Below are 40483 nucleotides of genomic sequence, written 5' to 3'. Positions count from 1 at the left end.
AATTAATCCCCTTTTTAATACATTTTTATTTCTCCTTAAACGAAAGCGTCATATCTCTAACTACATCATTATATTTATCTTTCTTACTCAATAATGTCCAACTCAGAATTTGATAATATTTATTTCGAGAATTATACCATGCATAATGATATAAAATATCAATCCCTACTACTTTAGCTTCAATAGAAGTATATTTCATTTCAATACCATTTATAATAGAATCTTTCATACTTCCCTCTTTATAAACCAGATCACATGAATCAAGAACACTTGATTTTGTAATATCCACTAACCATTCAAAATTAGACCTTGTATCATTCTCATCTCTTAATTCAGACTCAACAAGACTATCAAAATCCTGTTTACTTTCACTAAGAACTATTAAGTAAAGTTCATTAAACCCATTACTCAATTGTAAATCAGCTTCCTCATTTAAATCTATACCTTCACGCATCATACTTGGCACAGTTACTGTAAACTCATTTTCATAAGATACCTCCTTTGTTGTTGTAGCATTATTACAAGAAACAATTATAAAGGCTAAAATAAATACATAAATTTTTTTCATTTTTTCATAATTTAATGATTCGCAAATTTAACAACAAAAATCATTAACCGTTAAATAATTCAGAAAACAACTTCATACTATGCAATCTATCATTACAATCGTAAATGGGTGTAGTAATCATTATTTCATCAACTTCTAAAACTTGACAAAATCTTTCGACTTCAGGACGCAAATCTTCTTTTTTACCAATAAATGAGCAAGATGTCATATTATAGACATATTCCTCCTCTTGAACAGACCACAAACCATTCATTGTATCAATAGGCGGCTGCATAGGCTCACGATCATTTCTTATTATACCAAGAAACATTCTATAAAAAGAAGTAGCTAAATATTCAGCTTTTTCAGAAGAATCAGCGAGGATAGCATTTACACAAGGCATAAAATAAGGATCTTCAAGGCATTCAGAAGCTTTAAAGTTCTTTCTATAAATAGAAGCGGCAAGTTGAATTTGATTTGGTGCAAAATGAGAAGCAAAAGCATAAGGTAATCCAAGTTCTGCAGCAAGATAAGCACTATCAGTACTTGAACCTAAAATCCAAAGTGGTACTTGTGCTCCTTCACCAGGAAAAGCGCGAACTTTAGCATTGGAATTATCAAGGCTAAAAAACTGCCTCAACTCATCAATTTGTTTTGGAAAAAAATTTGCTGACAAGGTATCATTTCGTCTAAGAGCCATAGCAGTCAACTGGTCTGTACCTGGAGCTCTTCCTAATCCCAAATCAATTCGACCAGGATATAAAGATTCTAATGTTCCAAACTGTTCTGCTATAACTAAAGGGGGGTGATTTGGCAACATTATTCCACCTGAACCCACTCTAATATTTTGGGTACCACTTGCAACATAACCAATCAGAACACTTGTTGCCGAACTTGCTATATGAGGCATATTATGATGTTCTGCCAGCCAAAATCTATTGTATTTCAGAGCATCTGCATACTGAGCTGTGTTTAATAAGCTATGCAAAGTTTCAGTCATAGTTCTATTCTTTCCTAGAATAGCAAGATCGAGAAATGAATAAGGTATATTTTTCATAAGTATAAAATCAACATAATTACCTCTAATCTAAACAATCTAACCAACAATTCAATAAAAAAGGTTCACTCAAATTTGAGTGAACCAATGAAATATTTACTTTTGAATACTTATCGTACAATTAGAGAGATCTTCAATAATAGCCAGCGACTCGACTCTTACCCCATGTTCCTCTATCATTTTTCGGCCTTCTTGAAATGCTTTTTCGATAATAAATCCCATACCTACTAAATTAGCGCCAGACTGTTTAATTAAGTCAATCACACCTAAAGCTGCATTTCCATAAGCTAAGAAATCATCTACGAACAATACATTATCGGTAGGCAGAAGAAAATCATTACTTATCACAACATCATATGTTCTATCTTTTGTAAAAGAGTGAATCTGAGTATGAAGCATATTATCCATTGTTGAAGGTTTCTTTTTCTTTGCAAAAACAACAGGAAGATTCAGTAAATATCCTGTCATAATTGCTGGTGCAATACCACTTGCTTCTATAGTCATTATCTTATTAACATTCGTTCCAGCAAATCTCCTGACAAATTCGACAGCAATAGATTTCATCAGAGTTGGATCCATTTGATGGTTAATAAAACTATCTACTTTAAGAATTCCTCCTTCAAAACATTTTCCATCTTGAAGTATACGTTTGTGCAATAATTCCATAATCGTTGTGTTATATAATGAAAATAAAATAGGGAGGTATGTCCTCCCTATTTGAATTGCAAGCAAATTTAAGCAATATAGCTAATATCACACAGCAAAAATTAATTAATTAGAAATATTACGTCCTACTCTCTTTACTAAGCCTTGTTCTGTATATAAGTTTTACAAAACTCTTTCGAACTACAACAATAACCACTGCAAAAATCATCCAATCAACAAAGGCACTTGCCCAATAAATACTACGAATGCCGAACAAAGAAGGCAAAATAAGAATGACAGGAACATATAAGATGAGTTGTCTTAAAATAGCAATAATACTTGCGGTTTTTCCATTCTCTACTGAAGGAAACCAAACCATAGCCATAAAAATAGCAGGTAACCCAAGCAAAACACTCATATAAATACGGAAATCAACCAACTGTTGACTCGAAAAAAGATAATTAGGTATCATAAGAGATAAAACTAATTGTGGAAAGCACATAACGATAATCCAAAAAGGCAATAATACAAACAATCCTGCCCAAGTAAATAAAGTATACGATTTGGTAGTTCTAAGAATATTGCCAACACCGTAGTTCATTCCTGCAACAGGCTGCAAAGCACGCATTAGACCAAACATTGGAGTATTCAATAATAAGTAAAATCTATTTACTGCTGTAAAAAAAGTAATATCAGAAGCATTACCATATCTACCTAAGGAGTTAAAAACTACAATATTTTGAACAACAACCATTACCATCATTATCAAAGCAGGCAATCCTAAAGAGATTATTTCTTTAAAAATAGCATAATCCACTTTAAAAGACCAAACAACGGTTTGAAAAGAAGACTTATTTAATTGATAGTAACCTATTCCTAAAAGTGTATAAACAAGCATTGAAAGATTGGTAGCCCAAGCAGCACCAGCTATTCCCCAATCAAATATAGAAATAAATAAAGGTTTCACTAGCACATCGATTACTAAACCGATTGCAATCATCACTGCAGCAGTCTTCATTTTACCTTCAGCTCGAATCATCATATTCAATGCTAGCCCATGGACCCATAAAAAAGTACCTAAAAGAGTAACTTTAAAATACTCAATTGCTAATAAAGCAATCTGCCCGCGTCCGCCCATTAGAGCAATCAATTCTTCAGCAAATATAAAGGCTGGTAGTAAAAACAAAATAGAAAGTATAACACTCAGAAAATTCACTGTTCCTAGACAATTCCTCAGCTTACTGTCATTACCTGAACCAATCCAGATACTAATTGCCGCACCAGCACCTGTTCCAATTAAACTTCCAATAGCTTGAGTAATCTGAGCTAAAGGAAATGCGATACCAACAGCTGCAAGTGCATCATTATTGATTAAATGGCCGACAAAAACGCCATCTAAAAAGTTATTTAAGCCAAATAATACCATTGCTGCAATAGCAGGCCAAGACATTTGCCACATAACTTTCGGTAATCTCTCATTTAAAATAGTTTGCTTTTGTTTATCCATAATACTTATTTGTTAAACTTTCAACTTTTAGATAAACAATAAAACAATGACAGTCAATTTGCTATAACTTAACTATACGTTTACTTAATGCCCTTTAGGATTACGAATGGTCTAGTTACTTTATTTCCAATCTTATCAATGGTATTCTCCAAATATTGAATTTGTTCAACATCCCTATATCCTATATTAGTCATTAATCTCATAAGCCTTTCTGTGCGGTGCAAATGAAAAATAGAATCAATGACAAAAGGAAGAGTATGAGCAAAGTCCTCTCTTATATAAGTAAAAGCAACAGTACCATTTGTTTTCAAAATTCGAAATATCTCTTGCAAATACTTCACTGGATCTTCCCAAAAATAAATTGTATTAACAACAAGACAATGAGTAAAACTATCATCCTCTACTTTAAAGTTAGCACTACCATCACCCAATAAAAACTCTATTTTCTGTTCTTTAATGAGTTTTAAATTCAGATCAGTAGCTAAATCAATCATGACTTTAGATACTTCAATACCAACATACCGAATGTTAGCACCTTGTTCAAACATATATGGTAAATGTCTTCCACTACCAAAACCTAACTCTAATACACTATCATTTGTTTTAATGTTTAGACGGTCAATAGTTTTAAAAATCATGTTACTATTAGAAACAAACATGCGATTACCAATCATCACTCCATCTTCTCCATGTGGACAACTTAGTTGATTCGCTAATTCACTATAATCCTTTTGCTCCATACCTTTAAATTTATTAACCAAAGATAGTTATTTAGAATTAATCTAAATATTTATCTTTGCACAAAATTCACTGATTTTTCACAAAATGCTATTACGCAAAAAATAAAAAAATTACGTCAAACGGATTATTTATGAAAATGACTCTTCGAAACACAATAACAAACGAAATTCTTGTAGACAGAGATTATATCACGCTTTTAAAACCTTATCACATGAAGTACGAGAACAATATCTCCGTCAGTGTCTCATCCATACTTACAAATCAAATTCAAGAATATTATTATAACGATATGGTTATATCTATAGGAAAACTACATTCTAAAAAAGAAATAACGGTTGAACTCATTACTTCAAAACCATACTATGAAATGCATTTTTGCCTAGATGGTTATTCACAATTCTATTCAACAAAAGCCAATAAAGCGCCAAAATTTACATTTAACAAAGGAGAACATAATATTTATTGTCATAAAAACTTGTATGGTATATATAGTACTAATGATCGAAACATTAATAATCAGTATTTAGAAATTATTGTCAGTAAAGAATTTGTAGATCGTATAATAATCAACTATAGAGAAATAGGATTACTTTTTAAATCAGAAAATCAAGATTTTACTACTAAGTTATTCAACGATAATATGCCTATCACATCCGAAATGTACAATACAATATTTCAAATGTGTAATTGTAACAAATTTGGAGAACTAAAAAGATCTTTTTTAGAAATAAAAGCTTATGAACTAATTCTCCTTCAACTTGAACAGTACAATACGCTAAACACAAAAAACTACATTAGCAATAAAAAAGAAAAAGAGAGTTTACAATTTGCAAAATACTTAATAGAACAAAACCTTCAATCACCTCTAACGCTCTCTGAACTATCGAGTCAAGTCGGTATGAATGATTTCAAGTTAAAAAAAGAATTTAAAGAAGAATTTAATTTGACTGTCTTTGGATACCTATACAAACTAAGAATGGCAAGAGCCAAAGCATTATTAGAAAACACAGATCAACCAATTAAAGAAATAGCTGTTTTATGTGGTTATCAATATGTACAACATTTTACAACTGCATTTAAGCGAAGCTACGGTATCACTCCTGGGAAAATTAGAAGAAAATAAAAAACCCCAAGTGCGACATACTTGGGGTTCTTCTAACAAAAATAAACTAACAACTCAATAAACAACAAATACAAAATGCTATTTGTAATTCAATTGAATCACTTACAAAGAGCGCGACAACAAATCTCCATGTAACTTTTTAATATTTTAAAACTACTTATTCAAGTAATCTGTATTCAAACTTTGGAAATCCTCTATTTCCTTTCTCATCTCTCAAACTTAACATTTTAAACTTATAGAAGTTTCCTTTACTATCACGTACAACATAAAATACATCCTTATAAAGAATTTTATCATTTGCTACATCTCTCCATGTACTTCCTATTGTACGCAAATCATCACTAAATAGATTCTCTTCAACATCTTCTTTGCTAAAACTCTTATAGTAATCTTTATTATGTAATGGCATTTTAACTCTATAAGCAAGGACACCGCCATAACGATTATGCAAAATAAAGTCTGAAAAACCATATGATCCTTTAGGAGTTCCCTGTTGATCAACTGTATTAGTAAATACTGTAAAGTTTAAATCCCATTTACCTTTACTTGGTTCAACAGCGACTAATGATTCACTATCAAAGCTAAAAAATTGAAAATTATAAGCATTGTTCTTAGTAATAAGAACTTCTTGGTGTGTCTTCTCATTAAGACGTGCATACTGCAATAAATATCCATTGTCACGTTTCAATATTCTAACTTTCATCCATCCTCTAGATTCACCACTAACATTCACCGAACCGACTGATACGCCATCATTTATACCTGGTTTAAATCCTAAATTCAAAAGAAAAACTTTATTTTCATTGTCTTCATTCTTAACTTTAGAGATAGCAGTTTTATTAAGATCTCCATCTGGAAAATCAATGTATTTCACATTAGTAGCATCAAAAGTACCTATTTGAACAGACTGTTTAAGAGACTCTAATTGACCTTCAGTTACTTGATCAAGATTAACACTATCAAATTCTCCAGCAGCCATATAAATAGAGCTATTGAGTTTGACAACATGCTCGTTTCCACTAAAAAAAGCTAAATCCCAAGAATCTCTCTTTACCTCGTAAGTAGCAATACCACCTAAATCAACATAAACCTGATTTTCTTCATTTGGGCCTCCCAAATTAGGAGAGATTACTCCTCCAAGAGCAGCGTCGAATGTAATAACCATCGAGCTGTATCCTTTAATAGAAGGTTCTTTTATACTATAATTAACCTTATCTATATGAAACTGAATTGTTTTATCTCTGCGATCAAAAGGATAGATTAAATTCTTAAATTGAAAACTTACAGTTCTTGTACCTTTTTTAAAAGGGACTACTAATCTATTGTTATTTGCCTCCGGGTACAAACGATAATCGATACCATAAGTAGCATTGATTTCATGAAAAACAATTTCAACAGTACCATCTTCTTCGGCAACATCAGAAAAGTTCATAACGATTTCTCTGTCCTCTTTTATATTTTCATAAATAATAGACTGTTCTTGAAATGCAACAATAAATTCCCTTGATTCACTATTTCCGTTACTTGAATCCTTTTCGCATGAAACAAATAAAGTACTAATAATAATAAGTGATAATATGTGTTTAAAAACACTCTCCATATATTCAAAAATTTAAAAACCTAAATCATATTGTAGCTTAACAAAGAAACTTCTTCCATATCCCAAAGGAATTGAGGAAGCTCCACCTGCATGAGCTGTTCCAGAACTAGTACTAGACTTAATATCAGTAATATCAAATATGTTTCTAACCCCTAATGTTGTCACAAGTTTTCGATCCAAAAAAGGTTGACGAATTGTAAAATCAAGCCATGAATAGCTTTCCTGCTTTCCTTTAATATAATAATCTCCTGTTAAATCACTCTCCATCTTATATTTTGTTTCTTCCCCATTATACTTATAGTATAGAGACAGAGAAGTATTCCATTTTGGTAAACGATAACTCACATTTGCTGTAACTTCAGGAGTATACAAAAACTTATCCGTAGCATCAGGTGCTCCGTAGATTTGCTGAGCAGCTCCTGAAAGAGTGAATCCTATACCTAAATCCAAATTATTCCACGACAATTGATTTAAGAATGTAATACCAAGATTTCTGTATTTATCAACATTTTCATATTTAAACTTCAATCCCTCTGGTGACACAACTTCAATTACATCTATTTTATCATCAACTACAAGATATCTTCCTGTTAAATTTGTAGAAACTTCCACATCATTGCCTAACTCAATACTTTTCTTAATGTTCATAAAAAAAGTCTTACCTTTTTCAGGTGTTAAATTAGGGTTACCTTGTAAATCATGATTTACATCAACGAAATAAGTATACAACTCCTCATAATTAGGTAATCTTGGAGATGTTCCTACAGTAGCTCTTAATTCATAATCTCCAGGTAGAATATACTTGGCAACAACATTAAATTGGTGCTGACTATCGAACAAATTCGAAGTCATCAAACGATATCCTGGTCTCAAAGTTAACTTAGGAAGAACATTAATTTCAGACGATGCATAGAAATCATAACTACCAATAGATTTTCTCTGAGGAGTTTCACCAAAAGATTCCGTCATACTTGAATAACCTTTATTCTCAGTAATTTCATAACCTACTTGAAACTTAGCTCTCTCCCATTTAATAAAATCACTAAAAGTACCTCTGGAGAAAAACACCTCTCTACTTTCTGTTCGGTACTTAGATCTGTCAAACTTTTCATCATACCTAATTCTATAACGATACAAATCAACTTCTTTTTCTTGTTTCTGATAAGAAAAGGATAGATCAAATCGAAACAGATCATTAACATTTCCTACAGTATTAAGAATATTAGACCACCTTTTTGTATTATTTATTCTATCTAAGGCTATTGGATCCGAAGTATCAAAAGTTGGATCTTCGTTAACTTCAAATAACTTATTGTAATTCTTCATGCGTTCGTTAAAGTATTCAAACTTGTAAAAAACACGGTAAGAATCTTTGTGATATGTCAATAAACCCTTTACATTATTCTGATTCTTAGGAAGCCATTCATGCCCCCTTTTATTCTCGTCTCCATAATATGTAAACCCCTTACGATCATCATACCAACCTTTAAAATCATTATGTGTATAAGACAAACTAGCAAAAAGGTTATCATTAATATTATGACTTAGCGTTAATCCTTGAACGTGTTTACCTTTGTTCTTAAGATTATATTCCTTCCCTACAGATTCTTCTTGAATAAAAGCTCTTACATTCCAATCGTGAATATTACTTTTCTTCGTAATAATATTAATTATACCTGTAACAGCATTTGCACCATAATCAACCCCCATAGCACCCTCAACGATCTCAATACGCTCAACATCATCCAAATTAATCTGAGTCAAATCAGTATTATTACCAAAACCCTCATCGCTAATCATCGGAATATTGTCAATTAGAATAGTAAAATACTGACCATCTAATCCAAACATTTTTACGGATGACCTACCCGACTTTGCGTTTGGCAAGATTGAGATATTCATCACTTGATTCAAAGCATCTGCTAGAGTAACTGCACCAAGATTTTCAATTCTTTGACGGTTAACAATTGTAACATTATTAATAGCCTTATTTATTGATTGTGGGTTGTATTGTCCTGAAATAACAATTTCTTCTAACTTTTGTTTAGGAGTTGTAAGTGTATCTTGACTATAACCTATTAACGATGTTAAAGAAAATAAACCAAGTATTAATCCCAATTTATGAGCCATATTTTTATTTACTCTATTTGATTTTGTTTGATGCAAATATAATAATTAATATTATTTAAACTCATTTTAAATAATAAAAAGAAATAAAAAAAACGCATAACATCTTGTTATGCGTTTTATATAGTATCTCTTAGTTTTTAGGAAGGAATACTTCAGCCATCATACAACGTGCACTACCACCGCCACAAGCCTCGATCGTATCAAGACTACTGTGTAAGATAGAGCAGTGTTTCTCTATTGCTTTTACCTGCTCCTTCGTTAAACTATTATAAGCTTGAGTAGACATTACTAAGAAAAGCTCATCATTAGTTCCTTTAACTTGCAACATATTACCTGCAAAGTTATTCACTTGCTCTTCGGAAATAGTAATTACTTCCTTTCCAGAATCTTTCAATTGATTTAAAACTAATTTTCGCTCTTGTTTATCATCAATACAATCAGCACAAATTACAGCAAATGTCTCAGCTAAACACATCATCACATTAGTATGATAAATATGTTTTCTCTCTCCATTAACATTTTGAAATGCTTCAAAAATGATTGGATGCATATCAAAATCCTCGCAAAACTCAATAACTAAACTTTCATCTGCACGAGGAGATAAAGCACAATAAGCTTTTTCATTCTTGCGATCTAACAATAAACTACCTGTACCCTCTAAAAATAAATCATCTTCTTCCGCAGAAGTATAATCCCATACATCCGTAATCTCAAAACCTTTCTCCTCTAATAGATCTAAAATATCCTCACGGCGTTCTAATCTCCTATTCTCAGCGAACATAGGATATAAAACAATCTCACCTGATTCGTGAAAGGAAATCCAGTTATTCGGGAAAATGCTATCCGGAGTATCTGGTTCAACAGTATCATCGACAACAATAACATCAACACCTACTGCTCGCAATTTAGCAACAAAAGCATCAAATTCTTCTTGAGCTTTTGCATTAACAGTTGCAGGTGTAAGATTATCTAAAACTTTTTGGTAGTAATTATTGACTGCTGTTTGCTCATTCATACGAAAAGCAACAGGGCGTATCATTAAAATTGTATTAGTAGTCTGTAACATATAAATAAAATTAATCGCGAATTAACGGTAAAGTAGAACATCTCAAAAGCCCTTCTTGCTTGGCAATCTCAGCATAAGGAATCTCTTCTACTGTAAAGTTATTATTTCTGAGCCATTGGTTCAATCTTGTAAAATTCTTTTCAGAAACAACAACATCAGGAGAAATTGAAAAAACATTAGAAAACATATGATACATTTCCTCTCTTTCAATATGAAATAAATTTTCCATTCCAAAAATTTTCACCAACTCACTATACTCTGCTTCATCATAAAAACCTCCTTTATAGATAATTGCTTTATCAAGCCCTACTGGTTGAAAACAACAATCTAAGTGCAATGCATTATCACGAGGCTCTACTTTTGATTTCACCAAATCAAAGCTCAATACTTTTTTATTTGGAAACAAATCTCGAATAAACTCCACACCTTCTTTATTAGTTCTAGCTGTAATATGTGATTTATAATCTGGTCTTTTATATGTACCAATAAATACATAATCATTCCACAACATTACATCGCCACCTTCGAAATGCACTTCCTCAGGTGCTGATATAATATTTTGGGGATTAATCTGGTCTAAAACTTCATGTATTGCATCAAGCTCACGATCTCTATCAGGTAATATATTCGCCTTTATAAACTTATCATCAATTACGAAACCAATATCACGAGTGAAAATTTGATTATAGTCTTGTATAATTTCTGGTCTAAATACTTTAACATCATATTTTTGAAAAACCTTATTAAAAGCCTCCATCTCATTGACCATATCTCTTTCTACAGGATACGTACCTGCTTTAATATGTTCTAATGATTTAGGATCATAAGCCTCTTCTAAAGTTGGTGTGGGTCCATTACTGGTAGCTGTACCAAGGACCACAGCCCGCAAACGAGCAGTTTCATTCTTTACATTTAACTGTAACATATCTTTGTGTTTTCCACAAATATAGGAAAAAACAATACTAAAAACGTGTATCCTAAAGTTTGACAATAAAAAAAGCTGCATTAACAAATACAGCTTTTAGATACTCTGATAATAAATTATCTTTTATCGATAGAAACAAACTCTCTTAATGGTTCACCTACATAAACTTGGCGTGGTCTTCCAATAGGTTCTTTGTTTATTCTCATCTCTTTCCATTGAGCAATCCATCCTGGTAAACGTCCTATAGCAAACATTACAGTGAACATTTCTGTAGGAATTCCCAACGCTCTATAGATAATACCTGAGTAAAAATCAACATTTGGATACAAATGTCTTTCTACAAAATAAGGATCTTTCAATGCTGCCTCTTCTAACTTTTTAGCAATATCTAAAACTGGATCATCTACTCCTAATTTACCTAATACTTCATCAGCAGCTTTCTTAATGATACGAGCACGAGGATCAAAGTTCTTATACACTCTATGTCCAAATCCCATTAAACGGAAAGGATCATCTTTATCCTTAGCTTTAGCAATATATTTCTCAACATCACCACCATCATTCTGAATTGCTTCTAACATTTCAAGAACAGCTTGATTTGCTCCTCCATGTAATGGTCCCCAAAGTGCAGACACTCCAGCAGAAATCGAAGCAAACAAACCAGCGTGTGAAGATCCAACTATACGCACTGTTGACGTAGAACAGTTTTGTTCGTGATCTGCATGCAAAATAAATAACTTGTCAATTGCATTTTTTACAACAGGATCAATTTCATAAGGTTCAGTTGGCAACGCAAACATTAATCTCAAAAAGTTATCAACGTAACTTTGCGTGTTATCATAATAATTTAAAGGATACCCTTTAGCTTTTCTATATGTCCAAGTTGCAATAACCAAGAATTTACTCATGGTTTTACATACAGCCTCATACAAATCTTTTTTACAATCTGCATTAACAACTTTAGGATTAAAAGCAGTCAAAGCACTAGTCAAAGAAGCTAAAACTCCCATCGGGTGAGCCGTTTTAGGAAAACCATCAATAATATTCTTCATCTCTTCATTAACTAATGAATACTTGCGAATATCTTTTTCAAATTGTTCGATTTCAGCCTTAGTTGGTAACTCACCAAAAATAATTAAATAAGCAACTTCTAAGAAATTTGAATTTGTTGCTAAATCTTCAATCGAATACCCTCTATATCTTAGAATTCCGTTTTCTCCATCAAGATAAGTTATTGCACTTTGACAAGAACCTGAATTTTTATAACCAGGGTCATAAGTGATAGCTCCAGTTAAAGCACGTAATTTCAAGATATCAATAGCTACTTCATTCTCAGTACCTACTATAACAGGAAATTCGTGTCTTTGGCCATCAACCTCTATATAAGCTGTTTTAGACATATTGTTATTATTTTATTTTTTTTACTAGTTTTCTATTTTTCTTATGTTTTAAACATTCAAAACGTTTTCAGTAGGAAAGGTAAGAATTAATATGCATACATACAAGTTAAAAAATAGCATAAAAAACGACTAAAATCATTATCACAACTCTTTTACATTGTGTTTATCCTAACAAAAAAAGGTTATAAAGTGTATTGAAGAATCAATACTAAAATACTTAAAATAGTATAAAAAAAATACGGCCTTATTTTTCAATAAGGCCGTATATATTTAAAGATTTATCTATTTTACTTTAAAAGCTTTAGATTGAGGATAATAAGCTACATCTCCTAATTCTTCTTCTATTCTCAACAGCTGGTTGTATTTTGCCATACGATCTGATCTTGACGCAGAACCAGTTTTAATCTGACCACAATTTAATGCTACAGCTAAATCTGCAATAGTACTATCTTCAGTTTCTCCAGATCTATGAGACATTACAGAAGTATATCCTGCATTTTTCGCCATATTCACAGCAGCAATAGTTTCAGTTAAAGTACCAATTTGATTCACTTTAATTAAAATAGAGTTACCAATATTTTGATTGATACCTCTCTCTAAACGTTCAACATTAGTAACAAATAGATCATCACCCACTAACTGTACTTTATCACCAATTTTTTCAGTTAAGTATTTCCATCCTTCCCAGTCATCTTCATACATACCATCTTCAATTGAAATAATTGGGTACTTAGAAGCTAACTCAGCTAAATAATCAGCCTGTTCTTTAGCAGATCTAACTTTTCCTTTATCGCCTTCAAACTTAGTGTAATCATATTTGCCATCAACATAAAACTCAGAAGCTGCACAATCTAAAGCAATCATAACTTCATCACCGAATTTATAACCAGCTTTTTCAACAGCTAATTTAATAGAGTCTAATGCATCTTCAGTACCTTTTAAAGTAGGTGCAAAACCTCCTTCATCACCAACAGCTGTACTTAAACCACGATCGTGTAATACTTTCTTCAAGTTGTGAAAAATTTCAGTTCCCATTTGCATAGCATGACTAAAATTCTGAGCCTTTACAGGCATGATCATAAACTCTTGAAAAGCAATAGGAGCATCAGAGTGAGAACCACCATTAATGATATTCATCATTGGAACTGGCAATGTATTAGCAGAAACACCACCTACATAACGATATAAAGGCATACCTAATTCAGCTGCAGCAGCTTTTGCTACTGCTAAAGAAACACCTAAAATAGCATTAGCACCTAATTTACCTTTATTCGAAGTACCGTCTAAATCAATCATCAACTGATCAATTGCATTTTGATCAAAAACACTTAATCCTACAACTTCTTCAGCTATAATAGAATTAACATTTTCAACAGCTTTCATAACGCCTTTGCCCATGAATGCCTTTCCACCATCACGTAATTCAACAGCTTCATGTTCTCCAGTTGAAGCACCTGATGGAACAGCTGCTCTACCAATAAAACCACCATCTGTGATTACATCAACTTCTACAGTAGGATTCCCCCTAGAATCTAAAATCTGACGTGCGTGAACACTAACAATTGTACCCATATCTTTTTTGTGTCTTAAAATTTAGTATTAACAAATTTACGAATAAAATAATGAATTAATAAATTCCTCAATCTCTTTTCCAATAACTTAAAACCATAAAAAAAGTAGCTAAAATACTAGCTACTTTCTTTTTGACATATTCTCAACAAATTCGTCAAATAAATATCTTGAATCATGTGGCCCCGGAGAAGATTCTGGGTGATATTGCACAGAAAATACATCCTTATTCTTCATTCTCATACCTGCTACAGTACCATCATTCAAATGTAGATGTGATATTTCAAAATTACCATTAGCAGTCACATCCTCTTTAATAACAGCAAATCCGTGATTTTGAGAAGTAATCTCTCCACGACCTGTAATCGTATTTAAAATAGGGTGATTAACTCCTCTATGCCCACTAAACATTTTAAAAGTATTAACTCCTTGCGACAAACCAATTAACTGATGCCCTAAGCAAATACCAAATACTGGCAAATCTCCTTCTAAAATCGATTCTACAACAGACAATACTCCTAACTTACCTAAAGCACTTGGGTCACCAGGTCCGTTCGACAAGAAAATACCATCTGGTTTAAAAGCCATCAATTCTTCGTAAGAAGAATCATAAGGAAATACCTTTACAAAACAATCACGCTCACTTAAACAACGTAAAATATTAGTTTTGATTCCAAAATCCAAAGCTGCTACGCGAAAACGCGCATTCTGATCTCCAAAGTAATAAGGTTCTTTAGTAGATACTTTAGAAGCAAGCTCAAGCCCATCCATACTAGGAATACTCTTAACAAGAGCGCGCAACTCCTCAATAGATTTTCCATCTGTAGAAATCACAGCATTCATAGCGCCATTATCGCGAATATAAGCAGTTAATGCACGTGTATCTACATCAGATACAGCGACAAGCTGATGCTCTTCTAAATAAGTATACAAATCAGACAAAGAATTAGGTCTTGAGTGGTAAAAACTAAAATTCTTACAAACCAAGCCGGCTATTTTAATACTGTCTGAATCTACTTCTTCACTATTAACACCATAATTACCAATATGTGCGGTAGTTGATAACATGATTTGACCATAGTAAGAAGGATCTGTAAAAATTTCTTGATAACCAGTCATCCCTGTATTGAAACAGATTTCACCGTAAGCGGTACCCTTAATACCAACAGATTTACCGTAAAAAACAGTACCATCATATAGAACTATGATAGCTTCATCTCTTTTATTGTATTCCATTATAATTTAGTTGTATTGAATTTGTGGCAAAAATAGAATAAAAAAAAAGACATTCTTAAAAAGAATGTCTTTTTTATATCATAAATTACAATATGTTATTGTAATACTATTCATTAGTTTCAGCATTAGTAACCTCTACAGCAGGTGCATCAGCTTCAGTAGCTTTTTTCTTCCCTCTACGAGTAGATTTCTTAGCTTCTTTCTTAGCTACATTGTAAATTTCGTTAAAATCAACGAATTCAATCATAGCCATATCTGCGTTATCTCCTAAACGGTTACCCAATTTAATGATACGTGTATATCCACCTGGGCGATCTCCAACTTTTACAGCTACTTCTCTGAATAATTCAGTTACAGCATCTTTATGTCTTAAGTAAGAGAAAACAACACGACGATTATGAGTATCGTCAGTTTTTGCTTTAGTTACTAATGGCTCAATAAACTGCTTTAAAGCTTTAGCTTTAGCAACAGTAGTATTGATACGCTTGTGCTCGATTAAAGAACAAGCCATATTCGCTAACATAGAATTTCTATGACCAGCTTTTCTACCTAAATGATTTATTTTTTTTCCGTGTCTCATTGCTTTCTAGAATTTAGACTTCACAGCCTACATTATTCTTTATCTAATTTGTATTTTGATAGATCCATACCAAAATTTAGCCCTTTAACTGCAACAAGTTCCTCTAACTCTGATAAAGATTTTTTACCAAAGTTTCTAAACTTCATTAAATCGTTTTTGTTAAATGAAACTAAATCTCCTAATGTATCTACTTCAGCCGCTTTTAAACAATTCAATGCTCGAACTGAAAGATCTAAATCTACCAATTTAGTTTTTAGAAGCTGTCTCATATGTAATGATTCTTCATCATAAGACTCAGTTTGAGCAATTTCATCAGCCTCTAAAGTAATTCTTTCGTCAGAGAACAGCATAAAATGATGAATCAAAGTTTTTGCTGCTTCAGTTAAAGCATCCTTTGGATGAATAGAACCATCAGTGATAATATCAAAAACCAATTTTTCGTAATCAGTTTTTTGCTCTACACGATAGTTTTCAATAGCATACTTAACGTTCTTAACTGGAGTATAAATTGAATCAGTAAAGATAGTTCCGATAGGTGCATTTGGCTTTCTATTCTCTTCAGCAGCAACGTACCCTCTTCCTTTCTCAATCGTCAAATCTAATGTAATAGACACGTTAGCATCTAAATTACAAATTACAAGATCTGGGTTCAAGATCTGGAAACTTGAAATGAACTTTTGGAAATCACCAGCAGTCATTTGTTCTTTACCAGAAAAAGAGATACTTACAGTTTCATTATCAACATCTTCGATTTGACGTTTGAAACGAACTTGTTTTAAGTTAAGAATGATTTCAGTTACATCCTCAACAACACCTGCTATAGTAGAAAACTCATGATCTACACCTTCTATACGAACTGAAGTAATAGCATATCCTTCAAGTGAAGATAGAAGAACTCTTCTTAATGCATTACCAATAGTCAATCCATATCCCGGTTCTAAAGGTCTAAATTCGAATTTACCTTTAAAATCGGTCGAATCAATCATGATAACTTTATCGGGCTTTTGAAAATTAAATATTGCCATATTTGTTTCGACTGAATGTCAATTATTATTTGTTGTACAACTCTACGATTAACTGTTCTTTGATGTTTTCAGGAACTTGAAGTCTTTGTGGTACATTTACGAAAGTACCTTCTAAAGTTTCAGGATTCCAAGTAATCCACTCATAAACAGCACTAGAATTAGATAACGAACGTTCGATAATTTCTAGAGTTTTAGATTTTTCACGAACTGCAACTTTATCACCAGGTTTTAGTTGATAAGAAGGGATATTAACCACCTCTCCGTTTACAGTAATGTGTCTGTGAGAAACAACTTGACGAGCTGCACGACGAGAAGGAGCGATACCCATTCTGAATACAACGTTGTCTAATCTTGACTCACATAATTGAATCAAAACTTCACCAGTAACTCCACGAGCAGCAGCTGCTTGTTTGTAAAGGTTACGGAATTGTTTTTCTAAAATACCGTAAGTATATTTAGCTTTTTGTTTCTCCATTAACTGGATAGCATACTCAGATTTTTTTCCGCGTTTTTTTGCTAATCCGTGTTGTCCTGGAGGGTAATTTCTTTTTTCGAAAGATTTATCATCTCCGAAAATAGCTTCGCCGAATTTACGAGCGATCTTAGTTTGTGGACCAGTATATCTTGCCATTTCTAAAAATTAAAAAAAGGTAGGGATTATGAATTCAGGTCACTTTCCTCCGATAATCTATTCCTACCTTTGGTTATACTATAAATTAAACTCTTCTTCTCTTAGGAGGACGACATCCATTATGAGGGATTGGAGTAATATCGATAATCTCAGTTACTTCAATTCCACCGTTATGTAATGATCTGATAGCAGATTCTCTACCATTTCCAGGTCCTTTTACATAAACTTTAACTTTTTTAAGTCCTGCCTCAAGTGCAACTTTACCGCAATCTTCTGCAGCCATTTGAGCAGCGTATGGAGTGTTCTTTTTAGAACCTCTGAATCCCATTTTACCTGCAGATGACCAAGAAATCACTTCACCTTTTTTATTAGTCAATGAAATGATGATATTGTTAAACGTCGCATTAATATGAGCCTCACCTGTTGATTCAACAAGTACTTTACGTTTTTTTGTATTCGCTTTAGCCATATTACTACTTATTATTTAGTTGCTTTTTTCTTGTTAGCAACAGTTTTTCTTTTACCTTTTCTAGTTCTAGAGTTATTCTTAGTTCTTTGTCCTCTTAATGGAAGACCAGCTCTATGACGGATTCCTCTATAACATCCGATATCCATTAAACGTTTGATGTTTAAAGAAATTTCAGATCTTAATTCACCTTCAATAGTGTAGTGAGCTACAGCTTCACGAATTGCTCCGATTTCATCATCGTTCCAATCTAGAACTTTTTTATCTTCGCTAACGTTTGCTCTTTCAAGAATTTCTTTAGCTCTGCTTGAACCAATTCCGAAGATATAAGTTAAAGCAATAACTCCTCTTTTGTGTTTAGGTATATCTACCCCTGCGATTCTTGCCATAATTATCCTTGTCTTTGTTTAAATCTAGGATTCTTTTTATTAATAACGTAAAGTCTACCTTTTCTACGTACTATAATGCACTCGGCACTTCTTTTTTTAACTGATGCTCTTACTTTCATTTTAATAGCCTCTTTAATATCTATAAGTAATTCTTGCTTTGGTCAGATCGTAAGGACTCATTTCCAATTTTACTCTATCACCTGGTAGTAACTTAATATAGTGCATACGCATCTTACCAGAGATATGAGCAATTACGACATGTCCATTTTCTAATTCTACACGGAACATTGCATTTGATAACGCTTCTACGATTGCTCCGTCTTGTTCTATTGCTGCTTGTTTTGCCATAAAAATTAAGCTATTGCTCTTCTATTTTTACCACTAGTCATCATACTATCATACTGTTTATTTAACAAGTATGAGTTTATTTGTTGGATAGTATCAATTACAACACTAACCATAATTAGTAACGATGTTCCACCATAAAACATAGCCCAATGATCTTGAACACCTATCACTGTTTTCATTATTGCAGGAAAAACAGCGATCAAAGCTAAGAATAACGAACCTGGGAAAGTAATCAAAGACATGATTCTGTCTAAGAAATCCGCAGTTTCTGTTCCTGGTCTAACACCAGGTATAAATCCTCCACTTCGTTTCAAATCATCAGCCATCTTATTAGTAGGTACTGTAATTGCGGTGTAAAAGTACGTAAAAATTATGATTAATAAAGCAAAAAGTAAATTATACTCCCAACCAAATACATTATGGAAGGTTGTACTTATAGATTTTGCAGTATCCGAAGTTGATAATCCAGCAACTGCTGCTGGCACAAACATAATCGCTTGAGCGAAGATGATTGGCATTACTCCAGATGCGTTAAGCTTTAAAGGTATCCATTGACGGTTACCACCTAACATTGATTGATCATAAGTTCCAGAAGCACTTCTTCTTGCATATTGAACAGGAATCCTTCTAACAGCAAGCGTCAATAAAATACAAGCAATAATGATTAACAACCATAAAATTACTTCAATCACCACCAACATAAGACCACCATTACTACTTTCAGTTGTTCTCGATTGAAACTCTTGAACGAACGCCATTGGCAATCTTGCGATAATACCAACCATAATTAACAATGAGATCCCATTTCCAATACCTTTATCAGTAATTTTTTCACCTAACCACATTGCAAAAATAGTTCCGGTAACTAGTATAATTACTGAAGAAAACAAGAATGAGAAAGAATCGAAACCTAGCAAAAATGCATCTGATGGCAACTGCAAGTACAAATTATAAATGTAACTTGGCCCTTGTAACAAGGTGATACCAATTGTCAACCATCGCGTAATTTGGTTCATTTTCTTTCTACCGCTTTCTCCATCATTTTGCAGTTTTTGAAGATAAGGAACCGCGATTCCCATCAACTGTACTACAATGGAAGCAGAAATATAAGGCATAATACCTAATGCGAAAACAGAAGCTTGCGAGAACGCTCCCCCTGTAAACACATTTATTAACCAACCAACACCTTGATTAGTTTGCTCTGTTAAAGCTTGCAATTTTGTAGCGTCAATACCTGGAAGAGTAACTTGTGTACCGAATCGGTACACAAGTAATAATCCTAATGTAATTAGAATTTTATTTTTTAGTTCTTCAATTTTCCAAATATTGGCTAATGTTTCAAAAAACTTCTTCATCTTGTTTACTAAGATTTTATAACGTTACAATTTCTCCTCCTACAGCTTCGATTGCTTGTTTAGCAGAAGCTGAAAATTTATGAGCAGAAACTTTTAATTTAGCTTTTAATTCGCCACGTCCTAAAACCTTCACTAAACCATTTTTAGAAGCTAAACCTAAATCTACTAAAAGAGCGAAATCTACAGTATCTGTAACTACTCCATTATCAACCAAACCTTGTAAAGTTTCTAAGTTAACAACGTTGTACTCAACTCTATTAATATTTTTGAAACCAAATTTTGGTACACGTCTTTGAAGTGGCATTTGCCCTCCTTCAAATCCGATCTTTTTAGAATATCCTGAACGTGATTTTGCTCCCTTATGTCCTTTTGTAGAAGTTCCTCCTTTTCCAGAACCTTCACCACGACCAACTCGTTTGTTTTGGTTGTGTACTGAACCGTTTGCTGGCTGTAAATTACTTAAATTCATACTTTACAAAATTATTTAATTTCTTCTACAGAAACTAAGTGTTGAACTTTTTTTACCATTCCTAAAATTGCACTTGAAGCTTCATGCTCCACTACTTGTCCAATTTTACGAAGTCCTAAAGCCTCTAATGTTCTCTTTTGAATAAGAGGACAGTTGATTTGGCTTTTTACTTGTTTTACTTTTATTCTTGACATAACTTCCTTCAAATTAACCTTTAAATACTTTTTCTAAAGAAATTCCTCTTTGTTTTGCAACTGTAGAAGCACTTCTTAAGCGTAATAAAGCATCGAAAGTAGCTTTAACCACGTTGTGTGGGTTAGAAGAACCCTGAGATTTTGATAATAAATCTTTAATCCCTACTGATTCTACAACTGCTCTCACAGAACCTCCAGCAATTACTCCAGTACCCAAAGATGCAGGCATCAATAATACTCTTGCTCCACTGAATTTACCTTTTTGTTCGTGAGGAATAGTATGACCATTCAAAGGAATTCTTACTAAGTTTTTCTTAGCATCTTCCACCGCTTTAGCGATTGCTTCAGAAACATCTTTTGATTTACCTAAACCATGACCCACTACACCGTTCTCGTCACCTACTACAACTACAGCTGAGAATCCGAAAGCACGCCCACCTTTAGTTACTTTAGTTACACGATTAACACTAACCAAACGGTCTTTTAAATCAAGACCACTTGGTTTTACAAATTCTACGTTTTTATAATTTTGATACATAACTAATTAGAATTTTAATCCAGCTTCTCTAGCACCGTTCGCTAATGATTGAACACGTCCGTGGTATAAATAACCATTTCTGTCGAAAGATACATTTTCTATACCAGCTTTTAAAGCTTTTTCTGCAATTAGTTTCCCAACCGATGCAGCAGTTTCAATATTGGTTCCTCTTGTTATACCAGCTTCTCTTGAAGATGCTGAAGCTAGAGTTACTCCATTCACGTCATCTATGATTTGCGCATAGATCTCTTTATTACTTCTGAATACAGAAAGTCTTGGTTTTGCTGTAGTTCCAGTAACCACCTTTCTAATTCTGAATTTTATACGTTGTCTTCTTTCAGATTTTGTTAATGACATAGTCTTAATTTTTAAGCTGATTTACCTGCTTTTCTTCTTAACTCTTCACCCACAAACTTGATACCTTTTCCTTTGTAAGGTTCTGGTTTACGGAATGAACGGATTTTAGCTGCCACTTGACCTACTAATTGTTTGTCATGTGAAGTCAATTTCACTAGTGGGTTTTTCCCTTTTTCAGATATAGTTTCCACTTTTACTTCTGAAGCAACATCTATTACGATATTGTGTGAAAAACCTAAAGCTAAATCTAACTTTTGACCTTGGTTAGAAGCACGATATCCTACCCCTACCAATTCCAAAGTGATTGTAAATCCTTCAGATACACCTGTAATCATATTGTTAATTAAACTACGGTATAAACCGTGTTTTGCTCTCTCATCTTTATCGTCAGATGAACGCTCAACAATTACATTATTTTCTTCAACTTTAACACTAACTGTATCAAATTTCTGAGTAAGCTCTCCTAATTTACCTTTAACAACGATCTCTCCTTCTTTAACGTCAACCGTTACACCAGCAGGGATTGCTATTGGACTTTTTCCTATTCTTGACATCTCTTAGTCTTTTTAAATTAGTATACGTAACAAACTACTTCTCCACCAACATTAAGTTGTTTCGCTTGTTTTCCAGTCATCAATCCTCTTGATGTTGAAATAATAGCGATTCCTAAACCATTTAAGATTCTAGGAAGGTCAGCTGCAGAAGCGTATTTACGCAAACCTGGTTTACTAATTCTTTGGATATCTCTAATTACAGACTCTTTAGTGTCCTTATCATATTTTAAAGCTATTTTGATTGTTCCTTGAACTGAACTATCATCAAATTTATAGCTTAAGATATATCCTTGATCGAATAAAATTTTCGTGATTTCTTTCTTAAAGTTAGATGCTGGAATCTCAACTACTTTGTGGTTTGCACGCACAGCATTTCTAATTCTTGTAAGGAAATCTGCTATTGGATCTGTATACATTGTTTTTACCTTTAAATCTTAATTACCAACTTGCCTTTTTAACTCCTGGTATCAATCCATTATTTGCCATTTCACGGAAAGTAACACGAGAAATACCGAACTGACGCATATACCCTCTTGGTCTTCCTGTTAATTTACATCTGTTGTGTAAACGTACTGGAGAAGCATTTTTAGGCAATTTTTGTAACCCTTCGTAGTCTCCAGCTTCTAAAAGAGCTTTTCTCTTATCAGCATATTTATCTACTAATGCTTGTCTTTTTACCTCACGGGCTTTCATTGATTCTTTAGCCATACTTAATTCTTTTTAAAAGGTAATCCTAATTCAGCAAGTAAAGATTTCGCTTCTTTATCTGTATTGGCAGATGTTACAAAAGTGATATCAAAACCAGCGATTTTGTTTACTTTATCAATATTGATTTCAGGGAAAATAATCTGCTCAGTAACACCTAAGTTATAATTTCCTCTTCCGTCAAATCCGTCAGATTTAATTCCTTGGAAATCTCTAACACGTGGTAAAGCAGAAGTTACTAAACGATCTAAGAACTCATACATTTTCTCTCCACGTAAAGTTACTTTAGCTCCAATTGGCATACCTTTTCTCAATTTAAACGTAGCAACGTCTTTCTTTGAGATAGTAGCAACAGCTTTTTGTCCTGTAATTTTAGTCAATTCCTCAACTGCGTAATCAACTAATTTTTTATCAGATACAGCTGCTCCAACACCACGGCTAACAACGATTTTCTCAAGTTTTGGAACTTGCATAACGTTTTTGTAACCAAATTCCTCAGTAAGAGCAGAGATTACTCTGCTTTTATACTCTTCTTTAAGTCTTGGTATATAAGCCATAACTATAATACTTGTTTTGATTTTTTAGAAACTCTAACATTTTTTCCGTTCTCATCTTTCTCGATAGCTACTCTTGTAACTTCGTTAGTCTTAGGATCTACGATCGCTAAGTTAGAGATGTGGATTGGAGCTTCTTTTTTAACAATTCCACCTTGAGGGTTAGTAGCACTAGGCTTAACATGCTTAGAAATGATGTTTAACCCTTCAACAATAGCTTTGTTTTTTTCACGTAATACACGTACTACCTTACCTTCTAAACCTTTATGGTCTCCAGCAATTACACGTACTGTATCTCCTGTTTTTATCTTTAGCTTAGTCATCTTTTGAAAGAATTATAACACCTCTGGTGCTAATGATACAATTTTCATGAATTGTTTTTCACGAAGTTCTCTCGCTACTGGACCAAAAACACGAGTTCCTCTCATCTCACCTGCAGCATTCAATAATACACATGCGTTATCATCAAATCTGATGTAAGATCCATCGGCTCTTCTCACTTCTTTTTTGGTACGAACAACAACTGCAGTTGAAACAGCACCTTTCTTAACGTTTCCGTTTGGAGTTGCTTCTTTGATTGAAACTACAATTTTATCTCCTACAGAGGCATAACGACGTTTCGTTCCTCCTAACACGCGGATTGTCAAAACTTCTTTTGCTCCCGTGTTATCTGCTACTTTAAGTCTAGATTCCTGTTGTACCATAATTATTTCGCTCTTTCAATGATTTCAACTAATCTCCAACATTTAGATTTAGATAATGGACGAGTCTCCATAATTCTAACTGTATCACCAATGTTGCAGTCATTTGTTTCGTCGTGTGCAACATATTTCTTAGTTTTCAACACGAACTTTCCGTATAAAGGGTGTTTTACTCTCTTTACTTCAGACACAACAATAGATTTCTCCATTTTGTTGCTAGTAACAACACCTATTCTTTCTTTTCTTTCTTTTCTATTTTCCATCTTTCGGCAGAATACAATTATTGTAACTCTCTTTTACTTAACTCTGTCTTAACTCTAGCGATGCTTCTTCTAACCGTTCTGATTTGAAGAGGATTCTCAATTGGAGAAATCGCGTGTGCAGATCTTAAGTTATTATATGCGCTTGTCAACTGCGTTAGTTGATCTTGTAATTCAGCTACAGATAGACTTACTATTTCTGATTGTTTCATGATAAATTTTAGATTATGCTTCGAAATCTCTAGCGATTACAAATTTAGTTCTAACTGGAAGTTTTTGTGCTGCTAAACGCAATGCTTCTTTAGCAACTGAAATTGGCACTCCACCAACTTCGAACATAATTCTTCCTGGTTTTACCACAGCAACCCAGTACTCTACTGCACCTTTACCTTTACCCATACGTACTTCAAGAGGCTTTTTAGTAATTGGTTTATCTGGGAAAATCTTGATCCACAACTGTCCTTCACGTTTCATGAAACGAGTAGCTGCAATACGAGCTGCCTCAATTTGACGAGAAGTAATAAATGAAGTGTCCATCGATTTGATTCCAAACATACCATTTGAAAGTTCATGCCCTCTTTGAGAAATCCCTTTCATTTTACCTTTCTGTACCTTACGGTATTTTGTTCTTTTAGGCTGTAACATTTTTCTTCAGTTTAAAAATTACTTTCTTTTGCGTTGGTTAGTTTTACCTTTTGGAGATCCTGCTGATTTAGATTGTTTTTTATCCATTCCAGCTAACGGAGAAAGATCTCTTTTTCCATAAACTTCACCTTTCATGATCCACACTTTAATTCCCATTCTACCATAAGTAGTGTGAGCTTCAGCAAGTGCGTAATCGATGTCAGCTCTGAAAGTTGATAAAGGAATACGTCCTTCTTTAAAAGTTTCAGAACGTGCCATTTCAGCACCATTCAAACGACCAGAAATCATAACTTTAATTCCTTCAGCGTTCATTCTCATCGCAGCAGCCATAGCCATACGAATCGCACGACGGTAAGAAATTCTGTTCTCAATTTGACGAGCGATACTTGCAGCCACAAGATATCCGTCTAATTCAGGACGTTTGATTTCAAAAATGTTAATCTGAACTTCTTTATCAGTAATCTTTTTTAACTCTTCTTTTAGCTTGTCTACCTCTTGTCCACCTTTCCCGATAATAATACCAGGTCTAGCAGTAGTGATAGTAACGGTTACAAGTTTCAAAGTTCTTTCGATGATTACTTTAGAAACACTAGCTTTTGATAAACGAGCATGGATATACTTTCTGATTTTGTGATCTTCAGCGATTTTATCACCGTAGTCATTTCCACCATACCAGTTTGAGTCCCATCCTCTAATAATACCAAGGCGATTCCCGATTGGATTAGTCTTTTGTCCCATACTGCTTATTAATTGCTTTGTGTGTTATTATTAGATCCTAACACGATTGTTACGTGATTAGAACGTTTTCTTATTCTATGTGCTCTTCCTTGAGGTGCAGGACGTAATCTTTTTAACATCATACCACCATCAACTCTGATTTCTTTAACGATTAAACCAGCTTCTTCAATATTTGAATCACTGTTTTTCGCTTGCCAGTTAGCGATTGCAGATAAAAGCAATTTCTCTAAATTACGAGAAGCTTCTTTTGAACTGAATCTTAATATATTTAGAGCTTTTTCTACTTTCTGTCCTCTAACTAAATCCGCTACTAAGCGCATTTTTCTTGGAGAAGTAGGGCAATTATTTAGCTTAGCGAAAGCAACTTGCTTGTTAGCCTCTTTAATCTGCTCAGCTCTCTCTCTTTTACGAACTCCCATAGCTTCTTATTATTTTTTACCTTTATTCTTTGCACCAGCATGACCTCTAAAAGATCTTGTTGGTGAAAATTCTCCTAATTTATGTCCTACCATGTTCTCTGTTACATATACAGGAACAAATTGACGACCATTGTGCACTGCGATAGTTTGTCCAACGAAGTCTGGAGTAATCATAGAAGCTCTTGACCAAGTCTTGATAACTCCATTTTTTCCACTCTCTACGTTTTGTTGAACTTTCTTCTCTAATTTAAAGTGAACATAAGGTCCTTTTTTTAACGAACGTGCCATGTCTTAATCTTTTATTTCTTTCTACGTTCAACAATATACTTATTACTCGCTTTAACTTTTGAACGAGTTCTGTAACCTTTAGCAGGCATCCCGTTTCTTGAACGTGGGTGTCCTCCTGAAGAACGACCTTCTCCACCTCCCATTGGGTGATCTACTGGGTTCATCGCTACAGCTCTTGTTCTTGGTCTTCTACCTAACCATCTAGATCTACCAGCTTTACCTGAAACGATTAATTGGTGATCGTGATTAGACACAGCTCCGATAGTAGCAACACACTCTAATAAAATTAAACGGATTTCTCCTGAAGGCATTTTAATAGTAGCATATTTACCATCTCTAGCAACTAATTGTGCAAATGTACCTGCTGAACGAGCAATAACAGCACCTTGTCCTGGACGTAATTCGATACAAGAAATAACAGTTCCTAAAGGAATATTTCTTAAAGGCATCGCATTCCCAACTTCTGGTGATGCTTCTGGTCCTGAAACTACAGTTTGACCAACTTTCATACCGCTTTGTGCAATTACGTATGATTTAGCTCCATCTGCGTAAGCAATCAAAGCGATGAATGCTGTACGGTTTGGATCATACTCGATAGTTTTAACAGTAGCTGGAATTCCAACTTTAGTTCTTTTAAAATCTACCACACGGTATCTTTGTTTATGACCACCACCTGTGTAGCGCATGGTCATTTTCCCTTGACTATTTCTACCTCCAGATTTTTTTTTCGGTGCTAGTAAACTACGCTCCGGCTTATCAGTTGTTATAGCGTCAAAACTATTCACAACTCTAAAACGCTGACCTGGGGTAATAGGTTTTAATTTTCTAACTGACATTATTTATTAGATATTTGAATAAAAGTCTATACTCTCTCCTTCTTTCAATTCAACTATTGCTTTCTTGTAAGCATTAGTTTTAGCGTTGATCATTCCACTTTTAGTGTACTTAACAGAACGCTTAGCAGCATAGTTCATAGTATTTACACTAACAACAGTAACTCCATAAGCAGCTTCTACTGCTTTTTTGATCTCAATTTTGTTAGCTCTTCTATCAACTACAAAACCAAAACGACCGAATATTTCGCCGTCTTTAGTTATTTTTTCTGTAATTATAGGCTTAATTAAAACACTCATCTTCCTATTATTTACTTAAATTTTCGACAATTCCAGCTACAGAACCCTCAGTTAACACTAAACTACCAGCATTTAAAATACCGTAAGTGCTTAATTCTGAAGTAGTTACAACAGCAGCCTTCTCTAAATTGCGTGATGACAAATATACATTTTTATTTGATTCACCAAACACAAATAGAGATTTTTTATTTTCCAACCCTAAACCACTCAACACTTTGATAAAATCTTTAGTGCTTGGAGCTTCAAAGTTAAAGTTTTCAACAACGATTAAATTTGATTCTTTTGCTTTAATTGAGAAAGCAGATTTTCTTGCTAATCGTTTTAAACTTTTATTCAATTTTAAAGAGTAAGTTCTTGGTCTTGGTCCGAAAACTCTACCTCCTCCGCGGAATACTGGAGATTTAATACTTCCTGCTCTTGCAGTACCAGTTCCTTTTTGTTTTTTAATCTTGCGAGTACTTCCAGAAATCTCAGCTCTTTCTTTAGCCTTGTGAGTTCCTTGTCTTTGATTTGCTAAATATTGTTTAACATCAAGATATACTGCGTGATTGTTTGGCTCTATACCGAATACTGAATCTAAAAGTTCAACTTTTCTACCAGTATCTTTTCCTGTGATATCTAAAACTTTTACTTCCATTACTTCTGAATGATTACATAAGAGTTTTTGTGTCCTGGAACTGCTCCCTTAACAACAAGTAGATTCTTATCAGCAACTACTTTTAAAACTCTAAGGTTTTGTACTGTTACATTTACTCCTCCTGTTCTTCCTGCCATACGCATTCCTTTGAATACTCTAGAAGGATAAGAAGATGCACCTACAGATCCTGGCGCTCTTAAACGGTTTTTTTGACCGTGAGTAACTTGTCCTACCCCACCAAAACCGTGACGTTTAACAACCCCTTGGAATCCTTTACCTTTAGAAACACCTTGTACGTCAACAAACTCACCTTCTAAGAACAAATCTACAGTGATTGCATCACCTAGTTTATACTCTCCAGCGAAATCCTTAATTTCAACAACTTTTCTTTTAGCAGATGTACCAGCTTTTTTAAAGTGACCTAACTCAGCTTTAGTAGCATGTTTATCTGATTTGTCATCGAAACCAAGTTGTAACGCTTCATACCCGTCAACCTCATTGGTTCTGACTTGGGTAACGACATTAGGACTTACTTCGATTACTGTACATGGAATGTTTTTTCCATTCTCATCGAAAATACTAGTCATGCCGATTTTTTTACCAATTAACCCAGACATAAATATTAATTATTAATTATAAATTGTTTTATTCATTTAAAGAGCTAAGTATTAAGAGCAACTCTTAATACTTAGCTAGAATATTATTTTCAGTTAAGAAAAGTTAGTTATTATCACACTTTGATTTCAACTTCAACTCCACTTGGTAACTCTAATTTCATTAAAGCATCAATTGTTTTTGAAGATGATGAATAAATATCTAACAATCTTTTGTATGAACTTAATTCAAACTGCTCTCTTGCTTTTTTGTTCACGTGAGGAGAACGAAGAACAGTAAAGATTTTTTTGTGAGTTGGTAACGGAATTGGACCTGTTACAACAGCACCTGTACTTTTTACAGTTTTTACGATTTTCTCTGCTGATTTATCAACCAACATATGATCGTAAGATTTTAATTTTATTCTGATTTTTTGACTCATTTTACTCTAAAATTAAGCGTTACCTTTTGCTTTAGTGATTACTGCTTCTGAAATGTTTGATGGCGTCTCAGAGTAGTGAGAGAACTCCATTACAGAAGTTGCTCTACCAGACGATAATGTTCTCAATGTAGTAACATAACCGAACATTTCTGATAATGGAACTGAAGCCTTAACAACTTTAGCACCATTTCTATCATCCATACTGTTGATTTGTCCACGACGACGGTTCAAATCTCCAACGATATCACCCATGTTTTCTTCAGGAGTCAATACCTCTAATTTCATGATAGGCTCTAAAATGATAGCTCCAGCAGCTTTCGCAGCAGCTTTATACCCCAACTTAGCAGCTAATTCGAAAGATAATGCATCCGAGTCAACCGCGTGGTAAGAACCATCCACTAAAGTTACTTTCATTGAATCCATTTCGAATCCAGCTAAAGGACCTTGTTTCATTGCCTCTCTAAATCCTTTCTCTACAGAAGGGATATATTCTTTAGGAACGTTACCACCTTTAACTTCGTTTACGAATTGTAATCCAACGAATGGTTTTCCATCTACGTCATCAGCAGGTCCCATTTTGAATACGATATCCGCGAATTTACCACGTCCACCAGATTGCTTTTTATAAGCTTCTCTATGATCAGCGAAACGAGTAAGAGCTTCTTTGTACTCAACTTGAGGCTCACCTTGGTTAACTTCAACTTTGAACTCACGTCTCATACGGTCAATAAGAACGTCTAAGTGTAATTCACCCATACCAGAGATTACAGTTTGTCCAGACGCTTGGTCAGTTTTAACTGTAAAAGTAGGATCTTCCTCAGCTAATTTAGCTAAAGCAGTACCCATTTTATCCATATCCGCTTTTGTTTTTGGTTCAATAGCGATACCGATTACAGGGTCTGGGAATATCATACTTTCTAATACGATAGGATTCTTCTCATCACATAAAGTATCTCCAGTTTTGATATCTTTAAATCCTACAGCAGCTCCAATATCTCCAGCCTCAATATATTCAACTGGGTTTTGTTTGTTAGCGTGCATTTGGTAGATACGAGAAATACGCTCTTTGTTTCCAGAACGAGTATTCAATACATAAGAACCAGCATCTAAGTGTCCTGAATAAGCTCTAAAGAAAGCTAAACGACCTACGAATGGGTCAGTAGCAATTTTAAACGCTAATGCAGCAAACGGCTCAGTAACTGAAGGCTTACGTAAGATTGGCTCTTCTGTATCAGGATTAGTTCCTTCGATAGCTTCCTTATCCATTGGAGAAGGTAAGTAACGACAAACAGCATCTAACATAAACTGAACTCCTTTGTTTTTGAAAGAAGATCCACAAGTCATAGGAATGATGCTCATATCAAGAGTAGCAGCACGTAAAGCAACGTGAATCTCATCCTCAGTGATAGAGTTTTCATCCTCCATGTATTTTTCTAATAAATTTTCATCGTATGCAGCAATCTCTTCGATTAACTGACCTCTGTATTGTTTAACTTCATCCAACATATCCGCTGGGATCTCAACAACATCAAAAGTAGAACCATGATTCTCATCATGCCATACGATTGCACGGTTTTTCACTAAATCAACGATACCTTTGAAATCAGCTTCATCACCAATTGGTAAAACAATCGGCACTGCATTAGATTTCAACATATCTTTTACTTGCTGACATACTGCTAAGAAGTTAGCACCTTGACGGTCCATCTTATTAACAAATCCCATACGAGGAACTTTATAGTTATCAGCTAATCTCCAGTTAGTTTCTGATTGAGGCTCAACACCATCAACAGCACTAAATAAGAAAACTAATCCATCTAATACACGTAATGAACGGTTAACTTCAACTGTAAAGTCAACGTGTCCCGGAGTATCGATAATATTGAAGTGATATTCCTTAGACTCAGGAATCACAGCTCCTTGAGTTGTAGGGAAATTCCAAGTACAAGTAGTAGCTGCTGATGTAATAGTAATACCTCTTTCAGCCTCTTGCTCCATCCAGTCCATTGTAGAAGATCCTTCGTGAGTCTCTCCCATTTTGTGGTTTTTACCTGTATAGAACAAAATACGCTCTGTCGTAGTTGTTTTACCAGCATCGATGTGAGCAGCGATACCAATGTTTCTTGTATATTTTAAATCTCTTGCCATTGTATATAGTTTCTGTATGGATTAAAATCTAAAGTGAGAGAATGCTTTATTTGCCTCAGCCATTTTGTGAGTATCCATTCTCTTTTTAACTGCAGCACCTTCTTCTTTAGCAGCAGCCAAGATTTCAGAAGCTAATTTTGCAGCCATTGACTTTTCATTTCTTTTTCTCGCATACAAAATCATCCATTTCATCGCCATAGAAATCTTTCTATCCGGACGAATTTGCATTGGAATTTGGAAAGTTGCCCCTCCAACACGACGAGAACGTACTTCTACGTGAGGCATAACATTTGTCAATGCATCTTTCCAAACTTCTAATGAAGTTTTTTCCTCGTCTTGTTTTTTCTCCTCTACGATAGCTAAAGCATCATAGAACACTTTAAAAGCTGTAGACTTTTTACCATCCCACATTAAGTTATTCACAAAACGCGTAACTAATTGATCATTAAATTGCGGATCCGGTAAAAGAGGTCTCTTTTTAGCCTGTCTTTTTCTCATGTCTTCCTTCTTAAACGTTTATACGATTACTTTTTGTCTTTAGGGCGTTTAGCACCATATTTAGATCTTCTTTGAGTTCTACCGTTTACTCCAGCAGTATCCAAAGCTCCACGTACGATGTGGTATCTAACACCTGGTAAGTCTTTTACCCTTCCACCTCTAACTAATACTATCGAGTGCTCTTGTAAATTGTGTCCTTCTCCTGGGATGTAAGCGTTTACTTCATTACCATTTGTTAAACGTACCCTTGCAACTTTACGCATTGCAGAGTTTGGTTTTTTAGGTGTAGTAGTATAAACACGCGTACAAACTCCTCTTCTTTGAGGACAAGAATCCAAAGCAACCGATTTACTCTTCTTAGTCAATTGGGTTCTCCCTGTTCTTACTAATTGTTGAATTGTTGGCATAATGTTTATTAATAATTTCCACAAATAATTTTCCCGCACACTATACGGGGTTGCAAATGTAAAAACTTTTTTGAATTATTCAAAACTCAATTCATTAATTTTCAATCATATTAAACTTTTTTTTCAAATCATTTTATTTCATTGCGCTTTGCTATTAAAAATTAGCTTTCTCCTAAACTAATATTATCAAACACCTCCATTTAAATCATTATATGCAAAGCAATCAAATTCAATATTATTGCGTTTCAAGCAATTCTATAGCACTTTTATACAAAAGAATACATTCTATATGTGTAATTATACACACAAACTTAGTTTAGTAAATCCGAATATCATCTTTTTATTCCTAATCAAACTATAAAATATATTTTGTCATACTGCTTAGTGTAAATTTTATACTCTACGCTTACATCAACATACAAATAGAATAACGCAAAGCATTTTTATACCTATACCTATTTTGTATATTGGGTAAAACCAAAATACACCTAAAGCCGTCCCCTAATGCCGCTCAAAGGATAATAATCTCAAAAAGTTGCAAGAGCAGACAAGTAATCGAATTAAAAGCCTCTCTATACGCATCCTCTTTTTTCACTTGATTATCCTATATATACGCAGTAATTTTGTAGCCGTATATTACTAAGTTTTAACTTCAGTAATTGTACAGTCATATAACCTAACATTTTATATTACATTTGCACCATGGAACAGGACAATCAAATATTTGGTATTCGTGCAATTATCGAAGCCATAGAGGCAGGAAAAGATATCGACAAAGTTTTTATTCAAAAAGAAGCAAGTGGAGAATTAATGAATGAGCTGCTTAAAGCACTTAAAAAGAACAACATTAATTTTTCATATGTTCCAATTGAAAAACTAAATCGATTAACAAAAAAGAATCACCAAGGCGCAATAGCAAGTATTGCTCCCATTTCTTTTGTCTCGTTAGAAACATTAGTAGAAGGTGTATTAGCAGAAAAAGAGAAACCTCTATTTGTTATTTTAGACCAAATATCAGATGCTCGTAACTTTGGAGCGATTATCCGTACAGCTGTATGCTGTGGTGCAGATGGAATCATTGTTTCTAAAAATGGTGCAGCACCTGTGAATGGTGATACGGTAAAGACTTCTGCAGGAGCAGTGTTTAATATACCTATTTGTAAAGTAGACCACATCAAAGACGCTGTCTTTTATTTACAAGGTTCTGGAGTTATTACATTAGGAGCGACAGAAAAAGCAGAAAAAGAAATCTATGATATAGATCTTAATACTCCTTTAGCAATCATTATGGGTAGTGAAGATAAAGGTATTAACCCCTCTGTACTTAAAATCATAGATGAGAAAGCAAAATTACCTATGTTTAGCACAATAGATTCATTAAATGTTTCTGTGGCATGTGGAGCATTCTTATATGAAGCAATTCGTCAAAGAAGATAGACAAATGGAACAACCCACTAAAAGACAAATGCGCAAACCAAGCTATCCTGTATCAGATGATTTAGCGAGGTACCTTAAAAAGTATAAACGTACTACAAAGATTAGTATTTTATATGAGGACTTGTTGCGCTTTAGTGGCTATGTAAGCGTGGAAGATAAATTTGGTAATGACACGCTGTGGTACAGAGTTTATTATCCAGAACATGAATATGCAGAAATCGAAGCCAATCTTGCGAAAGTGTACACTTTACTTCATTCTGATGGAGATGTGACCCTATTAGAGCACTTGGTGGTAGATACCATAGACTTTTGTTCTTTTGGAAACTCACAACCGTTCCGCATTAAAATTAGAAACAAATTAAATGACATCTATACTAATTTCTACGTCAAAAAAGCAGATGCCTCTCGTATCTACGGATTAGAATTAGAAGAAATGATGTCTCCAAATACCGTAAACTACCTTGTACACAAAGATACATTGATTGAAGAACACATCATGGGAATACCAGGAGATGTGTTCATCAAAGAGTATTTGCCTCAATGTACTGAGTTAGAAAAATCACAAATCGCAAAGGAATACGTAAAGTTCAACGAGCGTTGTCTAATTGGATTATTAGGTGATATGCGTTCGTACAATTATGTCATTATTCCCACTCACGATTTTGATCACGTTGTCTATCGCATACGACCAATTGACTTTGATCAACAATGTTATGAGGGCAATCTAAAGTTCTATCTACCTCAATTCTTTAAAGAGAATAACACAATCGTACAATTAGTATTAGATAAGTTTAAAGATATTTCTATAGAACAATATAGAAAAGAGATTCGCTCAGTATTAGTGAGAAGGGTTATAAGTAATCAAGACAGGATTCAAGACATACTCAATGTCATGAAACAAGATACAATAGCTCCTAAAGAGCACATTGACCAATTAAAAATGGAGATGTATGACTTTGTTCATGAAAAAGCTTTTAAGTATTGTAACAATATGGGAGAGATACTTGAAACGGCAATAAAGTTTACAATTAAGAATTACAGAAGCGTCTTTTAGAAGACGCTTTTTATTTATACTCCCTATACTTCTGAAGGTAATCCACGTAAACTATGGGTAAAGTAGGTCGATAACAGTTAGAATAATCAATAGGTTTTTCCTTCGGGATTACAATAAAATTACCATTTTCATCAAAACACTGCATAAAGGGATCTTGCGAGGCATCATAACTAGGTTTTTGCCAATCGTACTTATAGTATTTCTCAGGTATTTCAGGTTCTTCAATCACATAGCTAAGAATTAAACCTGCGATAAATCCACTCAAGTGACCTTCCCAAGAAATCCCTTCTTCTACAGATGGAAACATATACCAGACAGTTCCTCCATACAAGACTACAATGACTAACGACACAGCCATTAATCTATAATAACGCGTCTGCATCCCCTTAAAAAAAATAAAACTGACGAGCACATAAACAAGACCACTTGCTCCAATGTGATAACTTGGTCTTGCAAACAACCAAGTACCAAATCCCGACAGCAGAATACCCAAAACAACAACTTTCCACGTTTGCCTCTTATAGAAATACTGCAGGATGATAAGTAGAATAAACAATGCACCCGAATTATTGTACAAATGCTTTAACCCTCCATGAATAAAAGGACTAAAAAAGATTCCCCTTAACCCAGACCAAGTCCTTGGATACACACCATATTCATACAATTCTAAGAAGTAAGTCCAATCACACCAAAAGGCACCCCATATGAATAAAACATAAAATAGGGGCAATAAAATGATGTTTATTGAAAAGGCAGGCACTTTCTTCATAAAACTAATGTAAGACATTTATTCATAAAATCCATTCAAAACTCCGGCTACTAACCGCAGTACTTTAATTAATCGAACAAAGTCTTTTCAAGAATGAAAGGAAGTTTCAAAAAGCATTGTATTTTTGTTTCTACAATTACTAAGAATATGATTATGATGGATGCACCATTAGCAGAAAGAGTAAGACCAAATCACTTAGAAGATTACGTCAGCCAAGCTCACTTGGTAGGTGAAAATGGAATACTAACAAACCAATTGAAAATGGGCTTTATACCGTCCCTAATTTTTTGGGGACCTCCAGGTACAGGTAAAACCACATTGGCAGAAATACTTGCTAAACAAAGCGAACGTCCTTTCTATGTGCTAAGTGCAATCAATTCAGGAGTAAAAGATGTTCGAGAAGTAATTGAGAAAGCCAAGCAAAACACAGGATTATTCACGACGAAAAATCCAATCTTATTCATTGACGAGATTCACCGTTTCAGCAAGTCACAACAAGATTCACTACTTGCTGCTGTCGAACGAGGATGGGTTACTTTAATAGGTGCTACTACTGAAAATCCAAGTTTTGAAGTTATCCCTGCACTGCTTTCCAGATGCCAAGTCTATACCTTGAATGCTTTTAGCAAAGACGACTTACAAGCCTTGTTAGAAAGAGCAATTACCCAAGACGAGGTGTTAAAAACAAAAAAGATAGTATTAAAAGAAACCGAAGCTCTCTTTAGGCTTTCGGGAGGAGATGGTAGGAAGCTGCTAAACACTTTTGAACTTATCATCAATGCTACAGGTGGTGACTATATAGAAATCAATAATGAGATGGTGCTCAAAGTAGTACAACAAAATACTGTACTATACGACAAGACAGGAGAACAACACTATGATATAGTTTCTGCTTTTATCAAATCCATAAGAGGAAGTGATCCCAATGGTGCTGTATATTGGTTAGCCAGGATGATTGAAGGAGGTGAAGATTTGAAGTTTATAGCAAGACGCTTAGTAATTCACGCATCTGAAGATATAGGATTAGCTAATCCGACTGCACTGATTATGGCAACTAATGTATTCCAGGCTGTATCTGTCATTGGTTATCCAGAAAGTAGAATATTACTGAGTCAATGTACTATTTACCTGGCTACTTCTCCCAAGAGCAATTCCTCTTATATGGCGATTGGCAAAGCACAACAAGCAGTCAAACAGTTTGGAGACCTCTCTGTTCCAATCCACTTGCGAAACGCTCCTACAAAATTAATGAAAGAGCTTGGTTATGGGGAGGAGTATGACTATCCGCATAACTTTAATAACAGCTTCATCACTCAAGAATACTTGCCAGATGATTTAAGTGGTACAGTATTTTATGAACCAGGAGATAATGCAAGAGAAAAGAGTACACGTGAATTTCTGAAAAACAGATGGGAGATCAAATATGAATACTAATATATATAGAACCAAAAACCTGCTGTTAAAGCAGGTTTTTTATTTGTAGTAACTCTTGCACTTGGACAAGAGATTTATCACTAACAACTTCTTGAGGATGATAGTAAATAGCATCCATACCAACACTCCTTGCTCCTTCGATATCTGCTAAGAGATTATCTCCTACCATGACAGTCTTGCCAACGTGAACCTGTGCTTGAGATAACGCGTATTGAAATATTTTAGGATCCGGTTTCTTAACCCCAGCATTCTCAGAGTTTGTAATTGTCTGGAAGTAATCATAGATACCAGAGTTTATTAATTTTCTGTTCTGAACTTCATTAAACCCATTTGTAATTATATGTAGACGATAGGACTCTTGTAAATAGTCTAAGAGATCGATAGCCCCATCAAACAAATAATTGTAATTAGGTAAATAGTTCAAATACTTATCTCCCATTTCAAGTTGTTTTGTAGTCGTAGTTGAATAACCTAATTGGTCAAACGTATCGCGTATTCTGCCAATTCTCAATTCCTCTTGTGACACTTGATTAAGACTGTATTTATCCCAGTATGTTGCATTGATATCTACATAAAACTTCAGAAAGTCTTCAATAGAAAAGGGAAATTTCATCTCGTCGATAACTTGTTCAAAAGCCAAAGCCGAATTGCGTTCAAAATCCCATAATGTATGATCTAAATCAAAAAATATATCTGTCTTGTCCTTAAAAGGATAATTCATAACTCGTTATTTTTAATAACTGCAAAAGTAAGACTTAAAATTAAATACTGTTTGTACAAGTTACATTAAACCTTCATCCGCAAAGCTATAATAGCTGTGTTCTGTTATAATCACATGGTCCAACAAAGAGATATCCATGATTTTCCCACCTTCCTTAATCTTCTTGGTAATCGCAATATCTGCCTCACTTGGTTTTAGCTTACCCGAAGGATGATTATGAACAAGAATCAATCCTGTTGCGCGATAGTCTAAAGCCGACTTAAAAAGAATGCGAACATCGACAACTGTTCCCGTCATTCCTCCTTTACTCAAAGATAATTTGTGATTAACCTTATTCGAATTACTCAAAAGTAAAACCCAAAATTCTTCATGATCTAAATCACCTAAAACAGGTTGCATAATTTCAAATACATCTTGACTACAAGTAATTTGATCCTGAGTCAGCTGATCTGCAGATCTTCTTCTTTGACCAATTTCTAAGGCCGCTATAATAGAAACAGCTTTAGCTTCTCCTATCCCTTTAAAGGTGGTTAATTGCTTTACTCCTTGTCTTGCGAGTAAAGCTAAGTTATTGCTATAGAATTGCAATAATCGCTTTGATAATTCCACTGCTGTTTCCTGCTTACTTCCCGATCCAATCAGAATAGCGAGAAGTTCTGCATCACTCAAAGAAGCCTTACCTTTGAGAATCAATTTTTCTCTTGGTCTATCATCTTCTGCCCAATGTTTAATAGTAAAATTAGTTTGCTCCATACATATTAGATTAACACTTGTACAAGAGCAACAAAAATCAAGCCTGTTAAAACTTGCGGATCGTTATAAAAAAAGCTTCTAATAGAATTCAATTAGAAGCTTTAAGTATTTATACTTTTAAAATAAAATTATTGTAATCTTTCTGAAATAAAGGTTTCCATATTTAACCCTCCATAGTTACCAGAACTCATAAATAACAATACAGTATCAGATAAATCCAAAGCATAAAGGTAAGATTTAAAACTTTCAGCATTAGTATAAGTTTTCAATCCCTCTTTTGCAAAAGCACTTAGCATTTGATCAGAGGAAATCTCTTGCATACGTTTGATCTTCAATGCATCCAAAGAATAAAACACAACTGCTTCGTCAGCTTTATCTAAGGCTCCTTTATACTGTTGCAAAAAGTCAACATTCAAACTACTGTAAGTATGTAGTTCAAGACATGCAATAACTTTTTTATTTGGGTACTGCAATTTTACAGCTTCTGTGGTTGCAATCACCTTGCTTGGTGAATGAGCAAAATCCTTATAGACGATAGTCCCACCCTTGTCGAATAGCTTTTCTAATCGCTTAGAAGCACCTTTAAAGGTAGCTATTGCTTCATAAAAGTCATCTTCATCTATTCCCATATTTTGACATACCCACTTGGCTCCATTCAAATTACTTAAGTTATGTGCTCCAAAAACTTCAAGCGGCATAGGTCCCTCTGAAGTTTCAAGATAAGTAATTCCATTCTCAATAGAATAAGCAGGAGTATTATAAGCTATCTTTCGAATGGGATTAGCTGTTTCTTCGACAAGTCTTTCGACAATAGGGTCTTCTTCATTGTACACAAGTATTCCACCATTGACAATCTTATCAATAAAAATCTTAAACTGCTCTACATAATTTTCAAATGTAGGAAACACATTGATATGGTCCCAAGCGATTCCACTCAACAAGGCAATATTAGGTTGATACAAATGAAATTTAGGTCTAAGATCTAAAGCAGAAGATAAATACTCATCACCTTCAATTAACATAAAGTCATTTTCTGCTGTTAAATTCACCATCCTGTCAAAACCTTCTAACTGTGCTCCAACTAAATAATCAACTTCTCTATCGTGATAATGCATTACGTGTAAAACCATTGAAGTAATCGTCGTCTTCCCATGAGATCCACCAATTACAACTCTTGTTTTATTCTTTGAGTGTTCATATATAAATTCTGGGTAAGAGTAAATTTTTAAACCCAATTCTTTTGCTTTAATCAATTCAGGATTGTCGTTCTTAGCATGCATTCCCAAAATAACAGCATCAATATCAGCTGTTATTTTATCCTCAAACCATCCCTCCTTTTCAGGTAAAAGTCCCTTCTCTTGTAATCTTGATTTAGATGGCTCAAAGATAGCATCATCACTACCTGTCACTTGATCACCTTTATCGTGTAATGCCAAAGCTAAATTGTGCATTGCACTCCCTCCTATTGCGATAAAATGTACACGCATTTTATATATTTTTTAAACTTGAAATGTAAAATTAATACTTTAAACTTGAACATGAACACTTTTTGAAATGAAGTATACTATTTCAGTATAAATTACGCTTTTTAGAAATAAACCACTATGGACTGAAAGTCCATAGTTTGTTAAAGCAGACTAAAGTCTGCCTGGGTGGAGCTACTTACTCAAGTATAAAGTTACCTCCGTTATCAT

General features: G+C 34.1%; 52 protein-coding genes. 4 read left to right on the top strand and 48 right to left on the bottom strand.

The window, feature by feature from the left end; translation table 11 throughout:
- Positions 1–25: 25 nt before the first annotated feature.
- The 5 genes from GOQ24_RS00570 to GOQ24_RS00550 all read right to left on the bottom strand — a co-directional run bounded on the left by GOQ24_RS00570 (position 26) and on the right by GOQ24_RS00550 (position 4496).
- Complete coding sequence (locus GOQ24_RS00570) at positions 26–568, bottom strand: hypothetical protein (RefSeq protein ID WP_155093345.1); 543 nt, start codon at positions 566–568, stop codon at positions 26–28.
- A 43-nt stretch (positions 569–611) separates the two neighbouring features.
- Positions 612–1604: an LLM class flavin-dependent oxidoreductase gene (locus GOQ24_RS00565; protein ID WP_155093346.1), complete on the bottom strand. Its 993-nt coding sequence runs from the start codon at positions 1602–1604 to the stop codon at positions 612–614.
- 96 nt (positions 1605–1700) lie between these two features.
- Positions 1701–2270, bottom strand: a complete 570-nt coding sequence (xpt, locus tag GOQ24_RS00560) for a xanthine phosphoribosyltransferase (protein WP_155093347.1) — start codon at positions 2268–2270, stop codon at positions 1701–1703.
- Between the two features lie 118 nt (positions 2271–2388).
- Positions 2389–3756, bottom strand: a complete 1368-nt coding sequence (locus GOQ24_RS00555; RefSeq protein WP_155093348.1) for an MATE family efflux transporter — start codon at positions 3754–3756, stop codon at positions 2389–2391.
- An 80-nt stretch (positions 3757–3836) separates the two neighbouring features.
- Positions 3837–4496 carry a class I SAM-dependent methyltransferase gene (locus GOQ24_RS00550; RefSeq protein ID WP_155093349.1) on the bottom strand — a complete coding sequence of 220 codons (660 nt, stop codon included), beginning with the start codon at positions 4494–4496 and terminating at the stop codon, positions 3837–3839.
- A gap of 131 nt (positions 4497–4627) precedes the next feature.
- Between GOQ24_RS00550 and GOQ24_RS00545 the strand changes: the two genes are divergently transcribed.
- A complete protein-coding gene (locus tag GOQ24_RS00545; protein WP_160338883.1) occupies positions 4628–5620 on the top strand; it encodes a helix-turn-helix domain-containing protein in 993 nt (330 codons plus the stop codon).
- A 157-nt stretch (positions 5621–5777) separates the two neighbouring features.
- Here GOQ24_RS00545 and GOQ24_RS00540 read toward each other — a convergent pair whose 3' ends face one another.
- The 39 genes from GOQ24_RS00540 to rpsL form a co-directional block, all read right to left on the bottom strand.
- The gene (locus GOQ24_RS00540; RefSeq protein ID WP_155091416.1) at positions 5778–7220 is read right to left on the bottom strand and encodes an HmuY family protein; all 1443 of its coding nucleotides are present in this window, start codon (positions 7218–7220) and stop codon (positions 5778–5780) included.
- A gap of 12 nt (positions 7221–7232) precedes the next feature.
- Positions 7233–9350: a TonB-dependent receptor plug domain-containing protein gene (locus tag GOQ24_RS00535; protein WP_155091415.1), complete on the bottom strand. Its 2118-nt coding sequence runs from the start codon at positions 9348–9350 to the stop codon at positions 7233–7235.
- A gap of 130 nt (positions 9351–9480) precedes the next feature.
- On the bottom strand, positions 9481–10416 hold the full coding sequence (ctlX, locus tag GOQ24_RS00530; protein ID WP_155091414.1) for a citrulline utilization hydrolase CtlX: 936 nt from the start codon (positions 10414–10416) through the stop codon (positions 9481–9483).
- A 10-nt stretch (positions 10417–10426) separates the two neighbouring features.
- A complete protein-coding gene (locus GOQ24_RS00525) occupies positions 10427–11341 on the bottom strand; it encodes a dimethylarginine dimethylaminohydrolase family protein (protein WP_155091413.1) in 915 nt (304 codons plus the stop codon).
- Positions 11342–11457: 116 nt separating this feature from the next.
- Positions 11458–12741: a citrate synthase gene (locus tag GOQ24_RS00520; protein ID WP_155091412.1), complete on the bottom strand. Its 1284-nt coding sequence runs from the start codon at positions 12739–12741 to the stop codon at positions 11458–11460.
- 282 nt (positions 12742–13023) lie between these two features.
- Complete coding sequence (gene eno, locus GOQ24_RS00515; protein ID WP_155091411.1) at positions 13024–14313, bottom strand: phosphopyruvate hydratase; 1290 nt, start codon at positions 14311–14313, stop codon at positions 13024–13026.
- A 120-nt stretch (positions 14314–14433) separates the two neighbouring features.
- Positions 14434–15546, bottom strand: coding sequence for a glutamine-hydrolyzing carbamoyl-phosphate synthase small subunit (carA, locus tag GOQ24_RS00510; RefSeq protein WP_155091410.1), 1113 nt, complete (start codon positions 15544–15546; stop codon positions 14434–14436).
- A gap of 106 nt (positions 15547–15652) precedes the next feature.
- On the bottom strand, positions 15653–16126 hold the full coding sequence (gene rplQ / locus GOQ24_RS00505) for a 50S ribosomal protein L17 (protein ID WP_160338882.1): 474 nt from the start codon (positions 16124–16126) through the stop codon (positions 15653–15655).
- A 32-nt stretch (positions 16127–16158) separates the two neighbouring features.
- Positions 16159–17151: a DNA-directed RNA polymerase subunit alpha gene (locus GOQ24_RS00500; RefSeq protein ID WP_155091408.1), complete on the bottom strand. Its 993-nt coding sequence runs from the start codon at positions 17149–17151 to the stop codon at positions 16159–16161.
- A 25-nt stretch (positions 17152–17176) separates the two neighbouring features.
- Complete coding sequence (rpsD, locus tag GOQ24_RS00495; protein WP_155091407.1) at positions 17177–17782, bottom strand: 30S ribosomal protein S4; 606 nt, start codon at positions 17780–17782, stop codon at positions 17177–17179.
- Positions 17783–17867: 85 nt separating this feature from the next.
- Positions 17868–18251, bottom strand: coding sequence for a 30S ribosomal protein S11 (gene rpsK, locus GOQ24_RS00490; RefSeq protein WP_155091406.1), 384 nt, complete (start codon positions 18249–18251; stop codon positions 17868–17870).
- Between the two features lie 11 nt (positions 18252–18262).
- Positions 18263–18637, bottom strand: a complete 375-nt coding sequence (gene rpsM / locus GOQ24_RS00485) for a 30S ribosomal protein S13 (RefSeq protein ID WP_160338881.1) — start codon at positions 18635–18637, stop codon at positions 18263–18265.
- Positions 18638–18639: 2 nt separating this feature from the next.
- Complete coding sequence (gene ykgO, locus GOQ24_RS00480; RefSeq protein WP_002987490.1) at positions 18640–18756, bottom strand: type B 50S ribosomal protein L36; 117 nt, start codon at positions 18754–18756, stop codon at positions 18640–18642.
- A gap of 13 nt (positions 18757–18769) precedes the next feature.
- The gene (infA, locus tag GOQ24_RS00475) at positions 18770–18985 is read right to left on the bottom strand and encodes a translation initiation factor IF-1 (RefSeq protein WP_155091404.1); all 216 of its coding nucleotides are present in this window, start codon (positions 18983–18985) and stop codon (positions 18770–18772) included.
- A 5-nt stretch (positions 18986–18990) separates the two neighbouring features.
- The gene (secY, locus tag GOQ24_RS00470) at positions 18991–20340 is read right to left on the bottom strand and encodes a preprotein translocase subunit SecY (protein ID WP_155091403.1); all 1350 of its coding nucleotides are present in this window, start codon (positions 20338–20340) and stop codon (positions 18991–18993) included.
- A gap of 16 nt (positions 20341–20356) precedes the next feature.
- Complete coding sequence (rplO, locus tag GOQ24_RS00465; protein WP_155091402.1) at positions 20357–20809, bottom strand: 50S ribosomal protein L15; 453 nt, start codon at positions 20807–20809, stop codon at positions 20357–20359.
- Between the two features lie 11 nt (positions 20810–20820).
- On the bottom strand, positions 20821–21003 hold the full coding sequence (gene rpmD, locus GOQ24_RS00460; RefSeq protein WP_155091401.1) for a 50S ribosomal protein L30: 183 nt from the start codon (positions 21001–21003) through the stop codon (positions 20821–20823).
- Between the two features lie 13 nt (positions 21004–21016).
- Positions 21017–21541 carry a 30S ribosomal protein S5 gene (gene rpsE, locus GOQ24_RS00455; RefSeq protein WP_155034705.1) on the bottom strand — a complete coding sequence of 175 codons (525 nt, stop codon included), beginning with the start codon at positions 21539–21541 and terminating at the stop codon, positions 21017–21019.
- A gap of 6 nt (positions 21542–21547) precedes the next feature.
- Positions 21548–21898 carry a 50S ribosomal protein L18 gene (gene rplR, locus GOQ24_RS00450; RefSeq protein WP_155091400.1) on the bottom strand — a complete coding sequence of 117 codons (351 nt, stop codon included), beginning with the start codon at positions 21896–21898 and terminating at the stop codon, positions 21548–21550.
- A gap of 11 nt (positions 21899–21909) precedes the next feature.
- On the bottom strand, positions 21910–22452 hold the full coding sequence (rplF, locus tag GOQ24_RS00445; protein WP_155091399.1) for a 50S ribosomal protein L6: 543 nt from the start codon (positions 22450–22452) through the stop codon (positions 21910–21912).
- A 17-nt stretch (positions 22453–22469) separates the two neighbouring features.
- On the bottom strand, positions 22470–22868 hold the full coding sequence (gene rpsH / locus GOQ24_RS00440) for a 30S ribosomal protein S8 (protein ID WP_155091398.1): 399 nt from the start codon (positions 22866–22868) through the stop codon (positions 22470–22472).
- 22 nt (positions 22869–22890) lie between these two features.
- Positions 22891–23160, bottom strand: coding sequence for a 30S ribosomal protein S14 (gene rpsN, locus GOQ24_RS00435; RefSeq protein ID WP_155091397.1), 270 nt, complete (start codon positions 23158–23160; stop codon positions 22891–22893).
- 2 nt (positions 23161–23162) lie between these two features.
- Positions 23163–23714 (bottom strand): 50S ribosomal protein L5, encoded by a 552-nt coding sequence (gene rplE / locus GOQ24_RS00430; RefSeq protein WP_155091396.1) that lies wholly within the window; start codon positions 23712–23714, stop codon positions 23163–23165.
- A gap of 2 nt (positions 23715–23716) precedes the next feature.
- Positions 23717–24034, bottom strand: a complete 318-nt coding sequence (rplX, locus tag GOQ24_RS00425) for a 50S ribosomal protein L24 (RefSeq protein ID WP_155091395.1) — start codon at positions 24032–24034, stop codon at positions 23717–23719.
- Positions 24035–24046: 12 nt separating this feature from the next.
- The gene (rplN, locus tag GOQ24_RS00420; RefSeq protein WP_155091394.1) at positions 24047–24415 is read right to left on the bottom strand and encodes a 50S ribosomal protein L14; all 369 of its coding nucleotides are present in this window, start codon (positions 24413–24415) and stop codon (positions 24047–24049) included.
- Between the two features lie 2 nt (positions 24416–24417).
- The gene (gene rpsQ, locus GOQ24_RS00415; RefSeq protein WP_155091393.1) at positions 24418–24675 is read right to left on the bottom strand and encodes a 30S ribosomal protein S17; all 258 of its coding nucleotides are present in this window, start codon (positions 24673–24675) and stop codon (positions 24418–24420) included.
- A 17-nt stretch (positions 24676–24692) separates the two neighbouring features.
- Positions 24693–24884: a 50S ribosomal protein L29 gene (gene rpmC, locus GOQ24_RS00410; RefSeq protein ID WP_155091392.1), complete on the bottom strand. Its 192-nt coding sequence runs from the start codon at positions 24882–24884 to the stop codon at positions 24693–24695.
- Positions 24885–24897: 13 nt separating this feature from the next.
- Positions 24898–25317, bottom strand: coding sequence for a 50S ribosomal protein L16 (rplP, locus tag GOQ24_RS00405; protein ID WP_155091391.1), 420 nt, complete (start codon positions 25315–25317; stop codon positions 24898–24900).
- A gap of 18 nt (positions 25318–25335) precedes the next feature.
- Positions 25336–26055, bottom strand: a complete 720-nt coding sequence (rpsC, locus tag GOQ24_RS00400; protein WP_155091390.1) for a 30S ribosomal protein S3 — start codon at positions 26053–26055, stop codon at positions 25336–25338.
- A gap of 8 nt (positions 26056–26063) precedes the next feature.
- On the bottom strand, positions 26064–26474 hold the full coding sequence (rplV, locus tag GOQ24_RS00395; RefSeq protein ID WP_155091389.1) for a 50S ribosomal protein L22: 411 nt from the start codon (positions 26472–26474) through the stop codon (positions 26064–26066).
- A 9-nt stretch (positions 26475–26483) separates the two neighbouring features.
- The gene (rpsS, locus tag GOQ24_RS00390) at positions 26484–26762 is read right to left on the bottom strand and encodes a 30S ribosomal protein S19 (RefSeq protein ID WP_160338880.1); all 279 of its coding nucleotides are present in this window, start codon (positions 26760–26762) and stop codon (positions 26484–26486) included.
- Positions 26763–26773: 11 nt separating this feature from the next.
- Positions 26774–27598, bottom strand: coding sequence for a 50S ribosomal protein L2 (rplB, locus tag GOQ24_RS00385; protein WP_155091387.1), 825 nt, complete (start codon positions 27596–27598; stop codon positions 26774–26776).
- A gap of 6 nt (positions 27599–27604) precedes the next feature.
- Positions 27605–27895, bottom strand: coding sequence for a 50S ribosomal protein L23 (rplW, locus tag GOQ24_RS00380; RefSeq protein ID WP_155091386.1), 291 nt, complete (start codon positions 27893–27895; stop codon positions 27605–27607).
- A 7-nt stretch (positions 27896–27902) separates the two neighbouring features.
- Positions 27903–28532, bottom strand: a complete 630-nt coding sequence (gene rplD, locus GOQ24_RS00375) for a 50S ribosomal protein L4 (protein WP_155091385.1) — start codon at positions 28530–28532, stop codon at positions 27903–27905.
- Positions 28532–29149: a 50S ribosomal protein L3 gene (gene rplC, locus GOQ24_RS00370; protein ID WP_155091384.1), complete on the bottom strand. Its 618-nt coding sequence runs from the start codon at positions 29147–29149 to the stop codon at positions 28532–28534. Before rplC ends, rplD begins: the two co-directional genes overlap by 1 nt.
- Before the next feature lie 113 nt (positions 29150–29262).
- Positions 29263–29568, bottom strand: a complete 306-nt coding sequence (rpsJ, locus tag GOQ24_RS00365) for a 30S ribosomal protein S10 (RefSeq protein ID WP_006259497.1) — start codon at positions 29566–29568, stop codon at positions 29263–29265.
- Positions 29569–29580: 12 nt separating this feature from the next.
- On the bottom strand, positions 29581–31716 hold the full coding sequence (gene fusA / locus GOQ24_RS00360; protein WP_160338879.1) for an elongation factor G: 2136 nt from the start codon (positions 31714–31716) through the stop codon (positions 29581–29583).
- Between the two features lie 21 nt (positions 31717–31737).
- The gene (rpsG, locus tag GOQ24_RS00355) at positions 31738–32214 is read right to left on the bottom strand and encodes a 30S ribosomal protein S7 (protein WP_155091382.1); all 477 of its coding nucleotides are present in this window, start codon (positions 32212–32214) and stop codon (positions 31738–31740) included.
- A gap of 26 nt (positions 32215–32240) precedes the next feature.
- Positions 32241–32621, bottom strand: a complete 381-nt coding sequence (rpsL, locus tag GOQ24_RS00350) for a 30S ribosomal protein S12 (protein ID WP_002987523.1) — start codon at positions 32619–32621, stop codon at positions 32241–32243.
- 702 nt (positions 32622–33323) lie between these two features.
- Here rpsL and rlmB point away from each other — a divergent pair.
- On the top strand, positions 33324–34058 hold the full coding sequence (rlmB, locus tag GOQ24_RS00345; RefSeq protein WP_155091378.1) for a 23S rRNA (guanosine(2251)-2'-O)-methyltransferase RlmB: 735 nt from the start codon (positions 33324–33326) through the stop codon (positions 34056–34058).
- Positions 34033–35112: a hypothetical protein gene (locus GOQ24_RS00340; protein ID WP_243731238.1), complete on the top strand. Its 1080-nt coding sequence runs from the start codon at positions 34033–34035 to the stop codon at positions 35110–35112. The genes rlmB and GOQ24_RS00340 overlap by 26 nt, the downstream gene beginning before the upstream one ends.
- Positions 35113–35122: 10 nt before the next feature.
- Here the strand turns inward: GOQ24_RS00340 and GOQ24_RS00335 are convergent, their stop codons facing one another.
- Positions 35123–35881 (bottom strand): rhomboid family intramembrane serine protease, encoded by a 759-nt coding sequence (locus GOQ24_RS00335; protein ID WP_155091377.1) that lies wholly within the window; start codon positions 35879–35881, stop codon positions 35123–35125.
- Between the two features lie 156 nt (positions 35882–36037).
- Here GOQ24_RS00335 and GOQ24_RS00330 point away from each other — a divergent pair, with 156 nt between their 5' ends.
- A complete protein-coding gene (locus GOQ24_RS00330; protein ID WP_160338884.1) occupies positions 36038–37315 on the top strand; it encodes a replication-associated recombination protein A in 1278 nt (425 codons plus the stop codon).
- Between the two features lie 25 nt (positions 37316–37340).
- Here the strand turns inward: GOQ24_RS00330 and GOQ24_RS00325 are convergent, their stop codons facing one another.
- From GOQ24_RS00325 to GOQ24_RS00315, 3 genes are all read right to left on the bottom strand, one after another.
- Positions 37341–38036, bottom strand: coding sequence for a YjjG family noncanonical pyrimidine nucleotidase (locus tag GOQ24_RS00325; RefSeq protein ID WP_155091376.1), 696 nt, complete (start codon positions 38034–38036; stop codon positions 37341–37343).
- 60 nt (positions 38037–38096) lie between these two features.
- Positions 38097–38789: a RadC family protein gene (gene radC, locus GOQ24_RS00320; protein WP_155091375.1), complete on the bottom strand. Its 693-nt coding sequence runs from the start codon at positions 38787–38789 to the stop codon at positions 38097–38099.
- 128 nt (positions 38790–38917) lie between these two features.
- Entirely contained in the window at positions 38918–40276 is a 1359-nt protein-coding gene (locus GOQ24_RS00315; protein WP_160338878.1) for a UDP-N-acetylmuramate--L-alanine ligase, read from the bottom strand.
- Between the last annotated feature and the right edge of the window lie 207 nt (positions 40277–40483).

Origin of the sequence: Myroides sp. LoEW2-1 (genome assembly GCF_009767705.1) — a bacterium.
Classification (GTDB): Bacteria; Bacteroidota; Bacteroidia; order Flavobacteriales; family Flavobacteriaceae; genus Flavobacterium; species Flavobacterium album_A.
The sequence above is the reverse complement of the archived record's forward strand: the minus strand, read 5'-3'. Positions and strand labels throughout refer to the sequence as shown.

Excerpts from the sequence above, each read along its gene's own strand:
- GOQ24_RS00570 (WP_155093345.1), bottom strand. The coding sequence starts at position 568 with ATGAAAAAAATTTATGTATTTATTTTAGCCTTTATAATTGTTTCTTGT.
- GOQ24_RS00565 (WP_155093346.1), bottom strand. The coding sequence starts at position 1,604 with ATGAAAAATATACCTTATTCATTTCTCGATCTTGCTATTCTAGGAAAG.
- xpt (WP_155093347.1), bottom strand. The coding sequence starts at position 2,270 with ATGGAATTATTGCACAAACGTATACTTCAAGATGGAAAATGTTTTGAA.
- GOQ24_RS00555 (WP_155093348.1), bottom strand. The coding sequence starts at position 3,756 with ATGGATAAACAAAAGCAAACTATTTTAAATGAGAGATTACCGAAAGTT.
- GOQ24_RS00550 (WP_155093349.1), bottom strand. The coding sequence starts at position 4,496 with ATGGAGCAAAAGGATTATAGTGAATTAGCGAATCAACTAAGTTGTCCA.
- GOQ24_RS00545 (WP_160338883.1), top strand. The coding sequence starts at position 4,628 with ATGAAAATGACTCTTCGAAACACAATAACAAACGAAATTCTTGTAGAC.
- GOQ24_RS00540 (WP_155091416.1), bottom strand. The coding sequence starts at position 7,220 with ATGGAGAGTGTTTTTAAACACATATTATCACTTATTATTATTAGTACT.
- GOQ24_RS00535 (WP_155091415.1), bottom strand. The coding sequence starts at position 9,350 with ATGGCTCATAAATTGGGATTAATACTTGGTTTATTTTCTTTAACATCG.
- ctlX (WP_155091414.1), bottom strand. The coding sequence starts at position 10,416 with ATGTTACAGACTACTAATACAATTTTAATGATACGCCCTGTTGCTTTT.
- GOQ24_RS00525 (WP_155091413.1), bottom strand. The coding sequence starts at position 11,341 with ATGTTACAGTTAAATGTAAAGAATGAAACTGCTCGTTTGCGGGCTGTG.
- GOQ24_RS00520 (WP_155091412.1), bottom strand. The coding sequence starts at position 12,741 with ATGTCTAAAACAGCTTATATAGAGGTTGATGGCCAAAGACACGAATTT.
- eno (WP_155091411.1), bottom strand. The coding sequence starts at position 14,313 with ATGGGTACAATTGTTAGTGTTCACGCACGTCAGATTTTAGATTCTAGG.
- carA (WP_155091410.1), bottom strand. The coding sequence starts at position 15,546 with ATGGAATACAATAAAAGAGATGAAGCTATCATAGTTCTATATGATGGT.
- rplQ (WP_160338882.1), bottom strand. The coding sequence starts at position 16,126 with ATGAGACACGGAAAAAAAATAAATCATTTAGGTAGAAAAGCTGGTCAT.
- GOQ24_RS00500 (WP_155091408.1), bottom strand. The coding sequence starts at position 17,151 with ATGGCAATATTTAATTTTCAAAAGCCCGATAAAGTTATCATGATTGAT.
- rpsD (WP_155091407.1), bottom strand. The coding sequence starts at position 17,782 with ATGGCAAGATATACTGGTCCACAAACTAAGATCGCTCGTAAATTCGGC.
- rpsK (WP_155091406.1), bottom strand. The coding sequence starts at position 18,251 with ATGGCTAAAGCGAATACAAAAAAACGTAAAGTACTTGTTGAATCAACA.
- rpsM (WP_160338881.1), bottom strand. The coding sequence starts at position 18,637 with ATGGCAAGAATCGCAGGGGTAGATATACCTAAACACAAAAGAGGAGTT.
- ykgO (WP_002987490.1), bottom strand. The coding sequence starts at position 18,756 with ATGAAAGTAAGAGCATCAGTTAAAAAAAGAAGTGCCGAGTGCATTATA.
- infA (WP_155091404.1), bottom strand. The coding sequence starts at position 18,985 with ATGGCAAAACAAGCAGCAATAGAACAAGACGGAGCAATCGTAGAAGCG.
- secY (WP_155091403.1), bottom strand. The coding sequence starts at position 20,340 with ATGAAGAAGTTTTTTGAAACATTAGCCAATATTTGGAAAATTGAAGAA.
- rplO (WP_155091402.1), bottom strand. The coding sequence starts at position 20,809 with ATGAATTTAAGTAATTTACAGCCAGCAAACGGTTCAGTACACAACCAA.
- rpmD (WP_155091401.1), bottom strand. The coding sequence starts at position 21,003 with ATGTCAAGAATAAAAGTAAAACAAGTAAAAAGCCAAATCAACTGTCCT.
- rpsE (WP_155034705.1), bottom strand. The coding sequence starts at position 21,541 with ATGTATCAAAATTATAAAAACGTAGAATTTGTAAAACCAAGTGGTCTT.
- rplR (WP_155091400.1), bottom strand. The coding sequence starts at position 21,898 with ATGTCATTAACAAAATCTGAAAGAAGACAACGTATAAAATTCAGAATT.
- rplF (WP_155091399.1), bottom strand. The coding sequence starts at position 22,452 with ATGTCAAGAATAGGAAAAAGTCCAATAGCAATCCCTGCTGGTGTAACG.
- rpsH (WP_155091398.1), bottom strand. The coding sequence starts at position 22,868 with ATGTATACAGATCCAATAGCAGATTTCCTTACAAGAATTAGAAATGCT.
- rpsN (WP_155091397.1), bottom strand. The coding sequence starts at position 23,160 with ATGGCTAAAGAATCAATGAAAGCCCGTGAGGTAAAAAGACAAGCATTA.
- rplE (WP_155091396.1), bottom strand. The coding sequence starts at position 23,714 with ATGGCTTATATACCAAGACTTAAAGAAGAGTATAAAAGCAGAGTAATC.
- rplX (WP_155091395.1), bottom strand. The coding sequence starts at position 24,034 with ATGACTAAGCTAAAGATAAAAACAGGAGATACAGTACGTGTAATTGCT.
- rplN (WP_155091394.1), bottom strand. The coding sequence starts at position 24,415 with ATGGTACAACAGGAATCTAGACTTAAAGTAGCAGATAACACGGGAGCA.
- rpsQ (WP_155091393.1), bottom strand. The coding sequence starts at position 24,675 with ATGGAAAATAGAAAAGAAAGAAAAGAAAGAATAGGTGTTGTTACTAGC.
- rpmC (WP_155091392.1), bottom strand. The coding sequence starts at position 24,884 with ATGAAACAATCAGAAATAGTAAGTCTATCTGTAGCTGAATTACAAGAT.
- rplP (WP_155091391.1), bottom strand. The coding sequence starts at position 25,317 with ATGTTACAGCCTAAAAGAACAAAATACCGTAAGGTACAGAAAGGTAAA.
- rpsC (WP_155091390.1), bottom strand. The coding sequence starts at position 26,055 with ATGGGACAAAAGACTAATCCAATCGGGAATCGCCTTGGTATTATTAGA.
- rplV (WP_155091389.1), bottom strand. The coding sequence starts at position 26,474 with ATGGGAGTTCGTAAAAGAGAGAGAGCTGAGCAGATTAAAGAGGCTAAC.
- rpsS (WP_160338880.1), bottom strand. The coding sequence starts at position 26,762 with ATGGCACGTTCGTTAAAAAAAGGACCTTATGTTCACTTTAAATTAGAG.
- rplB (WP_155091387.1), bottom strand. The coding sequence starts at position 27,598 with ATGTCAGTTAGAAAATTAAAACCTATTACCCCAGGTCAGCGTTTTAGA.
- rplW (WP_155091386.1), bottom strand. The coding sequence starts at position 27,895 with ATGAGTGTTTTAATTAAGCCTATAATTACAGAAAAAATAACTAAAGAC.
- rplD (WP_155091385.1), bottom strand. The coding sequence starts at position 28,532 with ATGGAAGTAAAAGTTTTAGATATCACAGGAAAAGATACTGGTAGAAAA.
- rplC (WP_155091384.1), bottom strand. The coding sequence starts at position 29,149 with ATGTCTGGGTTAATTGGTAAAAAAATCGGCATGACTAGTATTTTCGAT.
- rpsJ (WP_006259497.1), bottom strand. The coding sequence starts at position 29,568 with ATGAGTCAAAAAATCAGAATAAAATTAAAATCTTACGATCATATGTTG.
- fusA (WP_160338879.1), bottom strand. The coding sequence starts at position 31,716 with ATGGCAAGAGATTTAAAATATACAAGAAACATTGGTATCGCTGCTCAC.
- rpsG (WP_155091382.1), bottom strand. The coding sequence starts at position 32,214 with ATGAGAAAAAGACAGGCTAAAAAGAGACCTCTTTTACCGGATCCGCAA.
- rpsL (WP_002987523.1), bottom strand. The coding sequence starts at position 32,621 with ATGCCAACAATTCAACAATTAGTAAGAACAGGGAGAACCCAATTGACT.
- rlmB (WP_155091378.1), top strand. The coding sequence starts at position 33,324 with ATGGAACAGGACAATCAAATATTTGGTATTCGTGCAATTATCGAAGCC.
- GOQ24_RS00340 (WP_243731238.1), top strand. The coding sequence starts at position 34,033 with ATGAAGCAATTCGTCAAAGAAGATAGACAAATGGAACAACCCACTAAA.
- GOQ24_RS00335 (WP_155091377.1), bottom strand. The coding sequence starts at position 35,881 with ATGAAGAAAGTGCCTGCCTTTTCAATAAACATCATTTTATTGCCCCTA.
- GOQ24_RS00330 (WP_160338884.1), top strand. The coding sequence starts at position 36,038 with ATGGATGCACCATTAGCAGAAAGAGTAAGACCAAATCACTTAGAAGAT.
- GOQ24_RS00325 (WP_155091376.1), bottom strand. The coding sequence starts at position 38,036 with ATGAATTATCCTTTTAAGGACAAGACAGATATATTTTTTGATTTAGAT.
- radC (WP_155091375.1), bottom strand. The coding sequence starts at position 38,789 with ATGGAGCAAACTAATTTTACTATTAAACATTGGGCAGAAGATGATAGA.
- GOQ24_RS00315 (WP_160338878.1), bottom strand. The coding sequence starts at position 40,276 with ATGCGTGTACATTTTATCGCAATAGGAGGGAGTGCAATGCACAATTTA.